This is a genomic window from Paenibacillus sp. FSL R5-0490 (assembly GCF_001956215.1).
In the GTDB taxonomy this organism is placed as follows: Bacteria; Bacillota; Bacilli; order Bacillales; family Cytobacillaceae; genus Cytobacillus.
Map to the genome: position 1 here is coordinate 1 of NZ_MRTQ01000003.1, position 57,671 is coordinate 57,671.

General features: G+C 40.2%; 55 protein-coding genes and 1 other annotated feature (1 of these 56 running past the window's edge). Of the genes, 44 read left to right on the plus strand and 11 right to left on the minus strand.

Features of this window, described 5'->3' with window-relative positions; all coding sequences use genetic code 11:
* Nucleotides 1-234 precede the first annotated feature (234 nt).
* The 8 genes from BK139_RS02940 (at nucleotide 235) to argF (ending at nucleotide 10,583) form a co-directional block, all read left to right on the plus strand.
* Entirely contained in the window at nucleotides 235-954 is a 720-nt protein-coding gene (locus tag BK139_RS02940) for a YwiC-like family protein (protein ID WP_076256644.1), read from the plus strand.
* Nucleotides 955-1,140: 186 nt separating this feature from the next.
* Nucleotides 1,141-2,172, plus strand: coding sequence for an N-acetyl-gamma-glutamyl-phosphate reductase (gene argC, locus BK139_RS02945; protein WP_076256646.1), 1,032 nt, complete (start codon nucleotides 1,141-1,143; stop codon nucleotides 2,170-2,172).
* Between the two features lie 13 nt (nucleotides 2,173-2,185).
* Entirely contained in the window at nucleotides 2,186-3,415 is a 1,230-nt protein-coding gene (gene argJ / locus BK139_RS02950) for a bifunctional ornithine acetyltransferase/N-acetylglutamate synthase (protein ID WP_076256648.1), read from the plus strand.
* Nucleotides 3,416-3,427: 12 nt separating this feature from the next.
* On the plus strand, nucleotides 3,428-4,201 hold the full coding sequence (gene argB / locus BK139_RS02955; protein WP_076256650.1) for an acetylglutamate kinase: 774 nt from the start codon (nucleotides 3,428-3,430) through the stop codon (nucleotides 4,199-4,201).
* Complete coding sequence (locus BK139_RS02960; RefSeq protein ID WP_076256651.1) at nucleotides 4,198-5,355, plus strand: acetylornithine transaminase; 1,158 nt, start codon at nucleotides 4,198-4,200, stop codon at nucleotides 5,353-5,355. Before argB ends, BK139_RS02960 begins: the two co-directional genes overlap by 4 nt.
* Before the next feature lie 77 nt (nucleotides 5,356-5,432).
* Nucleotides 5,433-6,512 (plus strand): carbamoyl phosphate synthase small subunit, encoded by a 1,080-nt coding sequence (locus tag BK139_RS02965; protein WP_076256653.1) that lies wholly within the window; start codon nucleotides 5,433-5,435, stop codon nucleotides 6,510-6,512.
* Nucleotides 6,505-9,630: a carbamoyl-phosphate synthase (glutamine-hydrolyzing) large subunit gene (locus BK139_RS02970; protein ID WP_076256654.1), complete on the plus strand. Its 3,126-nt coding sequence runs from the start codon at nucleotides 6,505-6,507 to the stop codon at nucleotides 9,628-9,630. Before BK139_RS02965 ends, BK139_RS02970 begins: the two co-directional genes overlap by 8 nt.
* Nucleotides 9,627-10,583: an ornithine carbamoyltransferase gene (argF, locus tag BK139_RS02975; RefSeq protein WP_076256656.1), complete on the plus strand. Its 957-nt coding sequence runs from the start codon at nucleotides 9,627-9,629 to the stop codon at nucleotides 10,581-10,583. Before BK139_RS02970 ends, argF begins: the two co-directional genes overlap by 4 nt.
* A gap of 36 nt (nucleotides 10,584-10,619) precedes the next feature.
* Here argF and BK139_RS02980 read toward each other — a convergent pair whose 3' ends face one another.
* Nucleotides 10,620-11,432, minus strand: a complete 813-nt coding sequence (locus BK139_RS02980; RefSeq protein WP_420485111.1) for an undecaprenyl-diphosphate phosphatase — start codon at nucleotides 11,430-11,432, stop codon at nucleotides 10,620-10,622.
* A gap of 171 nt (nucleotides 11,433-11,603) precedes the next feature.
* Here BK139_RS02980 and BK139_RS02985 point away from each other — a divergent pair, with 171 nt between their 5' ends.
* Nucleotides 11,604-11,783 carry a YjzC family protein gene (locus tag BK139_RS02985; protein ID WP_076256660.1) on the plus strand — a complete coding sequence of 60 codons (180 nt, stop codon included), beginning with the start codon at nucleotides 11,604-11,606 and terminating at the stop codon, nucleotides 11,781-11,783.
* Between the two features lie 152 nt (nucleotides 11,784-11,935).
* A complete protein-coding gene (clpB, locus tag BK139_RS02990; protein ID WP_076256661.1) occupies nucleotides 11,936-14,533 on the plus strand; it encodes an ATP-dependent chaperone ClpB in 2,598 nt (865 codons plus the stop codon).
* A gap of 69 nt (nucleotides 14,534-14,602) precedes the next feature.
* Here clpB and BK139_RS02995 read toward each other — a convergent pair whose 3' ends face one another.
* Nucleotides 14,603-14,794, minus strand: coding sequence for a DUF2929 family protein (locus BK139_RS02995; protein WP_048010975.1), 192 nt, complete (start codon nucleotides 14,792-14,794; stop codon nucleotides 14,603-14,605).
* A gap of 181 nt (nucleotides 14,795-14,975) precedes the next feature.
* Between BK139_RS02995 and BK139_RS03000 the strand changes: the two genes are divergently transcribed.
* The 4 genes from BK139_RS03000 to BK139_RS03015 all read left to right on the plus strand — a co-directional run bounded on the left by BK139_RS03000 (nucleotide 14,976) and on the right by BK139_RS03015 (nucleotide 17,904).
* Nucleotides 14,976-15,713, plus strand: coding sequence for an alpha/beta hydrolase (locus tag BK139_RS03000; protein ID WP_076256663.1), 738 nt, complete (start codon nucleotides 14,976-14,978; stop codon nucleotides 15,711-15,713).
* A 79-nt stretch (nucleotides 15,714-15,792) separates the two neighbouring features.
* On the plus strand, nucleotides 15,793-16,620 hold the full coding sequence (locus BK139_RS03005) for a hypothetical protein (RefSeq protein ID WP_076256665.1): 828 nt from the start codon (nucleotides 15,793-15,795) through the stop codon (nucleotides 16,618-16,620).
* A 109-nt stretch (nucleotides 16,621-16,729) separates the two neighbouring features.
* Nucleotides 16,730-17,686, plus strand: coding sequence for a BMP family ABC transporter substrate-binding protein (locus BK139_RS03010; protein ID WP_076256667.1), 957 nt, complete (start codon nucleotides 16,730-16,732; stop codon nucleotides 17,684-17,686).
* Between the two features lie 29 nt (nucleotides 17,687-17,715).
* Entirely contained in the window at nucleotides 17,716-17,904 is a 189-nt protein-coding gene (locus BK139_RS03015) for a ComZ family protein (protein ID WP_076256669.1), read from the plus strand.
* 56 nt (nucleotides 17,905-17,960) lie between these two features.
* Here BK139_RS03015 and BK139_RS03020 read toward each other — a convergent pair whose 3' ends face one another.
* Nucleotides 17,961-18,314 carry a hypothetical protein gene (locus BK139_RS03020; protein WP_076256671.1) on the minus strand — a complete coding sequence of 118 codons (354 nt, stop codon included), beginning with the start codon at nucleotides 18,312-18,314 and terminating at the stop codon, nucleotides 17,961-17,963.
* 214 nt (nucleotides 18,315-18,528) lie between these two features.
* On the opposite strand from BK139_RS03020, the gene BK139_RS03025 reads away from it, so the two are divergent.
* The 10 genes from BK139_RS03025 to BK139_RS03070 all read left to right on the plus strand — a co-directional run bounded on the left by BK139_RS03025 (nucleotide 18,529) and on the right by BK139_RS03070 (nucleotide 28,850).
* Complete coding sequence (locus tag BK139_RS03025; RefSeq protein WP_076256672.1) at nucleotides 18,529-19,461, plus strand: beta-ketoacyl-ACP synthase III; 933 nt, start codon at nucleotides 18,529-18,531, stop codon at nucleotides 19,459-19,461.
* Between the two features lie 46 nt (nucleotides 19,462-19,507).
* Nucleotides 19,508-20,746 carry a beta-ketoacyl-ACP synthase II gene (gene fabF, locus BK139_RS03030; RefSeq protein ID WP_076256674.1) on the plus strand — a complete coding sequence of 413 codons (1,239 nt, stop codon included), beginning with the start codon at nucleotides 19,508-19,510 and terminating at the stop codon, nucleotides 20,744-20,746.
* 240 nt (nucleotides 20,747-20,986) lie between these two features.
* On the plus strand, nucleotides 20,987-21,652 hold the full coding sequence (locus BK139_RS03035) for a DUF2268 domain-containing putative Zn-dependent protease (RefSeq protein WP_083675286.1): 666 nt from the start codon (nucleotides 20,987-20,989) through the stop codon (nucleotides 21,650-21,652).
* Nucleotides 21,653-21,799: 147 nt separating this feature from the next.
* Nucleotides 21,800-22,825, plus strand: coding sequence for an ABC transporter ATP-binding protein (locus BK139_RS03040; protein WP_076256677.1), 1,026 nt, complete (start codon nucleotides 21,800-21,802; stop codon nucleotides 22,823-22,825).
* A complete protein-coding gene (locus BK139_RS03045) occupies nucleotides 22,825-23,841 on the plus strand; it encodes an ABC transporter ATP-binding protein (protein ID WP_076256679.1) in 1,017 nt (338 codons plus the stop codon). Before BK139_RS03040 ends, BK139_RS03045 begins: the two co-directional genes overlap by 1 nt.
* Before the next feature lie 35 nt (nucleotides 23,842-23,876).
* Entirely contained in the window at nucleotides 23,877-25,607 is a 1,731-nt protein-coding gene (gene opp4A / locus BK139_RS03050) for an oligopeptide ABC transporter substrate-binding protein (RefSeq protein ID WP_076256680.1), read from the plus strand.
* A 97-nt stretch (nucleotides 25,608-25,704) separates the two neighbouring features.
* Entirely contained in the window at nucleotides 25,705-26,670 is a 966-nt protein-coding gene (gene opp4B, locus BK139_RS03055; protein WP_035327217.1) for an oligopeptide ABC transporter permease, read from the plus strand.
* 12 nt (nucleotides 26,671-26,682) lie between these two features.
* Nucleotides 26,683-27,603, plus strand: a complete 921-nt coding sequence (gene opp4C / locus BK139_RS03060) for an oligopeptide ABC transporter permease (protein WP_076256682.1) — start codon at nucleotides 26,683-26,685, stop codon at nucleotides 27,601-27,603.
* 157 nt (nucleotides 27,604-27,760) lie between these two features.
* Entirely contained in the window at nucleotides 27,761-27,976 is a 216-nt protein-coding gene (locus BK139_RS24575) for a YuzI family membrane protein (RefSeq protein WP_076256683.1), read from the plus strand.
* A gap of 127 nt (nucleotides 27,977-28,103) precedes the next feature.
* Nucleotides 28,104-28,850, plus strand: coding sequence for a YjbA family protein (locus tag BK139_RS03070; protein ID WP_076256685.1), 747 nt, complete (start codon nucleotides 28,104-28,106; stop codon nucleotides 28,848-28,850).
* 23 nt (nucleotides 28,851-28,873) lie between these two features.
* Here the strand turns inward: BK139_RS03070 and trpS are convergent, their stop codons facing one another.
* Entirely contained in the window at nucleotides 28,874-29,863 is a 990-nt protein-coding gene (gene trpS / locus BK139_RS03075; protein ID WP_076256687.1) for a tryptophan--tRNA ligase, read from the minus strand.
* A 112-nt stretch (nucleotides 29,864-29,975) separates the two neighbouring features.
* Nucleotides 29,976-30,193 (minus strand) — a binding site (T-box leader).
* Nucleotides 30,194-30,806: 613 nt separating this feature from the next.
* Between trpS and BK139_RS03080 the strand changes: the two genes are divergently transcribed.
* The 6 genes from BK139_RS03080 to BK139_RS03105 all read left to right on the plus strand — a co-directional run bounded on the left by BK139_RS03080 (nucleotide 30,807) and on the right by BK139_RS03105 (nucleotide 37,994).
* Nucleotides 30,807-32,453, plus strand: a complete 1,647-nt coding sequence (locus BK139_RS03080; protein ID WP_076256689.1) for a peptide ABC transporter substrate-binding protein — start codon at nucleotides 30,807-30,809, stop codon at nucleotides 32,451-32,453.
* Nucleotides 32,454-32,548: 95 nt separating this feature from the next.
* Complete coding sequence (locus BK139_RS03085) at nucleotides 32,549-33,484, plus strand: ABC transporter permease (RefSeq protein ID WP_076256690.1); 936 nt, start codon at nucleotides 32,549-32,551, stop codon at nucleotides 33,482-33,484.
* The gene (locus BK139_RS03090) at nucleotides 33,484-34,401 is read left to right on the plus strand and encodes an ABC transporter permease (protein ID WP_048010957.1); all 918 of its coding nucleotides are present in this window, start codon (nucleotides 33,484-33,486) and stop codon (nucleotides 34,399-34,401) included. The genes BK139_RS03085 and BK139_RS03090 overlap by 1 nt, the downstream gene beginning before the upstream one ends.
* 11 nt (nucleotides 34,402-34,412) lie before the next feature.
* Nucleotides 34,413-35,480, plus strand: coding sequence for an ABC transporter ATP-binding protein (locus BK139_RS03095; protein ID WP_076256693.1), 1,068 nt, complete (start codon nucleotides 34,413-34,415; stop codon nucleotides 35,478-35,480).
* A gap of 2 nt (nucleotides 35,481-35,482) precedes the next feature.
* Nucleotides 35,483-36,418 carry an ABC transporter ATP-binding protein gene (locus tag BK139_RS03100; protein ID WP_076256695.1) on the plus strand — a complete coding sequence of 312 codons (936 nt, stop codon included), beginning with the start codon at nucleotides 35,483-35,485 and terminating at the stop codon, nucleotides 36,416-36,418.
* Nucleotides 36,419-36,842: 424 nt separating this feature from the next.
* The gene (locus BK139_RS03105) at nucleotides 36,843-37,994 is read left to right on the plus strand and encodes a putative glycoside hydrolase (RefSeq protein ID WP_440231030.1); all 1,152 of its coding nucleotides are present in this window, start codon (nucleotides 36,843-36,845) and stop codon (nucleotides 37,992-37,994) included.
* A 113-nt stretch (nucleotides 37,995-38,107) separates the two neighbouring features.
* Here the strand turns inward: BK139_RS03105 and BK139_RS03110 are convergent, their stop codons facing one another.
* Nucleotides 38,108-38,296: a hypothetical protein gene (locus tag BK139_RS03110; protein ID WP_076256698.1), complete on the minus strand. Its 189-nt coding sequence runs from the start codon at nucleotides 38,294-38,296 to the stop codon at nucleotides 38,108-38,110.
* Nucleotides 38,297-38,540: 244 nt separating this feature from the next.
* Between BK139_RS03110 and BK139_RS03115 the strand changes: the two genes are divergently transcribed.
* The 5 genes from BK139_RS03115 (at nucleotide 38,541) to pepF (ending at nucleotide 44,292) form a co-directional block, all read left to right on the plus strand.
* Entirely contained in the window at nucleotides 38,541-39,116 is a 576-nt protein-coding gene (locus BK139_RS03115; protein WP_076256700.1) for a GNAT family N-acetyltransferase, read from the plus strand.
* 472 nt (nucleotides 39,117-39,588) lie between these two features.
* On the plus strand, nucleotides 39,589-39,984 hold the full coding sequence (gene spxA, locus BK139_RS03120) for a transcriptional regulator SpxA (RefSeq protein ID WP_009331204.1): 396 nt from the start codon (nucleotides 39,589-39,591) through the stop codon (nucleotides 39,982-39,984).
* 351 nt (nucleotides 39,985-40,335) lie between these two features.
* On the plus strand, nucleotides 40,336-41,001 hold the full coding sequence (mecA, locus tag BK139_RS03125) for an adaptor protein MecA (RefSeq protein WP_048010951.1): 666 nt from the start codon (nucleotides 40,336-40,338) through the stop codon (nucleotides 40,999-41,001).
* A 186-nt stretch (nucleotides 41,002-41,187) separates the two neighbouring features.
* Nucleotides 41,188-42,351, plus strand: coding sequence for a competence protein CoiA (locus BK139_RS03130; protein ID WP_483310641.1), 1,164 nt, complete (start codon nucleotides 41,188-41,190; stop codon nucleotides 42,349-42,351).
* Nucleotides 42,352-42,474: 123 nt separating this feature from the next.
* On the plus strand, nucleotides 42,475-44,292 hold the full coding sequence (pepF, locus tag BK139_RS03135; protein WP_076256703.1) for an oligoendopeptidase F: 1,818 nt from the start codon (nucleotides 42,475-42,477) through the stop codon (nucleotides 44,290-44,292).
* 515 nt (nucleotides 44,293-44,807) lie between these two features.
* On the opposite strand, the gene BK139_RS03140 is transcribed toward pepF, so the two are convergent.
* From BK139_RS03140 to BK139_RS03155, 4 genes are all read right to left on the minus strand, one after another.
* The gene (locus BK139_RS03140; protein WP_076256979.1) at nucleotides 44,808-45,677 is read right to left on the minus strand and encodes a ClpXP adapter SpxH family protein; all 870 of its coding nucleotides are present in this window, start codon (nucleotides 45,675-45,677) and stop codon (nucleotides 44,808-44,810) included.
* Nucleotides 45,678-45,679: 2 nt separating this feature from the next.
* Complete coding sequence (locus tag BK139_RS03145) at nucleotides 45,680-46,084, minus strand: globin domain-containing protein (protein ID WP_048010947.1); 405 nt, start codon at nucleotides 46,082-46,084, stop codon at nucleotides 45,680-45,682.
* A gap of 244 nt (nucleotides 46,085-46,328) precedes the next feature.
* Nucleotides 46,329-46,970, minus strand: a complete 642-nt coding sequence (locus BK139_RS03150) for a lytic transglycosylase domain-containing protein (protein WP_076256705.1) — start codon at nucleotides 46,968-46,970, stop codon at nucleotides 46,329-46,331.
* 29 nt (nucleotides 46,971-46,999) lie between these two features.
* Complete coding sequence (locus tag BK139_RS03155; protein WP_076256706.1) at nucleotides 47,000-47,593, minus strand: CYTH domain-containing protein; 594 nt, start codon at nucleotides 47,591-47,593, stop codon at nucleotides 47,000-47,002.
* Between the two features lie 198 nt (nucleotides 47,594-47,791).
* Here BK139_RS03155 and BK139_RS03160 point away from each other — a divergent pair, with 198 nt between their 5' ends.
* From BK139_RS03160 to BK139_RS03175, 4 genes are all read left to right on the plus strand, one after another.
* Complete coding sequence (locus BK139_RS03160) at nucleotides 47,792-48,169, plus strand: UPF0738 family protein (RefSeq protein ID WP_076256708.1); 378 nt, start codon at nucleotides 47,792-47,794, stop codon at nucleotides 48,167-48,169.
* 144 nt (nucleotides 48,170-48,313) lie between these two features.
* Nucleotides 48,314-48,952, plus strand: a complete 639-nt coding sequence (gene yjbM / locus BK139_RS03165; protein ID WP_076256710.1) for a GTP diphosphokinase — start codon at nucleotides 48,314-48,316, stop codon at nucleotides 48,950-48,952.
* Nucleotides 48,953-48,978: 26 nt separating this feature from the next.
* Nucleotides 48,979-49,773: an NAD kinase gene (locus tag BK139_RS03170; protein WP_009331194.1), complete on the plus strand. Its 795-nt coding sequence runs from the start codon at nucleotides 48,979-48,981 to the stop codon at nucleotides 49,771-49,773.
* Between the two features lie 39 nt (nucleotides 49,774-49,812).
* Nucleotides 49,813-50,715 (plus strand): RluA family pseudouridine synthase, encoded by a 903-nt coding sequence (locus tag BK139_RS03175; RefSeq protein ID WP_076256712.1) that lies wholly within the window; start codon nucleotides 49,813-49,815, stop codon nucleotides 50,713-50,715.
* 376 nt (nucleotides 50,716-51,091) lie between these two features.
* Here BK139_RS03175 and prpE read toward each other — a convergent pair whose 3' ends face one another.
* The gene (prpE, locus tag BK139_RS03180; RefSeq protein WP_076256714.1) at nucleotides 51,092-51,826 is read right to left on the minus strand and encodes a bis(5'-nucleosyl)-tetraphosphatase PrpE; all 735 of its coding nucleotides are present in this window, start codon (nucleotides 51,824-51,826) and stop codon (nucleotides 51,092-51,094) included.
* A gap of 242 nt (nucleotides 51,827-52,068) precedes the next feature.
* Between prpE and mgtE the strand changes: the two genes are divergently transcribed.
* The 4 genes from mgtE (at nucleotide 52,069) to BK139_RS03200 (ending at nucleotide 56,885) form a co-directional block, all read left to right on the plus strand.
* Entirely contained in the window at nucleotides 52,069-53,448 is a 1,380-nt protein-coding gene (gene mgtE, locus BK139_RS03185; RefSeq protein WP_076256716.1) for a magnesium transporter, read from the plus strand.
* A gap of 12 nt (nucleotides 53,449-53,460) precedes the next feature.
* On the plus strand, nucleotides 53,461-55,320 hold the full coding sequence (locus BK139_RS03190; RefSeq protein ID WP_076256717.1) for a monovalent cation:proton antiporter family protein: 1,860 nt from the start codon (nucleotides 53,461-53,463) through the stop codon (nucleotides 55,318-55,320).
* A 138-nt stretch (nucleotides 55,321-55,458) separates the two neighbouring features.
* Complete coding sequence (gene fabI / locus BK139_RS03195; RefSeq protein ID WP_076256719.1) at nucleotides 55,459-56,229, plus strand: enoyl-ACP reductase FabI; 771 nt, start codon at nucleotides 55,459-55,461, stop codon at nucleotides 56,227-56,229.
* A gap of 113 nt (nucleotides 56,230-56,342) precedes the next feature.
* Nucleotides 56,343-56,885: a CotO family spore coat protein gene (locus tag BK139_RS03200; protein ID WP_076256721.1), complete on the plus strand. Its 543-nt coding sequence runs from the start codon at nucleotides 56,343-56,345 to the stop codon at nucleotides 56,883-56,885.
* Nucleotides 56,886-56,949: 64 nt separating this feature from the next.
* On the opposite strand, the gene BK139_RS03205 is transcribed toward BK139_RS03200, so the two are convergent.
* Nucleotides 56,950-57,453, minus strand: a complete 504-nt coding sequence (locus BK139_RS03205) for a CotY/CotZ family spore coat protein (RefSeq protein ID WP_035327288.1) — start codon at nucleotides 57,451-57,453, stop codon at nucleotides 56,950-56,952.
* A gap of 131 nt (nucleotides 57,454-57,584) precedes the next feature.
* Here BK139_RS03205 and BK139_RS03210 point away from each other — a divergent pair, with 131 nt between their 5' ends.
* A protein-coding gene (locus BK139_RS03210; protein WP_076256722.1) for a DUF1360 domain-containing protein crosses the window boundary here: on the plus strand, nucleotides 57,585-57,671 show its start. The gene runs 267 nt beyond the window's last position; 87 of the gene's 354 nt are visible here — the first part of the coding sequence; it begins with the start codon at nucleotides 57,585-57,587; its stop codon lies off the right edge, out of view.

The following is a 57,671-nucleotide window of genomic DNA, read 5'->3' on the forward strand; positions in this document are numbered from 1 at the left end:
GTTTGACCCCCACTTATCCTCCTTTGATTCCTCTGAGTCTTGAAGTGGGGGTCTTACTGCCCGTTAGACTGCGATAAAGATTAAAGCAGAACAGCCCAATTCTATTTTGGGCTGTTTTTAATATCCTCAAAATTGAACGTTTTGTGGCGTTGTGTGTATCAGTGATAATCTTCACTTTAAATTTACCGGGAAGATTATATATTATAGGCAGAAAGCAGCGGGGAGGTATTATAGATGAAGTTATTTATGCCAAAACAGCATGGTGCCTGGGCAATGCTGATTCTGCCATTTTGGCTCGGAGCAGCTGCATCTGATATTATTTGGTCTCATATCCCGTTTTTTTTAGGATGGATATTGCTATATCTGGCCACTTATCCGGGCCTTTTGCTGTTTAAAAGAAAAAGAATGCCTTTATATTCTAAATGGACAGCCATTTATCTGGTCCCGGCTATTTTACTCCTTTTAGTTCCTTTACTGGAAAGACCATCGATTATCATTTTCGGACTTCTTATGCTTCCTTTTTTTATTATTAATGCGTTCTATTCTTCCAAAAACAGAGATAGAGCATTGGGCAACGACTTTAGTGCCATTTGTGCATTTTCAATAGCAGGCCTTGCGAGCAGCTACTTGCCGCATGGGGAAATTTCACCGATGGCCTGGACAGTGTTTGCAGCATCTATATTATTTTTTGCAGGAAGCACCTTCTATGTAAAATCAATGATCAGGGAAAAGAAAAATGGTTCTTTTAAATGGGTATCATGGATCTTTCATACTGCGGTACCGATACTTTGGCTGCTGGCGGGCGGATGGATTGTATCTGCTGCGTTTCTTCCAAGCCTTTTCAGGTCCATTGCATTTTATGGGAAGTCATTCACACCTAAAAAAATTGGCGTTTATGAAATTGCTAATGCCTCGATATTCTTCTTAATGTTATTACTTGCCATACACACTTGAGAACCGGCCTGAAGAGGCCGGTTTTTTCAATATATCAAGAAATGCTGAAAATTAATATTAGAAATCTTTAAAACTTCAGTAAAATAGGTTGCAATTTTTCAATCCAGTTTCTATAATAAGAGAAACATAAATTCATAAATATGTATATAAATGATTAAATATACAATTAGTATGAAAGGAGCAACTATGAACGTTTCAATAATCGGAACAACCGGCTATGGGGGTGCTGAATTGCTCCGTATCCTCAAGCAGCATCCGGAATTTAACATCAAATCGATTCATTCTACCAAAGAAGACATCCCCATTTGGAATGAATATCCGCATCTATACGGTTTATTAGACAAAAATTTACAGGGAATAGATTCAGATCAAATCGCTGGCCAGTCTGATATTGTTTTTCTGGCTACACCATCCGGGATATCGGGAAAACTTGCTGAAGATTTTTCAGGTAAAGACGTTAAGGTAATTGACCTATCCGGTGACCTTCGAATTCCGGCTCAAGCCTATCAGGAGTGGTATAAGCACACTCCTGCAAACGAATCTCTCGTAGAAAAAGCAGTATATGGTCTTCCTGAATGGCACCGCAGAAAAATAGCCTCCGCAGAAATCATATCTAATCCTGGGTGCTATCCAACAGCTGCTCTGCTAAGTCTTGCACCTGTTGTAAATGAAAATTTAATAAAACCAGATAGTGTTGTCATAGATGCAAAATCCGGAGTGTCCGGGGCAGGAAGGGCGCTTTCAAGAACAACAAGCTATGCGGAAGCAAATGAAAACCTGCGGGTTTATAAGGTAAACAAGCATCAGCATACGCCTGAAATCGAACAGCAGCTGATGAAATGGAATTCCGAAATGAAGCCGATTACCTTCACGACCCATCTTCTTCCGATTACACGGGGCATTATGACAACCAGTTATGTTCAGCTGACCAAGGAATACACTTCTTCTCAAATTCTTGAACTTTATCAAACAGTCTATGAAAACCAGCCATTTGTCCGGATTCGTCCGGAAAATACCTTCCCTTCTGTAAAAGAGGTTGCAGGCTCTAACTTTTGCGACATAGGTACCCACATGGACTCCAGAACAGGCAGACTGACAATCGTTTCAGTGATTGATAATTTAATGAAAGGTGCTGCCGGGCAGGCTGTGCAAAATGCCAATATAATGAGCGGATGTGATGAAACAGCGGGTCTCGGATTTGTTCCGCTATATCCATAAGGAGGAAAGATAAATGCAATTAGTATCTCAAGCTGAAGTAGCTGAACTGCCCGCCGGGAGCATCATCACACCGAAAGGCTTTACAGCAGCGGGTGTTCATGCAGGGCTGCGCTATTCCAAAAAGGACTTAGGGATTATTTTAAGCGATATTCCTGCACATTGTGCAGCAGTCTATACAACCAGCCATTTTCAGGCGGCCCCTCTAAAAGTTACACAGGAAAGCATTGCAGCGGATGGACTCATACAGGCAGTCATTGTAAATAGTGCATGTGCCAATGCTTGTACAGGGGAACAGGGTCTAAAAGATGCTTATCAAATGAGAAAATCAACTGCAGATAAATTCAATTTAAAGGAACAGCATGTGGCGGTTGCCTCTACCGGTGTCATTGGCGAGTATATGCAGATGGATAAGATAGAACAGGGCATAAAGATGCTGAAGCCCGGCAATGAGGCGATACACTCAGACGATTTTCAAACAGCCATATTAACAACAGATTTAGTGATGAAGAAGTGCTGCTACTCTGCAGTCATTGATGGGAAAACAGTCACGATGGGCGGGTCTGCTAAGGGTTCAGGAATGATTCATCCCAATATGGCAACGATGCTTGCGTTTATTACAACAGATGCTAATATAGCCAGCTCTGATTTGCAATTTGCTTTAAAACAGGTTACTGATCGAACGTTCAATCAGATAACCGTTGATGGGGATACCTCAACAAATGATATGGTAATGGTCATGGCCAATGGAGCCAGCGGTACCAATAAACTTTCGCCGGATCATCCAGATTGGGATGTATTTATACAGATGCTTTCCAAAACTTGTGAAAGTCTGGCCAAACAAATCGCAAAAGATGGTGAGGGAGCAACAAAGCTGATCGAGGTGGAGGTATCGGGGACAAAAACCGATGATGATGCAAGAATGATTGCTAAACAGATTGTCGGCTCGAACCTTGTAAAGACTGCTATATATGGAGCAGATGCCAATTGGGGCAGAATTATCGGGGCAATCGGACAGGGCCAGCCGGCCATTGATCCATCTTCGGTAGATATTTCAATCGGACCTATAGTCATGCTGAAAAATAGTGTTCCTCTGACATTTTCTGAAGAAGAAGCAAAAGAATACTTATCCAATACTGCCATTCAGATTACTGTGGATCTTCATCAGGGAGCAGGCATAGGGAAGGCCTGGGGATGTGACTTATCCTATGATTATGTCAAAATCAATGCAAGCTATCGTACCTGAGGGGGATGCTATTTGAAAAGTATAGTCATTAAATGCGGCGGCAGTGTTATGGAAGAACTGGGAAAAGATTTTTTTGATAGTGTTTTATTGTTGAAGAAAGAAGGATACCAGATTGTTTTTGTTCATGGAGGCGGTCCGGCAATTAACAGCATGCTGGAACTTTATAATATCCCTCATGAATTTGTCAATGGGCTTAGAAAGACGACTCCGGCAGTTCTGGAGGTAGCAGAGATGGTCTTGTCAGGACAATCAAACCGCAAACTTACCTCAATGATCGAAATGCATGGTTTGAGTGGTTTTGGCGTAAATGGCAGTGATGCGGGATTACTAAAGGCTGAATGCATCAATCAGGATGAACTTGGACTGGTTGGAGAAATAACGGCTGTTAATCCGTCGTTACTGGAAATGTTATTTAACGAAGACCTGATCCCTGTCATTACTCCTATTGCAGCTTCAGAAGGCGGCACGAAACTGAATATCAATGCTGACTATGCTGCGGCAGCCGTTGCCAATGCCATTAAAGCTGAACAGTGCATTTTTGTAACGGATGTAAAAGGAATTTTCATTGACGGTAACCTCGCTCCCCAGCTTGACGCGTATGAAATTGAACAGCATATAAACGATAAAAAAATAACAGGCGGAATGATTCCAAAAGTTACCTCTGCCTTGAGCCTAATCAGCAAAGGATTAAATAGCGTAATGATTGTATCAGGTAAAGAAAAGTTTTATGAGGATGGCATATGGATCGGGACGAACGTATCTGCCAAGAAGGAGGTCTTAACTTGAGTAACCTATTTCCAACATATGCCCGGTGGGAAGTCGAGCCGGAAAAAGCAGAAGGAAGTTATCTTTTTGATAAAAGCGGGAAGCGCTATTTGGACTTCACCTCAGGAATCGGAGTCTGCAATCTGGGTCACCGTCCAGCAAGTGTCCAAAAATCTATTAACGAACAGCTGAATAAATTCTGGCATGTTTCCAATTTGTTCATACAGGATCAGCAGGAGAATGCAGCAAAGACTCTCTCTGAAGCTGCGGGCATGGACCTTGTATTCTTTGCCAACAGTGGAGCAGAAGCAAATGAAGCAGCGATCAAACTTGCCAGAAAAGCTTCGGGACGGGAAAAAATCATTACTTTTCAGCAATCATTCCACGGGAGGACCTTCGCCACTATGGCTGCAACAGGACAGGATAAAATAAAAAGTGGCTATGGTTCCATGCTGGAAACATTTAAATATGTTCCTTTTAATGATATTAATGCATTAAAGAATGAGATGGATTTGGAAACAGCCGCTGTAATGCTGGAAATTGTCCAGGGTGAAGGCGGGATTCACATTGGGAATCAGGAGTTTCTTGCAGAAACAGAGAAGCTTTGCAGAGAATATGGTGCGCTGCTGATAGTAGATGAAATTCAGACCGGCATTGGCAGGACGGGGAAAGCCTTTGGATTTCAGCATTTTGGCCTTGTGCCCGATATCGTAACCGCAGCTAAAGGCCTGGGAAGCGGAATGCCAATAGGCGCTGTAATTGGAAGAAAAGCATTAGAAGGGGTGTTTGGACCAGGAAGCCATGGATCAACATTTGGCGGGAACCCCATCAGCATTGCTGCAGCTATTGCTACAATGAAGACAATTTTTAATGATGATTTTTTACAAGGTGTTCAGGAGAAAAGTGCATATCTTGTTGACAAATTGACAGAAGCTCTAAAACAGATCGCAGCTGTTAAAGAGATTCGCCAACTTGGTTTGATGGTCGGTATTGAATCAGATATCCCTCTTCCATCTTTGTTAAAGGAATTAAGAGACAAGGGCTTGCTGGCATTGCCTGCAGGGGAAAATGTTTTGAGGCTGCTGCCTCCTTTGACAGCATCCAAATCTGAAATAGATGAAGCGGTACAAATTCTGAAATCCATACTAAAGGAATTTTCAAAATCAGCTGTGTAAGCTGTATTATTTTTCAAATGAGTGAATAAAAATTAACAAAGTTATATAAATATACAGATAGCTTCGAGGTGTTGAGAATGGAAGGATACCTTCATTTAAATAGCGGCAATTCCTATAAGGGCCAATGGCTGACTGATCAGCCTGAAAAGGATGTAGAAGGGGAAATCGTATTTTTTACAGGAATGACAGGCTACCAGGAAGTATTGACAGATCCTTCTTATAAGGACCAAATCATTGTATTTACGTATCCTTTAATCGGAAATTACGGAATAAATGAGTCTGATTTTGAGAGCAAGAAACCTCATGTGGCAGGGGTTATTGTTTATGAAGGGAGCAGAAATCCATCACATTATAAATCGGCTTATTCGCTTCAGGAATACCTTCAGAAATGGAATATTCCATTATTAGGACATATGGACACCCGATCCATTGTAAAGAAAATCCGTTCGGAAGGCAGCATGCCGGCAAAAATGTCTTCTTCGGAAACATCAGCTGACGGAATGCTGCTTCCAAAGGATGAAAAGGTTTGTAAAGTATCTTCACAAGCTAAGGAGTGCTTTGGAGAGGGAAGCGTTCATATAGTTGTTATTGATTTTGGCGCTAAAAAATCAATTGTGGATTCTTTGCTGAAAAGAGCTTGCAAGGTTACGTCTGTTCCATATAATACAAACTTTGAACAGATAAAAAAATTAAATCCGGACGGTGTGGTGCTTTCAAACGGGCCTGGAGATCCAAAAGAATTAAAAAGCATACTCCCTGAATTAAAAAAGGTGCTGGAGCAGTATCCGGCTTTGGGAATTTGCCTTGGCCACCAGCTGGCAGCTTTAGCATTTGGAGGCAATACAAAGAAACTGTCTTTTGGCCATAGGGGTGCCAACCACCCGATTGCGGACATGAAGAAGAGCACTGTCTTCATGTCATCACAAAATCATAGTTATGTGGTTGATGACGAGAGCATAAAAGGTACAGGGTTTAAAACACGTTATATAAACCTTCATGACCAGTCAATTGAGGGACTGATGCATAAGGTCCTTCCAATCCATACGGTGCAATTCCATCCCGAAGCACATCCGGGACCTGCGGATGGCGATTATATTTTTGATGAGTTTATGAACATGATTCAAGAGGAGAATAGGAGAGTTTTCGCTTATGCCTAAAGACACCAGTATCCAATCCATATTAGTAATCGGCTCCGGCCCTATTGTCATCGGGCAGGCAGCAGAATTTGATTATGCAGGAACACAGGCCTGCGCAGCATTAAAGGAAGAAGGCTATAAGGTTATTCTTGTTAATAACAATCCGGCTACCATCATGTCTGACAAAGCTTTTGCTGATAAAGTCTATTTTGAGCCGATGACAGCTGACAGCCTTGAGAAGATTATAAAGAAAGAACGTCCAGATGGCCTGCTTGCCACACTGGGAGGCCAGACAGGATTAAATCTTGCTTTTAAACTGAGTGAATCAGGTGTGCTTGAACGTTATGGAGTGAAGCTTTTGGGCAGCAGTATAGAATCCATTAAGAAAGGTGAAGACCGGGAAGCTTTTCGTAAGCTGATGAACGAGCTTAACGAACCTGTTCCTGAAAGCATCATTGTCCATGAAGTGGAAGAAGCCGTTCAATTTGCCTGTGATATTGGATACCCTATTATCGTCCGTCCAGCCTATACCCTTGGCGGAACAGGCGGGGGTATTGCAGGAGATCTCGAAGAACTGACATCCCTGGTGCAGGGCGGGTTAAAAGAAAGTGCGATTAACCAATGTCTGGTTGAAAAAAGCATAGCGGGATTTAAGGAAATAGAGTATGAGGTTATGCGTGATTCTCAGAATACGTGCATCACGATTTGCAATATGGAAAATATTGATCCCGTAGGGGTGCACACAGGTGATTCTATTGTTGTCGCACCTTCACAGACCTTAACTGATGATGAATATCAGATGCTCCGAACGGCATCTATTAAAATCATTTCGGAGCTGGGCATTATTGGAGGGTGCAACATTCAATTTGCCCTGGATCCGCATAGCAGGAATTATTACTTGATTGAAGTAAATCCGAGAGTCAGCAGGTCATCTGCCCTTGCTTCCAAAGCAACAGGCTATCCAATTGCCAGAATGGCTGCAAAACTTGCAGTCGGGTATAACTTATCAGAGATAATCAACCCTGTAACAGGAGACACATTTGCAAGCTTTGAACCAGCTCTCGATTATGTCATTGTTAAGTTTCCAAAATGGCCTTTTGATAAATTTCCTTCAGCAGACCGCAAGCTCGGAACACAAATGAAAGCCACCGGAGAGGTAATGGGTATTGACCGGAATCTGGAACGGGCTCTTTTAAAAGCAATCCATTCACTTGAAGTGAAAGGAATGGATTTAATATCACCAGTCTTATCATCGAAATCGGCAGATGAACTGGAGGAATTGCTATTAAAGCAGACTGACGAAAGATTTTTTACCGTGATTGAATTGCTGCGGAGAAATCACTCATTAAAAGCATTACACTCTATCACAAAAATAGATTATTTCTACCTCCACATACTCAGTGAAATGGTGAAACTTGAAAAACACATTTCTTCCTTAACACTTGAAGGAGCAACAAAAGAAGAGCTGCAGCTATTTAAGGAAAAGGGCTTCAGTGATAAGTTTCTTGCATTCGAATGGAAAGTAACGGAGAAAGCAGTCAGGGACAAAAGGAAAGAGGCTGGCATTCTTCCTGCCTATAAAATGGTTGACACATGCGCTGCTGAATTTGAAGCACAATCTAATTATTATTACTCCAGTTATTTTGGTGAAAATGAACAGGTGAAGAGTAATAAGAGAAAAGTCCTGATTATCGGAAGCGGCCCCATCAGAATTGGCCAGGGCATTGAATTTGATTATTGCTCTGTTCAGGGAGTGTTTGCGCTGAAAGATGAAGGCGTTGAGACAATCATGATCAATAACAACCCTGAAACGGTAAGTACGGATTATACAACTGCTGACAGACTTTATTTTGAACCGTTAATTCTTGAGGATATCTTGAATGTGATTGAAGCAGAAGGAGTTTCAGAAGTCATTGTGCAGCTTGGCGGGCAAACAGCTCTGAATCTGGCATCCGATCTTGAAGCTTATGGCGTTACCCTGCTTGGAACTGACTCAAATACCATTGATGCATTAGAGGACCGGAAGCTTTTTTATCAGCTATTGGATGATTTAAATATCCCGAGGATTAAAGGAGATGTTGTCCACTCAGAAGCAGAGCTAAAAGCAGCAGCTGAAAACATTGGATACCCCATTCTTGTACGCCCATCTTATGTTATAGGCGGCAGAGGAATGGAACGTATTTCTTCATCAACTGAGCTTGAGAGCTACTTAACGAAAGGTGATGTCCCTTATCCGATTTTGATTGATCAATTCGTGCATGCTATAGAAGCTGAGCTTGATCTGGCTGCAGACGGAAATTATATATGTGCACCGGCAATTATGGAGCATATTGAAAAAACCGGAGTCCATTCAGGAGACAGCATGTCCGTTCTTCCGCCGCAAAATCTTTCAGAGAAAGTCCAGAATAAAATGTTGGCCTATGCAAAAGCGGTTGTGCAAAAGCTCCATTATAAAGGACTTATGAATATTCAATATATCGTGGAGGGTGAAGAGGTATTTATTCTTGAAATTAACCCCCGTGCAAGCAGAACGGTGCCTATTATCAGCAAGGTCACAGGTGTGCAGCTGGTAGAGATTGCGACAAAAATATTGCTTGGGAAATATAATTTGTCGAAAGATGAAATTCCGGCTGATTCGAAACTCCCGTATGTATGTGTAAAATTCCCGGTCTTCTCGAATTATGCTTTAAAGGGGTTGGACAGCAAAGTAGGTCCTGAAATGAAATCAACAGGTGAGGGCATTTCACTGGCGCCAAATTATGAGGAAGCTGTCAGAAAGTCTTTCCACGCTGGTTTAAATGGTGTTAAGGGCAAATGTGTCGTAATAGCAAATACTCCAAAAACAGACGAATTAACACATTATATTAATCAGGCTAAAGCTGTGCCTGTTTTCCTGTCTCAAGACAAAATGGACTGGAATGCCAAGGAAACCTTTGCTTTATATAATCCGGGAACGAGTGAAGAAGATAAAAAAATGAGAGAAATGGGAACCAAAAACAGAATTTTGACTTTCAGTGAAAAGGAAACGCTTATTGCATTATTAAAATCAATGACGGCAGGCGAATGGGATGTTAAATCCATTGAAGATTGGCAGGGCATAAAAAATAATGAGGCAGAAAAGGAAGTGGGCGTCATATGATCTCAACTCAGGCAGCGGATAAGTACTTAAATATTAAAGGGAAGGACTTTCTAACACTTGCAGACTTTTCAGGAGACGAAATAAAGGGGCTTTTGGAAAAAGCAAAGCAATTAAAGGAAGCTCATTTGCAGGGGGCAGAAACATCTATCCTTAAAGGGAAAATTCTTGGCATGATTTTTGAAAAGTCATCTACACGTACAAGGGTTTCCTTTGAAGCAGGGATGCTTCAGCTTGGGGGCCATGCCTTATATCTAAACAGCCAGGACCTGCAGCTCGGAAGAGGAGAAAGCATGGCGGATACAGCTAAAGTGCTTTCCCAGTATGTTGATGCGATTATGATCCGCACGTTCTCACATGAGAAGATCCAGGAACTTGCTTATCATGCGGACATCCCGGTTATTAATGGCCTGACAGATCTTTATCATCCATGCCAGGCTCTTGCAGATCTTCTAACAATTGAAGAAAAAAATGGGGAGTTAAAAGGTCAAAACCTGGCATATATAGGCGATGGCAATAATGTGGCCCATTCATTAATGATTGCTTCTGCCAAGATGGGGGTAAATATCAAGATTGCCTGTCCTGCAGGGTATGAACCGGATCAATCTGTTCTCCAGCAATCACAAGAGTTTGCCGAACAAACCGGTTCAAAGGTAATCGTCACATCGGATCCTGAAGAAGCCGCTGCTAATGCCGATGCCATCTATACGGATGTCTGGACGAGCATGGGCCAGGAAGCAGAGAATGACAAGAGGCTCAAAGACTTTGCTGAATATCAGGTTAATCAATATCTTGTCCAAAAAGCCAAAAAAGATTATGTCTTTTTGCATTGTCTGCCTGCCCATCGCGGTGAGGAAGTTACAGCAGAGGTCATTGATGGAAACAATTCCGCTGTGTTTCAGCAGGCTGGGAACAGGCTTCATGTTCAAAAAGCCATTCTTTCAGAGATATTATAATGGAAAAGCCTTCTCATCGCAGAGAAGGCTTTTTCATTAAGATAGGAAATAAACAAGCGGCCCAACAATAAAACAGTAAATCGCAAAATACTTCAGGTTCCCTTTAGCCATAATATTCATGAACCATTTTAGCGAAAAGTAAGATGCGATCAGTGAGGCAAAAAAAGCTATAGTATAGGGCAAAGCCAATTCAGATAAATTGGGATCTGTTAAAATGTCGTTGAAACCCAATATCATTCCGCCTGCACTTACGGGGATATATAAAAGGAAAGAAAACCTTAAGGCTGTTTCCTGTTTCATCCCAAGTCCCATAGCGGCGACAATGGTAGCACCTGAACGGCTGATTCCCGGTATCAGGGCAACTGCCTGGGCAAGACCTACAATGATTGCGTCCTTATAAGATAATTCAGCATCATTTTTCCGTCCTCGTAAATTCCGGATCAGCCACAGGGCAAGTCCAGTTACGATAAGAGTAATACCCACTGTCTTAATATTGGCAAGATGAACATCAATAAAATCCTCAAACAAAATGCCAATAACACCGGCAGGGATGGTACCGATAATCAAGTAAATGATAAAACGAAAATCAGATTCCGCCTGTTTATCTTTGGTTGTAACGTATGCAAGACCATTGCGAATGAGTCTTATAATATCCTCTCTGTATATAAGCAGAACTGCTATTAAAGAGGCGGTATTTACAAGAAGGGCAAAGCTAAGACCTTTAATGTCCAGATCGAAAAAGTGCTGCGCAATTTCCAGGTGCCCGCTCGATGAAATGGGAATAGGCTCTGTAAATCCCTGAAACAAACCTAAAAACAAGTATTTAAGCAATGTCAGAAAATCAGTCACATTAAAATCCTCCATATTGAAATCTCACACCTTCCCATTTAACAATAAAAAGGATGGCAGAGTAAAGTAATATCCTGTTCATTGCTTTTTGGGAATGCCAATAGTTTCCCTTATGAGAGATGCAGGAGTGGAAATAATAATAAGTGATTTACGATTAAAGGAGGTATTTGGATGGGGCAAAACAGACAATTTAAGCCTGGCCAGAAAGCGCCTAATAATGGAATTTATATAGAAGTTGGCGAAACGGGAAGCAATGTCAATAATCCGCAAATGCTTAAAATGAGAGCTGGAGACCAATTTCCGGAAACATCCAACCATAACCGGATTTGGACATATAAAAGAAAGCCCTGATTAATTAAATGGAAATTGGGGAAATAGGAATTAGAGCCATCCCAATAGCGGATGGCTTTTTAGATATGGAAAAAGCTGAAAACTTTACATATGAAAAGATTGAATTATAATAAAAACAAAAGGTCAAAAAAGGTCAAATAGGAGGTTGCATAATGGATTTAAATCGGATGACAGAGCGGCTTCAGGAAGGGTTATTGAATGCACAGACCATAGCTATTCGAAAGCAGCATCAGGAGGTGGATGAAGCTCATTTATTCCTGGCTTTACTGGAGCAGGAAAACAGCCTTGTTTCATTAATACTGTCAAAAATGCAGATTCCTGCAGATTCATTTTCTAATAAAATGCAGGAAGCGCTTAGAAAGAAACCGCAAGTATCCGGTTCAGGAACAGAACAAGGGAAGCTGTATATTACCGGTAAACTGCAGCGGCTGCTGGCCGAAGCAGAAAATTATATGAAGACATATCAGGACGATTTCATGTCAGTGGAGCATGTACTGCTGGCTGCTGCAGCAGCGGATACCGAAACGGCAGCAATTTTAAAATCATACGGGATAAGTAAAATGCAAGTGGAGCAGGCGATTAAAGAAGTCAGGGGGAATCAGAGAGTGACATCGCAAAATCCTGAATCAACATATGATGCATTAAAAAAGTATGGAAGAGATCTTGTCTCAGAGGTAAAGAAGGGAAAAGTAGATCCTGTAATTGGCCGGGACAGCGAAATCAGGAATGTCATTCGCATCCTTTCAAGAAAAACCAAAAATAATCCGGTTTTAATAGGCGAACCTGGGGTTGGCAAGACAGCTATTGTCGAAGGTTTGGCACAGAGAATTGTCCGTAAAGATGTGCCTGAAGGCCTTAAGGATAAAACCATTTTTGCCCTTGATATGAGCGCTTTAATTGCGGGAGCCAAATTCCGGGGTGAATTTGAGGAAAGACTGAAAGCAGTTTTAAATGAAGTTAAGAAGAGCGAAGGCAGAATTCTTCTTTTTATTGACGAATTACACACCATTGTAGGTGCGGGCAAAACAGAAGGAGCCATGGATGCAGGGAATATGCTGAAACCTATGCTTGCAAGGGGAGAATTGCACTGTATAGGAGCTACGACACTTGAAGAGCACCGCAAATATATCGAAAAAGATCCTGCGCTGGAACGGCGTTTTCAGCAGGTATTAGTGCAGGAGCCGGATGTAGAGGATACAATCTCCATTCTAAGAGGGCTGAAGGAACGCTTTGAAATTCATCATGGAGTCAACATCCACGATCGTGCTTTAGTGGCTGCCGCAACCTTATCAGACAGGTATATTACAGACCGTTTCCTCCCTGATAAGGCGATTGACTTGGTTGACGAAGCCTGTGCGATGATCAGGACTGAAATTGATTCAATGCCATCTGAGCTGGATGAAGTTACAAGAAGGGTCATGCAGCTGGAAATAGAAGAAGCGGCACTAAGAAAAGAAATTGATGAAGCAAGCAAACAGAGACTCGGAGACCTTCAAAAAGAACTGGCTGAACTAAAGGATCAGGCAAATAGCATGAAAGCTAAATGGCAGCTTGAAAAAGAAGGAATCCAAAAAGTCCAGGAAAAGCGGGAGCAGCTTGAGATAATGCGCCGTGAACTGGAGGAGGCCGAAAATAATTATGACTTGAATAAAGCAGCAGAACTTCGCCATGGAAGAATCCCGGCTTTGGAGAAGGAATTGAAAGAGCTTGAAATTGCAGTTAATGAGAATCAAGGGGACCGGCTGCTGAGAGAGGAAGTCACAGAAGAAGAGATTGCTGGCATTGTGGCAAGGTGGACCGGTATTCCCGTGATAAAACTTGTTGAAGGGGAACGTGAAAAGCTGCTTCGTCTTGAAAGTATCCTTCACGAAAGAGTAATTGGCCAGGATGAAGCGGTGCAGCTTGTGTCAGATGCTGTCCTAAGAGCCAGGGCAGGCATTAAAGATCCGAACCGCCCCATTGGCTCTTTCATCTTCCTTGGTCCTACCGGAGTGGGAAAAACAGAATTAGCTAAGGCACTTGCCCAGTCACTGTTCGATAGTGAGGAACAAATAATCAGAATTGATATGTCCGAATATATGGAAAAACATGCTGTATCAAGATTGATTGGCGCTCCTCCGGGGTATGTAGGTTATGAGGAAGGGGGTCAGCTGACAGAAGCTGTCAGAAGGAAGCCATACTCAGTAATCCTGCTTGATGAAATTGAAAAGGCACATCCAGAAGTATTTAATATTCTCCTGCAGATGCTTGATGATGGAAGGATCACTGACTCACAGGGCCGCACGGTTGATTTTAAAAATACGGTTATCATTATGACTTCCAATATTGGCTCCCACATTCTTCTGGAACGCTCCTCCAATGAGTCAGACATAACTGAAGAGACCAGAGACAATGTACTTGGACAGCTGAGGAGCCATTTCCGTCCGGAGTTTTTAAACAGAGTGGACGAAATTATCTTGTTTAAGCCTTTAGCTCTCAATGAAATAAAGGGTATTGTATTAAAATTAATTACTCAGCTTCAAGCCAGATTATCAGATCAGCATATTAAGTTAAGTATAAATGATGATGCGAGAGAATATATTGCAGAAAACGGATTTGATCCTGTCTACGGCGCCAGACCGCTCAAACGGTTTATCCAAAGGAACGTTGAAACAGCACTCGCCCGTAAAATAATTGCAGGAGAAATTAAAGATCAAAGTGAAGTTATAATATCAGCAGAAAACGGCAGAATTGAACTGCTGGTAAAATAAGGCCACAAATGAAAAGAATCATCCTGAATTAACAGGATGACTCTTTTCATTTACTGCAGAAGCTGCAGATTAATGAATTCCTTCTTTCTCAACAGGACCTTCAGGAATGATGGAAGCGACAACAAAAATTAGAACAGTTGTCCCAACCGCCAGAATGGTGCCGGTTACAAAATCGTATGGCGCTCCAAGCATTGAGGAAACTACGTACGTTAACATTTGAACAAGAAGGAAAGTCCAGAAGAATGTCCAAAAGAATCTCATCTATTTCACCTCTAACATAATTAATCCCTTTTCATATTAGCATAAGCCATTAAAGAAATAAATTTATTTTTTCTCTTTTCAGCCCATTGATGAACTTGTCTAAAACTAGGCTAATCTCCCTTTCATTTTAAGTTTATTTACATACATTATATTATGAACAAACTTGCAAAGGAGTTTTACTATGGAAAGCCGGAACTTCCAGCTGGATACAGAATGGTGCATGATTCATTACCCAGATAAACCAAGTGGTTTCGGTATTCTGATAATTGGGGATGATCGGCACTATGTTGATAGAAACTGCAGTTTTTGGACTCAGAATGAAGGGAAATATTCATTAATAAAGAAACTAAGACAAGATGGCTATACGATCTTTTATTCAAATTTATACGGAAGGCACTGGGGAAGCGATCGGGCTGTTGAGAAGGCTAAGTACTTGTATGAACATATCACGCGTACAGAAATTATAAACGAAAAGATCCATATTATTGCTGAGGGCATGGGAGCGTTGGTGGCCCTTAGGTTATTGCATGAAATGAGTGATTTAATCCGATCAGCCGTATTAATAAATCCTATTCTTTCACTAAAGCATCATCTCGACCAGGAAAAAGAGCATAAGTTCTTTTATAAGAAACTATTAAGAGAACTGGCAGCTTCCTATGAAATAGAAACGGATAACATAGCAGATCAGCTCAGCAAACATGAAAAAAACCTCACATCCGGCCTTAAAGTCCCCGTTAGAATCATTCAGGTTCTGTCCGGCGGAAGAGCTTACAAGCAATCGGATTATTTAAAGAAACGATCCATACAATGGGAAAATGAAAATAGCCCTATCTCAGTGTTTTATATCCTCCCAGATAAAAAACAGCGAATTTCTTCCCAAATGACAAGCTTCTTTAGAAAATATGAAAAAGTCCTGTAAATCTGCTCAATTCCGCAAAGAAATAAAGACAATCCTTTGAGCATAGTATACATTAATATGCTTCCAAGGAGGGGTGAAGATGGACAGGGCAGTCATTTTAGGGACATTTGAATTTATAGGTTTCAGCCTGTGCAAGCATCTTCTGGAACAGGGCTGCGAGATAGACGGAATTCATTTCGACAGAGAAAAAGATGACGCTTTAATTCACGAAAAACGTCTGACAATCGGACGGAATGCCAACTTCTATGAAAAAAACTATTCTGCATGGATTAAATCTCAAGAAATATTAAAAAATGACATGATTTATATAGATATATACGACTTATATATTAGGAGTGAGCTTGCCGCTTTAAGGGAGAAGGAGCTTATTGAAGGATTTCTTATGAAAAACCTGGCTTTATTCCAGAACCTTCAGGTGAAATTTGTATTTTTGCTCCCCATTCAGTGGCTTAAAGACATCAGCAGAACACACAGCCGGCTGGAAGATGCTATTACAATTCTTAAAGTAAACAATATTTCAGTTTCATCCCTTTATCTGCCTGTTATTTATGGTCCCTGGCAGCCTAAGGAATTTAGTTTTCATCAGTCTATTGTGGAAGAAAGAGTAATGATAAGTGAAAGAGAATGGATACATGATGCTATCTATATTGATGATCTCATCAATTTCTTATCAAGTTGTGCAGATAGGCCTTTCGATGAGTCCTATCTTTTAAAAAGCAGCATCACCGGGCACTGGCGAAAATGCGCTGACTATCTTTCCTTTGACAATAATGAAAATTGGAGATGTCCCGATTTAGCAATAGGGAAAGTAACTGAAAGAACGATTCAGTGTTCAGTAAACTTCTCCGATGGTCTAGAAAAACAAAGAAGACATTTTATTTCATTAGGAAACCCGGATGACTTGTAAATTGGAAAAAAATCTTTCCATTTGAGATAAAGAAAAGGTAGAATTAAATTAGTCTGGTAAATTAAACCGGTAGCAGGTAGCGAAAGACAGAGAGGCGGAGAAAAAGAAGATGCATAAGACATTAAAGAAATTAGGGATCCTTCTTTTGTGCCTTCTTTTATTGGCCTCCTGCAGACAGCCGATGTCTGCAGGAAAACTTGAGAAAGCTGGATTATTAGTGCCCGATACTGTCAATGACCAAGTATGGGGGACCAAAGGCTATAAAGGCATGCTAAAGATTCAATCCCATTATGATATTGAGGTTTATTATAAAGAAGGCATGAATTCAGAGATGGTTGTTGAAAGAGCTGTTAAAGAGTTTGACCAAAAAGGTGTAAACCTGATCTTTGGACATGGCAATGAATACGCTGCATACTTTAATAACATCTCAAAAAAATATCCTGACATTCACTTTGTCAGCTTTAATGGTGACGCCCAAAATGAAAACACCACCAGTTTGAACTTTGAAGCATATGCAATGGGTTTCTTCGGAGGCATGGTTGCAGGACATATGACGAAAACGAATAATGTAGGAATACTGGCGGCTTTTGAATGGCAGCCGGAAGTAGAAGGATTTTATGAAGGTGCAAACTATATCAATGATAATGTAAACGTGCAGATCCAATATGTCGGCAACTGGGATAATGATAACAAAGCCATCGCTCTTTTGGACAAACTTATTGCCAGTAAGACAGATGTTGTATATCCCGCCGGAGATGGGTATAATGTTCCTGTTATCGAAAAGCTGAAAGAAGAAGGGCTCTACGCCATCGGCTATATTTCTGATCAGTCTGATTTAGGGGAATCAGTTGTCCTGACCAGTACAATTCAGCATGTAGATGTTTTATATGAACTAGTGGCAGAAAAATATAATGAAGGCGAGCTTGAATCAGGAAATCTATCCTTCGATTTCGAGGATGAAGTGCTTTCACTTGGAAAATTCAGCCCTGAAGTCGACGAAGAATTCAAAAAAGAATTAAACGCTGTCATTGAGAATTACAAAAAAACAGGCAAACTGCCTGAATAGTAATTACCATACATAGGAGGTACTGCAAGATGAACGAAAAAAACATGGAATTCATGCAAATCGCCATGAAATACCTGCCAGAAGCCAAACAGCAGCTTGACGAAGCAGGCATCGAACTATCCATGGAAATGATCCAGCCATTCATGAACCTATTCACCAAAGTCATGAACGAAGCCTATGAAATGGGCAAAGCGGATGCCTTGAATGAGAGTGAATAATTTAGGAAACCAGCCTTTTGGGCTGGTTTTTGTTGTTTTTTGAGGAAACACAGCCTCTACTTCTTCCAAAACATTTCCAGCAAAGGACCCGCTTTTTTCAGTAATGGCTTTAAATGATGTGCTGAAGACATCAGTGTATCGATGTTGCCCATTAGTTCCTCTACGTTTATGTTGTTCAGGATATTGTTTTCATTTTTTTTGCCGGAACTTTCTCTTTCAGTAGTTTCGATGCTTTTTCCCCCTAAGAGCCAGTCGTCAGCTTCATGAGCATTTCTGCTTCTGCCACCGAAAAGCCAATCATCATTCCCGTGACCTTCTTCAGCACTGCTATCGAAACCTTCAGCCCGTTTATTTCCAAATAAAAAATGGGTTAAAGGGTCTTCTGTTTTTTCTTTATCCTTATCAAGCATATGCCAATTACCTCCTTTCAGATGCCTATATATCAGCATATGAAGAAAAATTGACCGGGTATAGACATTTGTGGAGTAATCAGCAGGCAAGGTAAAAAGTGTTGCGTTATAGTATAAACTTTTGATAAAATTAGTACCAAGTCATAATAATTGATATTAATATTTAAATAGAGAATACTTATGGGTTTGTAAATATGAAAGGGAGTGGGACTCCATGAATGCTGGTATTATAGGAATTGGAAGATATCTTCCTGAAAAAGTGGTAACAAATGCTGATTTGGAGAAAATAGTTGATACTTCTGACGAATGGATCCGGACCAGGACTGGAATTGAACAGAGAAGAATTGCGGATGACAGCATAGATACATCAGATATGGCCTATGAGTCGGCATTAAAGGCATTGGATAATGCAGGTATTGAAGCAGAGGATTTAGATCTGATTTTAGTTGCAACGGTTACACCGGATAAGCCCTTTCCATCTGTTGCCTGCATGCTCCAGGAGAGGCTAAAAGCAAGTAAGGCGGCGGCAATGGATATTAGTGCTGCATGTGCAGGATTCATGTATGGTATCATAACGGCAAAACAATTTATTGAAACTGGGACATATAAAAATGTTTTAATAGTAGGTGTAGAAAAGCTTTCAAAAATTACAGACTGGAATGACCGTAATACTGCCGTTTTATTTGGAGACGGAGCAGGTGCAGCTGTAATTGGGCAAGTCTCGGATGGCCGGGGAATATTATCATTTGAATTAGGAGCAGATGGAACGGGCGCAAAACATCTATACCAGGATGAATATATCATCATGAACGGGCGTGAAGTGTTCAAATTTGCGGTTCGTCAAATGGGTGAAAGCTGCATCAATGTACTTGATAAAGCTGGATTATCCAAAGAAGACGTGGATTTTTTAATTCCTCATCAGGCAAATATCCGCATCATGGAAGCTTCCCGTCAAAGATTGGAACTTCCTGTTGAAAAGATGTCCAAAACAGTGGATAAATACGGAAATACTTCTGCTGCATCTATTCCGATTGCATTGGTGGAAGAGCTGGAAGCTGGAAAAATTAAAGATGATGATTTGCTTGTGATGGTCGGCTTCGGAGGAGGACTAACCTGGGGAGCCATTGCGATGAGATGGGGAAGATAAGAAACTCATTTAAAAATGATGATAATTTAAAAGGAGCTGCAATCTTATGAATAAAAGAAGGGTTGTTGTTACAGGCATTGGAGCTGTAACACCGCTTGGAAATAATACAGAAACGACATGGAATAATATTAAATCAGGTGTTTCAGGGGTTGGGCCGCTGACTAGATTAAATGCAGATGAGTACCCGGCTAAAGTAGCTGCTGAGGTAAAGGATTTCAATCCTGAAGACTTTTTTGATAAAAAAGATGCCCGAAAAATGGACCGCTTCACACATTACGCTGTTGCTTCATCCATGATGGCTGTTAGAGATGCAAACCTACAGATTACAGATGAAAATGCTCATCGCATCGGTGTTTGGATTGGTTCAGGCATCGGCGGAATGGAAACATTTGAAAATCAATATGAAATATTTATGAAACGTGGATACAGAAGAGTCAGCCCATTCTTCGTGCCAATGATGATTCCGGACATGGCAACTGGCCAAGTCTCGATCTACCTGGGGGCAAAAGGGTTTAACTCATGTACAGTGACCGCATGTGCCACTGGTACAAACTCAATCGGTGATGCCTTCAAGGTTATTCAGCGAGGCGATGCCGATGCGATGATTTCAGGCGGAGCCGAAGCACCAATCACAAAAATGTCTGTAGCTGGATTTTGTGCAAACACCGCGCTTTCAACCAATCCGGATCCAAAAACGGCCAGCCGTCCATTTGATCAAAATCGTGACGGGTTTGTTATTGGGGAGGGTGCTGGAATTGTAGTACTTGAAGAACTGGAGCATGCACTTGCCCGCGGCGCAAAAATTTATGCAGAAATAGTAGGCTATGGTGCTACAGGGGATGCCTATCATATCACCGCACCTGCTCCAGGAGGAGAAGGCGGAGCAAGAGCTATGAAAATGGCAATCGAAGATGGCGGCTTAAAGCCGGATGATATCGATTATATTAATGCTCATGGTACAAGTACAGATTATAATGACAAGTTTGAAACGTTGGCAATCAAAGAGGTGTTTGGAGATCATGCCTATAAATTGGCAGTAAGCTCGACTAAATCAATGACAGGACATCTACTGGGAGCTGCAGGCGGAATTGAAGCCATTTTCACAGTTCTGGCAATGAAGGAAGGAATCCTGCCGCCGACCATTAATCTCGAGAATCCGGATCCTGAATGTGATTTGGATTATGTTCCAAATAAGGCCAGGGAAAAAGAAATAACAGCTGCAATGAGCAATTCACTGGGCTTTGGCGGCCACAATGCAACCATTGTTTTTAAAAAATATGAATAAGAAATAACCAAAGCTGATTTAAGGGAAGTCAAACCTCCTTTGAATCAGCTTTTTTTTGATTAACAAAATCCTTATACCTACATATTATCGAGTATAAGGAGGTGCAGAAATGGGATAGTTAGAACAGATTTATGGCTCGAGGAAGGCTTTAAGGAACCGCTTAAAATATGTGAAAAGCTTACCGGACCCTTCAATGATGATAACCCCCGAAAAATATACGAGTACCTAACGGGCTTCGGCATGTATACACCTGACCGGTTCAGCAGGAATATTTTCAAGGAGTTAAAAGAAAAGAAAGTGTGGGACCTGGCAAAAAGCATTCACTTAAAATATAGGAGGATGTGGGCGGGACCTGACATCAATGTTTACATTTTCCCTTCTGCTGGAGGAGGACTATTTACGCGTCATTCTGGTAAATCGGGAGTATCCTTTGCAAATATGCTCTTTCTGTTTCTTCCTTCTGAAATAGAAGAAGCTGAACTAGAGGCTTTATTTGTGCATGAATATCACCATGTCTGCAGAATTAACTCACAGAAAAAAAAGCTTGAAGAATTTACGCTGCTCGATTCCATTATACTGGAAGGGCTTGCCGAACATTCAGTAGAATTATACTGTGGAAAGAAATTCAGAGGGCCCTGGTGCACCAGGTATTCAAAAGAGGAAATCAGGAAATTTTGGGATAAATTGATTAAACCGAACCTGAAATTAAAAAAGAATGATAGTCTCCATCAAAAGATATTATATGGTGAGAGACCTTATCCTCTATTACTTGGTTATGCTGCCGGCTACGAAATTGTAAAGGAATTCAAAGAGGAAAAAAGTTTTTCTGCAAAAATTTCTTTTAGTGCGTCTTCAGAATATTTTGTAGATCAAACTTTATATAAACTGGATTCATATTCGCTTTAAAGTCCTAAAATGCGGGCTTTTTTTTTAATGTAGAAAAATGAATTTTAATAAATTTTAAAAAAATCTTGCAATTGTAATAAGTTTGTAATAATATTTTAGACAAATAGAATGAATTGACAGAATAATTAAAAATGTAAGAGGTGTCCTATGAGCGCAAATCCCCGTCAGCATAAAGACGCACCATTACTAGAGGTGAAGAATCTAGAAACGGCTTTTTCCATAGATGGTACATATTATAACGCAGTTGATAATGTTTCTTTCCGAGTAAAACCCCGACAAATAGTTGGAATAGTGGGAGAGTCCGGGTGCGGAAAATCTGTAATGAGCCTCTCTGTTATGAAACTCCTGCCTAAGGGCATTGGCAAAATCCGAAACGGTGAGATTCTCTTTGACGGTGTTCATTTGGAGAACATGACAGATTCAGAGATTAATAAGATCAGGGGAAAAGATATCGCGATGATATTCCAGGAACCTATGACTTCATTAAATCCTGTTTTCTCGATAGGGTTCCAGCTGCAGGAAGTATTATTCAATCATATGAAGATCTCCAAAAAAGAAGCACGGCTTAAAAGTATTGCACTTCTAAAAAGTGTAGGAATTTCAAGACCTGAAAAAATTGTAGATGAATATCCGCATCAGCTTTCAGGAGGTATGAGGCAAAGGGTCATGATTGCCATAGCCATTGCCTGCCAGCCGAAGCTGCTGATCGCTGATGAGCCGACTACTGCCCTGGATGTTACTGTACAAGCCCAAATTCTTGAGCTTTTAAAAGAAATCCAGGAAGTCAATGATATGTCCGTCATTCTGATTACTCATGATCTTGGTGTAGTGGCTGAGATGTGCGATGAAGTAATTGTTATGTATGCAGGGAAAATAGCAGAGCGGACAGATGTAGATTCTTTATTTCACAATCCCAAGCATCCATACACTCAGCTACTGATGGGAGCCATTCCGAAAATGGATGAAGAAGTGGAAAAGCTAAGCACAATAAAAGGAATTGTGCCTTCATTAAAAAATATGCCTAAAACAGGCTGCAAATTTGCGGCACGCTGCCCTAAGGCAATGCCGGAATGTCTGACAGTTACACCTCAATTGGCAGAAAATGAAGAAGGACATGAGGTTGCCTGCCTGCTTTACGAGACAAGCCAGCCGAAACACGAGGTGAACGCATAATGAGTACAGAGCATAATAATACAGCTGTTCTAAAAAAGGATAAAAGCAGCAATGAAGTGCTATTAGAGGTTAAAAACCTAAAAACATACTACCCGATAAAAGGCGGAATCCTTAGAAAGACTGTGGCGGTCGTTAAGGCTGTCGACGATATTTCCTTTGAAATTAAGAAAGGGGAGACGCTGGGGCTGGTGGGAGAATCAGGCTGCGGAAAATCAACAGCAGGCAGAACGATACTCAGACTTCTGGAACCGACAGAGGGGCAAATCATCTTTGACGGACAGGATATTACAAATGTAAGAGGAACCAGCCTGAGGAAAATCCGCCAGGACTTCCAGATGGTTTTCCAGGATCCTTATGCATCATTAAATCCCACGATGATGGTTGGGCATCTTGTGTCAGAGCCAATCAGGAACTATAACAGCAAATCCGAAAAGGAACTGAAGCCGGAAGTAATGGATCTTCTTGCGAAAGTTGGGCTGCCTGAGGATGCTTACTATAAATACCCGCATGAGTTTTCCGGCGGGCAAAGACAGCGTATCGGAATCGCAAGAGCCCTGGCTTTAAGGCCTAAGCTGATTATTGCGGATGAGCCTGTCTCAGCCCTGGACGTTTCGGTCCAATCACAGGTATTGAATCTATTAAAAGAGCTGCAGGATGAATTTGATCTTACTTTCTTATTTATTGCCCATGATTTGAGTGTTGTTAAACATATGAGTGACCGGATAGGGGTTATGTATCTGGGAGGCCTTGTAGAAGTTGCTGAAAAGGACAGCCTCTATGCAGAGCCTCTGCATCCATATACTCAGGCACTGATCTCTGCGATTCCTGAACCCGATCCGCGCAAGAAAAAAGAAAGAATCATATTAGAGGGTGATGTACCAAGCCCGATTGATCCTCCAAAAGGATGTACATTCCATCCGCGCTGCGCACATGCAATGCCGGAATGCCATAGTGTAAAACCGCAATTAAAGGAGGTGAAGCCTGGGCATAGAGTCGCTTGTCACTTATATAAATAAGGCTTTGTCAAAAAATATTTTTCGGGGGGAAAACAATGAAGAAATCAGCATTTTGGCTGCTTTCGCTTCTGCTTGTCATGTCTGTATTCCTTGCAGCATGTTCTGGCGGCGGAGAGAAAGCCAACACTGAAAAGGAACCAAAAGATGATGGGAAAGCATCTGGAGAAGTAAAAGAAGGCGGCAAAGTAACATTCGGTTACACACAGCCATTTAAAGGCGTTTTATCTTTTGCTTATTATGAAGGTGAAGATGATGCAAATGCCCTTCAATTTATGCATGAAGGATTGCTTAAAGTAAATGATGAGCTTATTTCTGAACCGAACTTGGCAGACTATGAGTTATCTGAAGACAAAACTAAATTAACCTTCAAGCTTAAGCAAGGTGTTAAATGGCATGATGGTGAAGAATTAACAGCGGAAGATATGGAATATGCATGGTATTTAATTGCAGATCCAACGTATGAAGGTGCTCGTTTTGCTAACGTAGCAATGATCAAAGGTGCTCAAGAATATAAAGATGGAAAAGCTGACAAAATTGAAGGTATCAAGGTAGTAGACGATTATACAATTGAGGTAACAGTAACTGAGCCTTCTGTTAACTTGTTGGAAAACATTTGGATCTATCCTGAACCAAAGCACTACTACGGAGATATTTCTTCTAAAGAGCTTCCGGATGCCGATCAAATCCGTAAAGCTCCAATCGGTGTAGGTCCTTTTAAAGTGAAAAACATCGTACCTGGCGAAATGATCGAATTTGAGCGTTTTGATGATTACTGGCAGGGACCAGCCAAATTGGATGGCGTAGTTTACAAAATTATTGATGGTTCTCTTGCGCAAGGTTTAGTGCAAAACGGAGAAATCGATGTTATTGAAGCTCCAAAAGATCAGTGGGAAGCTATTAAAGCTCTAGATAATGTAAATCCGGTAGAAGCAGATGCTATGTCTTACAGCTATATTGCTTTTGACTGGGGTCACTATGACACTAAAAAAGGTGTAGTAGTATCTGATAACAAGAAGTTCCAGAACAAATCCCTTCGCCATGCAATGGCACATGCCATTGACCGTCAGGCATTTATCGATGGTTTTGCAAACGGCTTAGGAAAACCATTAAACACTCCTTTCCCTTCAGTATCATGGGCTAAGATTGATGATTCAGAAATCAATCCATATGAGTATGATCCTGAAAAAGCAAAGAAATTACTTGACGAAGCAGGCTATGTTGATAAAGACGGCGACGGCTTCCGTGAAGATCCAGAAGGCAAGCCATTTACAATTAACTTTGATGCTATGGCAGGCGCTGAAACTTCAGAAGCACGTGCTCAATTCATCCTGCAATCCTGGCAGGAAGTTGGCTTAAACGCAAAGCTTAATGGCGGTTCATTAAAAGATTTCAACCTTTTCTATGACACTATCGAAGCAGATGATCCGTCTGTTGAGACATTCATGGGTGCATGGGGACTTGCTAATGATCCGGATCCAGCTGGAATCTGGTTATCTACGGATAAGTGGAACATGTGGAGATGGTACAATGAAAAGTCTGATGAGCTAATTAAGAAGGGTATTACGTTCCCTGAAGATGCAAGTAAAGATGTTACTGAACACCGTCAGGAAGTCTATAATGAATGGCAAAAGCTAGTAAACGAAGAATTGCCAATCATCTTCTTCGAACAGCGTGTAGATCCATGGGCGATCAACAAGCGTGTTGGCGGAGTTAAAGTAACTCCATTTGGAACAGATGAGTTCCACAAGTGGCACATTGTAGAGTAACAGAATAATAGGAACCTGTATTCCTTGGGGGAATTGCTCCTCCAAGGAATACAAGTTTAACCAGCGAATAAATTTTTGTTTGGTAAGGGGAATGGAAATGCTACAGTACACAATTCGACGACTTATAGGTATGATTCCCATAATTTTCCTTATCTCGGTAGTGGTTTTCACCCTGGCAAAGCTCATGCCTGGTGACGCACTATCTGGAAAAATTGACCCATTAAACTCAGATCCGGAGTATATTGAAGAAATGCGTGAGCAGATGGGATTGAACGATCCTATTCCTGTGCAGTATGTCCGCTGGATGAGTGGTGTGGTCCAAGGAGATTTTGGAGATTCATTTGTTCATAAGCGCCCGGTTATGGAATTAATTGGTGACCGTTTGCCGAACACGATTATTTTAGGAATATCAGCTCTTTTAATCACTTATTTATTAGCCTTTTTAATGGGAAGATACTCTGGGCGATTTGCCTATAGCATTGGAGATTATTTAATATCAGCGTTTAACTATCTAGCACTTGCAATTCCAAGCTTTGTTGCAGCTTTGGTTGCCATTTATGTTTTTGCCATCAATCTTGGATGGGTTCCAGCCAGTGGAAGTATCGGCAGCGGGGTAGAAGCAGGGACACTGGAATATTACTTAAGTAAAGCAAAACATACAGTCTTGCCGGCTATTGTGCTTGGAGCCATGGCTACAGCCGCTTATACACAGTTCTTGAGAAATGATATGATCGAAAGCTCTCGCAAGGATTATGTTCGTACAGCAAGAGCTAAAGGTACGAAAGAATCTGCGATTTATAATAAGCACATTCTAAGAAACTCAATCATACCTATTGTTACTTTACTTGGATTTGATATTGCCAATCTATTTGGAGGGGCAATTATCACAGAAACCATTTTCACATACCCTGGCATCGGTTATTTATTCGTAGAATCAGTTAATTCACGTGATTATTCAGTCATGATGGCTATTGCCATGATGCTTACAATTTTAACGCTAATTGGAAATTTAGTTGCAGATTTACTATATGGTTTAGTAGATCCGCGTATTCGTTTAAGTTAGGTAGGTGAGAGTATGGAACCATCAATTTCACAGCAAACTTCGCCCGGTTTAGCAGAGCCTGTTAAACCTCCGAAGAGTCAATCACCATGGGCTCTCGCCCGCCGCAAGTTTTTGCGCAATAAAGCAGCAATGATTAGTCTTGTTTTCCTGCTGCTTGTCTGTGTAATGTCCATATTAGCTGAGCCGCTAACTATGCCGGTTGAGGAGACAGCTAAGATTAATTTAACACAGATGAGCAAAGAACCATCTGCTGATCACTACTTCGGCACAGACAAGTCTGGCAGAGACGTTTTTGCCAGAACTCTTCACGGCGGCAAGACATCACTCTTGCTTGCATTCTCTATCACGCTCTCGGTTATTACCATTGGTACTCTAGTTGGTGCTACTGCCGGATACTTTGGCGGCTGGGTTGATAATGCCCTGATGAGATTTACAGACTTTATGATGAACTTTCCATTCCTGCTGTTTGTTATCGTATTGAAATCCATTTTTATCGAATCAAGTACAGGAACCCTAATATTTGTAATAAGTGTACTAAGCTGGACAGGAACGGCACGTCTGGTGCGAAGCAAGGTCATGGCTGAGAAGGAAAATGAGTATATTATGAGTGCTGTATCCATTGGATGCTCTGCACCAAAAACCATTTTTAAACACTTGCTGCCGAACGTCATGTCGACCATTATTGTTCAGGCAACCATTACTCTTGCAGCGATGATTGTAGCTGAGACAGGCCTAAGCTTCCTCGGATTTGGTGTACCAATCAACATTCCAACCTGGGGGAACATGCTTCAGGAAGCAAGAAGTCCTGATGTTTTAACAAGTAAATGGTGGATTTGGATTCCGCCTGCTGCGATTCTGACATTTACAATCCTATCAATCAACTTCATAGGGGAAGGTTTGAAAGATGCCTTCAACCCTAAATCCAACAGATAGCAAAAAAAACGCCTGTAATAAGGCGTTTTTTGCTGTCTTGTGGCCTATAGCTTGTACATATCTAAACAAATGCCTTCATATACATGTAAAAAAGATAGTGGGAGTGAGTTTATGGCACCAATAAAACCTTTTATGACTCACAAATATAGTAAAGAACATGTTATTTAGGGCATTTTGGCTTTTAACGGGGTTTGGAGTCTCTGTTTCGGGAGGGGTCAGTGTCATAGGGTATTTGAATTTGCTTACAACTGGACAAACCTTCAAAGAATATTTGCATTTTATCACCTATCGCCCGGAATGCTATTTGCTTCCGATCGGAATAATTATAATTACACTGAGCATATATCTTCCCTATTCAAATGAGGATGATTAATAGACATCTCATCAAATATAAAGCCTGCTAATTACAAAAAATGGATTGTGAGTTCAATATAGGAATAAATTTACTGCCTGCTGCCCATACTGAGTGACAAATAGTTTGTTGAAGTGGGGGTTGAAAAATGTTGTATCTTCATGATGTTTGGGTGAATTGGTTTGAAGGAGAAGAAAATGGATACAATGTATGCCATTTTCATGAATGGAGAAAAGATGATGGCGTAGAACTGCTTGACCAGGTTCCGCTGCTGAAGATTGACCCGGTTCTTTTTAATTATATTGAAAATGATCTTTCTGAGCTGCCACAACAACTGCTAGATGATATTTATCAAAAAGCTTACTTAAGGAAAAATCATGAACGCATCCAATTGGAGTATTGCTTTGTTGTATCAGATGGGACAGGCATAATGGCTGTAGATACAATCGGCTACAATATTCCAATCAGAAAAAGCAGGTTAATACCAAGGCAGGAGCAGCTGGCATATGAAATGCTGGAAAATCAGGAAACGGCTAATTACTCTTTTAATGATCAAACCGCATTGAAGGAATTCCATATTCTTTCTCCTTCTCCGGATTTGATGGCTGGCCTGACAAGAAAAGAAAGACAGCTTAAACAGCTTCTGTTTATGGCGCTGGATCAGCTTCATTCCTCCAAAAATGATGCTGAAATCCGTTATTGGTATACGGAGTGGAGCCCTGAACGCTATACGAAAATACAATCAATGAATTTCGAAGAGGCCTGGTATGAATTATTTGATGAAAGTAAATACGGCTGGTCAAGTAAACATGAAAAGTTTTGTGAAAATTTAATAAAAGGACAGCCGTTTTTTGAGAAGTTGTGGGAAATGGAACATGGTCCAAAAGTAAATTAAAAAAACAGCCCAAGGCTGTTTTTTTATTTTCTCTTTCTGCCAAGTCCCATGGCGCTTTCCATTTTTTTAATCATTTTGTTTGCGACTTTATTCGCTTTTTCTGCTCCTTGATCGAGTACAAGATCAAGTTCTTCTGATTCCATTAATGCATAATATTTATCCTGAATAGGTTTAAGTGTTCCAATAACAATTTCAGAAAGGCCGGCTTTAAATTCACCGTATCCTTTGCCTTCATATTCTCCTTCGATTTCTGCAACAGTTTTACCTGAAAGTATTGAGTAAATGGAAAGGAGATTGGATACGCCTGGTTTGTTTTCCTTATCATACTTAACAATGCCTTCAGAATCTGTTACGGCACTTTTTATTTTCTTTTCAATTTGCTTAGGGTCATCTAATAATGAAATAAATGACTTTTTATTGGGATCAGATTTGCTCATTTTCTTTAATGGATCCTGAAGTGACATTACCCTTGCGCCTTCTTTGGCGATTCTTACTTCTGGAACAGTGAAGATGTCGTTGTACTTCTTATTGAATCTCTCAGCAAGATCGCGGGTTAATTCCAAGTGCTGTTTTTGATCCTCTCCAACCGGAACCAGGTCAGTATTGTATAGAAGGATATCTGCAGCCATCAAAGGCGGATAGGTCAGCAGTCCTGCAGATACGGCATCTTTACCTTCGGATTTGTCTTTGAACTGAGTCATGCGCTCGAGCTCACCGATGTAAGAAACACATTGCATCATCCAGCCTGCCTGTGCATGGGCTGGGACTTCCGATTGGATGAACAGGGTGGATTTCTCAGGGTCAATTCCAACAGCCAAATATAGGGCAGCAAGGCTTTTGATGTTTTTCCTCAATTCCAGTCTGTCCTGGGGAACAGTTATGGCATGCTGATCAACAATGCAAAAATAGCAGTTGTAGTCATTCTGCAGTTCAACAAATTGTTTCATGGCACCAATGTAATTGCCAAGAGTAATTGTACCGCTGGGCTGGATGCCGGAAAATATAGTTTTCATGTTTTTCCTCCTTTAATCGGCTTAAAAGATCATGAATTGTCAGGCGTTGAAGTGAAGTTTTTGACATGTAATCATAAAAAATGGCATAAAAAAGAACCATTCATCCCTATAAAATAGGGACGAATGGTCCGCGTTGCCACCCTAATTACTCAAAAACTGAGTCACTCTGCCCTATGCAGAAAAACGCATAGGTCCCCGATAACGCAGGGAAGCGCCTGAACAATCAGAGGCTCAAAAGTCCATTCGATTTACCGGGCTGCCTGTTTGCACCATCCACAGACTCTCTGCTAACCCTGAGTAAATGTACTACTCTTTTTTCATTGCCGACAAGATAATTTAATTTTATCGTATTATATTATACGGTAAACTATTCGGATACAAAAATCAAGCTCAGAATAAGAAATTAAAGGGCGTTCATGCCTGTAGTTTAAGGAGACGTTTTACCAATATATGGTTGAATAATCCTGGTAAAATAGCAAAATATCTTAAAAAGAAAAATTTTTTTATTATCTCAAAAATCTTAATTTATAAGACTTTTTGACGAAAAATGTCGTACTTCAAGGAATTGCATGTACAAAAAGCCACTTGCAATAAGTTTTTAAACTATTTATAATAAACGTAACAAACATAATCTTTACGAATTTGTTACATTTAAAACAAAACTATATCACTCCAGATTGCGAGAATATGGTGCATATTGAGTAAGTTTATAGCTTACATATTATAGATTACCCATTTTAATCTGAATTATCAGAATATAAGGATAATCTATCTTTAAGAGAATATAAACTTGCTTTTTTTGTTGCCTTTTAAATAGTCTGCAAATTTTTTAAATTGAATTAACAGACTATTTAAGTAATATATCCGGGGCGCACAGTTGTGTTTTTTATGAAAGACAGATGGTAAAGAGATTGTTTGAGGAAATTAATAGGGGGTTAATACCGTGAACAAAAGATTATCGATCTTTTTTAGCATGCTGCTTGTGCTAAGCATGTTCCTTGCTGCATGCAGCGGCGGCGGAGACAATGCTGACGGCGGCGAAAAAGGCGGAGACGACGGCGGAAAGTCTGATGTACCGCAGGAATTAAGAGTAAACATCAACACTGAACCACCATCTTTAAATCCAGGGTTAGCTGAGGATGCTACGTCTGGTACTGTTCTTCGCCAAATCCTTGAAGGATTGACTCGTATTGGTAAAGACGGCAAGCCAGAAAATGCAATGGCTGAAGATGTAAAGGTTTCTGATGACCAAAAGACTTACACTTTCAAAATCCGTGATGCAAAGTGGTCTAATGGTGACCCTGTAACTGCTAATGACTTTGTATATGCTTGGAAATGGGCGCTTGATCCAGCTAACAACTCAACATATGCATACCAGCTTTACTACATCGAAGGTGCTGAAGCAGCTAATACTGGCAAAGGTTCACTAGATGCTGTAGGCGTTAAAGCAGTAGATGACAAAACCCTTGAAGTTAAACTTGTAAACCCAACTCCATATTTCTTGGAATTGACAGCTTTCTATACTTATCTGCCGGTTAACAGCAAAGTTGCTGAAGCTAATCCAGAGTGGGCAACTGATGCTGGTGAAAACTATACAACTAACGGACCTTTCCATTTAACAGAATGGTCTCACAGCGATAAGATCGTTCTTGAAAAGAGCGAAACTTATTGGGATGCTGAAACAGTTAAGCTGGACAGCATTGAAATGATTATGATCAATGATCCAAATACTGAATTATCAATGTTTGACAATGGCGAACTAGATTGGGCTGGAGCTCCTACTGGTGCACTTCCAACTGATGCAATGCAGGCACTTAAAGATGAAGGCCGTTTAACAACACAGCCAATCGCTGGTATTTATAACTACAAGTTCAACACAACTGTTGAGCCTTTCAACAATGTTAATATTCGTAAGGCATTTGCACACGCTCTAAACCGTCAGGAAATCATTGACAACATTCTTCAGGGTGAACAGCTGCCAGCTATGGCGATTGTTCCTCCATCAATGTTCGAAGAGAATGAAAAAGGTTATTTCCCTGACAATGATGTAGAAAAAGCAAAAGAATATTTACAAAAAGGTTTAGAAGAACTTGGATATAAAGATGCGTCTGAGCTTCCAGCTGTAACGCTATCTTACAACACTTCCGAAGCACACCAAAAGATTGCTCAGGCAATTCAGGATATGTGGAAGCAAAATCTTGGTGTTGAAGTAACACTAGATAATGCTGAGTGGAATGTATTCCTTGATAAAGTAAATCAAATGGATTACCAAGTGGCACGTATGGGCTGGCTAGGTGACTTTAACGACGCAATGAACTTCCTTGAAATGTATCGTGACGCTGATGGCGGAAATAACAATACTGGATGGGAAAGCAAAGAGTTCCAGGATCTGCTTGCTAAGTCTTCAACTGAAACAGACCCTGAAGCTCGCCAGCAGCTATTAAAAGATGCTGAAGCAATCTTCATGGAAGATATGCCAGTAGCACCAATTTACTTCTACACTAATAACTGGGTACAGGCTGAAAACTTAAAAGATGTTGTTGTATCCGGTCTTGGTGATGTTCAGTACAAGTGGGCACACTTTGAATAAAAAATAGAGATTAAGACGAAAGGTATATGGGATTAATTGTCCCATATACCTTCGTTTCTGAATAAGGCATAGTAATAAATTGGAGGTGTTTGACAATGGCGAAATATATTGGAAAACGCTTGCTGTACATGCTTCTGTCCTTATGGATGATCGTTACGGCAACTTTTTTCTTCATGCGCATTGCACCCGGAAACCCTTTTGCATCTGAGAAAAAACTTCCTCCCGAAATTGAAGCTAACCTGAATGCTCATTTTGGCCTGGACAAGCCTTGGTATGCACAATATTGGGAGTATCTTGTTCGCATCGTGAATTGGGATTTCGGCCCGTCATTTAAATACAAAAGTCAAACTGTTAACGACTTGATTAATGAAGGTTTCCCTGTTTCATTTCTTCTTGGAATGGAAGCCATTTTTATCGCCGTTGCAGTAGGAGTTCTTTTAGGAATTATTGCGGCATTAAAGCACAATAGATGGCCGGATTACACAGCAATGATTGTAGCTGTATTAGGTATCTCTGTACCTTCCTTTATCATGGCATCGTTCCTGCAATATTTCCTGGCAATAAAAATGGGTATTTTCCCTGTAGCACGGTGGGAATCTTTTATGCACAGCGTTCTGCCAGCCGTGGCATTGGCTTCAACACCAATGGCATTTATTGCGAGGTTAACTCGTTCGAGCATGCTTGAAGTTCTGGCGAATGATTATATTAAGACTGCTAAATCAAAAGGTTTAAGCAGGGGAGTAATTACAGTAAAACACACGATTCGTAATGCCCTTTTACCAGTAGTAACTTATATGGGGCCACTGACAGCGGGTATTTTAACAGGAAGTTTCGTTATTGAAAGAATCTTCGGTATTCCTGGACTTGGTGCGCACTTTGTAACTAGTATCAACAACCGAGACTATACGGTCATTATGGGTGTAACCGTTTTCTACAGTATTCTGTTGCTTGTATCTATTCTCCTTGTTGACATTGCATACGGAATCATCGACCCACGCATCAAACTTGCAGGCGGGAAGAAAGGAGAGTAATTATGCAGATTTCGAAAGATAAATTTAAGTTAGTCGGAACACAGCTTGGTGAAGCTGAGAAAATTTCAAAACCAAGTCTTTCTTTCTGGAAGGATGTATTTATTAGATTTCGAAAAAACAAGCTTGCCCTGTTTGGATTAGTATTATTAGGACTGCTGATCTTCATGGCAATCTTTGGACCATATATGACTCCATATGATTATGCATCAAATGATCTAAGCAACAAAAACCAGTCTCCTTCTTCTGAACATTGGTTTGGAACGGATGATCTTGGTCGTGACATGTTTGCCCGTACTTGGGAAGGTGCACGAATTTCCATCTTCATTGGAGTTGCAGCAGCTGTAATTGATTTGATTATTGGTGTGCTTTGGGGCGGTATTGCCGGTTATAAAGGCGGACGCACAGATGAAGGAATGATGCGCTTTGCCGATATTTTATATGGTGTACCTTATTTATTATTAGTAATCTTGTTAATGGTTGTACTTGGACAGGGATTGTCGACTATGATTATAGCCATGTCCATAACTGGATGGATCAATATGTCGCGTATCGTCCGCGGACAGGTGTTATCTCTTAAAAATCAGGAATATGTCCTGGCTGCCAAAACACTTGGTGCCAATACAAGCAGGATTATGGGCAAACACTTAATACCAAATTCAATGGGGCCTATTCTAGTCACAATGACGCTAACTGTCCCTTCTGCTATTTTTACAGAAGCATTCCTAAGCTTTATTGGTCTTGGATTAACACCGCCGATTGCGAGTTGGGGAACAATGGCCAATGATGGACTGGCGGCTATGCGTTACTACCCATGGCGCTTATTCTTCCCAGCTGTGTTTATCTGTTTAACGATCTTTGCATTTAACGTGGTTGGCGACGGCTTGCGTGATGCTCTAGATCCAAGAATGCGTAAATAAGGAGTGAGAACATGGAAAAATTACTCGAAGTAAAAAATTTAGAAGTCTCATTCCAAACATATGGAGGTACAGTAAAAGCAGTCCGTGGAGTCAGCTTTGACCTTCATAAGGGAGAGACGCTTGCGATTGTTGGTGAATCAGGGTCAGGCAAAAGTGTTACTTCCCAGTCAATTATGAAGCTAATACCTATGCCGCCAGGCCGAATTTCAGGCGGGCAAATCCTGCTAAGCGGTGAAGACATCGTACCCAAAACAGAAAAACAAATGGAAAAGATCCGCGGCAAAGAAATCAGTATGATTTTCCAGGATCCAATGACATCATTGAATCCAACGATGAGAGTTGGAACACAGATAATGGAAGTGCTGGTTAAACATCAGAATATGTCTAAGACTGATGCCAAAAACAGAGCCACTGAATTACTGAGACTTGTTGGTATTCCGATGCCTGAGAAAAGGGTAAATCAATATCCTCATGAATTCTCCGGCGGTATGAGACAGCGTGCGATGATTGCGATTGCCCTTGCAGCCAATCCCAAACTTCTTATCGCTGACGAGCCGACAACTGCACTTGATGTTACGATTCAGGCTCAGATTCTGGAGCTTATGAAAGATCTGCAAAATAAAATGGATACATCCATAATCTTTATTACGCATGACCTCGGTGTTGTAGCAAATGTCGCGGACCGGGTAGCTGTAATGTATGCTGGCCAGATTGTTGAAATGGGTACTGTAGATGAAATATTCTATGACCCGCGTCACCCTTATACATGGGGATTGCTTGCATCCATGCCAAGCTTGGAAAATGATGAGAAAGCTGAACTAGCTGCTATTCCAGGGACGCCCCCGGATCTGACGAACCCTCCAAAAGGAGACGCGTTTGCAGCAAGAAATCAATATGCACTTGCAATTGATTTTGAAGAAGAGCCGCCGATGTTCCAAATCTCAGAAACACATTTTGCAAAAACTTGGCTTCTTCACCCGGATGCTCCAAAGGTTGAGCCGCCCGCAGCAGTAAAAAAACGAATGCGCCAATTATCCTCCACTTTTGAAAAGCCTGTATTAGTGAAGGAGGGAAAATAATAATGGCAGAAAAATTGCTCGAAATTAAAAACTTAAAACAGCATTTTAATGTAGGCCGTCCGAATATGGTAAAAGCAGTTGATGGGATTACTTTTGATATTTATAAGGGAGAGACCCTTGGACTTGTTGGTGAGTCTGGCTGCGGTAAATCAACTACTGGACGAACTATTATCAGATTATATGATGCAACAGATGGGCAGGTTCTTTTTGAAGGTGAAGACGTTCACGGCAAAAAATCTGCGAAAGAACTGAAAAAGTTTAACCGTAAGATGCAAATGATCTTCCAGGATCCTTATGCTTCCTTAAACCCGCGTATGACGGTTGCCGATATTATTGCTGAAGGAATCGATATTCACGGCTTGGTAAAAAGCAAAAAGGAACGTATGGAGAGGGTTTACGAACTTTTGGACACTGTCGGTCTGAACAAAGAACATGCTAACCGTTACCCTCATGAATTCTCTGGAGGACAGAGACAGCGTATCGGAATTGCCCGCGCCCTTGCGGTTGACCCTGATTTCATTATTGCGGATGAGCCAATTTCAGCATTGGATGTTTCCATTCAGGCTCAGGTAGTAAACCTTATGAAAAAACTGCAGCGTGAAAAAGGATTGACATATCTGTTTATCGCACATGATTTATCTATGGTTAAATACATCAGTGACCGAATCGGTGTTATGTACTTCGGTAAACTGGTTGAACTTGCACCAGCTGAAGATTTATATAATAACCCTATGCACCCTTATACTCAATCACTGCTGTCAGCTATTCCGCTTCCAGATCCTGAAACGGAACGTTCCCGCAGAAGAAAATCATATGATCCGGCAGTTCACAATTACGCTGATAATGAAAAGCTGGAAATGCGCGAAATAACACCTGGTCATTTTGTTTATTGCTCTGAAAAAGAGTACAACGAATTAAAAGCTAAATATGCAAAATAATAAAAAACGATCTCGACTGAGATCGTTTTTTTACATCCTGGAAAAGTAAATGTTCGCTATAAAGGAATTACCAAGATGTAAATGGTCCAGTCAAATATGCAGAGTATGGAAATTCTCTTTAACACTTTTATTCGCTAATGTGTACTTTCTATATAATACATCATTTTCCGGAATATTACTATGAGAATTTTCAATTATTTATATTTTTCCGCCAATTTGTTTATTTAAACAGGATTTTGATAGTTTTTTATTAAAATTGGTTTAAAGAATACTTATTAAGATAATTTAGTATAAAGATAGTTCTTAATTCTTTGAAATAATTTTATAATTAGGGTAACAAAGAGAATACTCAGATAAGGGGGCAAAACATGTGAACAAGGCATTAAACGTAGCTGCTGCCTTAATGTTAGTATCAGCTTTATTCATGTCAGCCGATCCAGGTGAGGCAAAAGAACAGGAAAATCAGGAATCAGGACTAAATCCTAAAAGGGAACATGTTTCGCTTGTGAAAACCCTTCCTGAAAAAGTAAGCCGTTTTCAATTTGATTCCGGCTATCACTTTCAATATCCCGATGCTGTTAGGGGTATATATGTTACCGGTCATTCAGCAGGGGGTGAAAAGTTTAATAAATTAGTAAAATTGATGGATGATACCGATTTAAATGCGATGGTTATTGACATTAAGGATGATTGGGGCAACCTAACGTATATTCCAGAAGATAAATCACCATATACTGATATCGGCAAGCCTTACATAAAGGATCCCAAAAATATCTTGAAAACCATGGAAGAAAAGCAAATTTATCCGATTGCACGGGTTGTGGTTTTTAAGGATTCTATTCTGGCGAATAAAAAGCCTGAATGGTCGTATAAAGAAGGAAATACAGTATGGAAGAATGGCAGAGGTGAATCATTTGTAAATCCATTTTTAAAAGAAGTTTGGGATTACAATATTGGAATTGCAATCGAAGCTGCAAAAATGGGATTTCAGGAGATTCAATTTGATTATGTCCGATTTCCTGAGGGGTTTGAACACCGAGATAGCTCCTTGAAATATAGTATGGGTGAATACGAAAATCTTAAAATTGAAAATGTACAAAAGCGTGTAAGTGCAGTTACTGACTTTGTCGAGTATGCCAGGAAGCAGCTCGAGCCATATGGGGTAAAGGTCTCGGTCGATATCTTTGGCTACACGGCGACCCTTCCTGAGGCACCGGGAATTGGCCAAAATTTCTCTAAGATCTCAGAACATGTGGATGTAATTTCTTCTATGATTTATCCAAGCCACTGGACATCTTACTTCGGTATAGCCAAGCCGGACCTGGAACCTTATAAGCTGGTTTCTGAGTATGCTAAACTTGAGAATCGAAAGTTGGAAGAGTTGGATAGTCCTCCTGTATCCAGACCATGGCTTCAGGACTTTACAGCCTCTTATTTAGGAGCCGGAAACTATAAGAAGTATGGAAGGGCGGAAGTTGAAGCGCAAATAAAGGCACTGAAAGAACAGGGAATTGATGAATTCCTTTTATGGAATGCAGGTAATTCATATACACAAAATGTGGATTATACACCTTAAAAGCAAAAAGAGGCCGATTATTTCGGTCTCTTTTTGCTTTGTTTATCAATTAATTAAGTTACATATTATTTGACACGAATTTTGTATACGGTATCATAGTATAGAGGCATAGGCTACTGCTTTTTTTGTCCGCCTACGCTTTTCCATCCAGTCTGCACTCTAGCGGATTGATCCACGAATTCGGATTTATTTTTACCGCCAAAAATCTTTTCTCCAATACCATTAGTTAGTACACCTAACAAGGCAGTAAATCCAATTATAAGCAATGCAACAATCGTTAAATCAGTTATGTAACCAACCATGATAAACCTCCATCTTTCTTTTCACAGTTTCCTGTGATTAGTTAGTGTATAAACATCCCTAATCATATTTTATTCGAAATTTTCCAGTATTAAAAGGGGAAATTCCACAAATACTTAATCTGATTGGAAATAATATAAGCCTAAGTAAGTAAGTGGAAAGGAAAGCTGGGAGCTTATCATGCTGGAATAAATATTCATGCCCTAAAAACAATACGTTGTTTGCGGGCAAAAAAGGAGAAGATCCATGCATTGGTATGAAAAACTGAATCAATATTTCCCGATTGAAGAAATGAAATCAAGAGAACATATGGAAACCTTATTAAAGGAACGGTCAGACATCTATCATAAAGATGAAGGTCCACATCATGTGCTTATGTATGTTGAGCTGGATAACTTTGTTTTTATTGATTATCTGTTTGTTTCGAAGGAATCCAGAGGACAGGGGCTTGGTCATAAACTGCTTCAAACGCTTAAAGCCAAAGGCAAACCGATCATATTGGAAGTGGAGCCGGTTGACTATGAAGACACGGATACTGAAAAGCGGCTCAAGTTCTATAAAAGAGAAGGTTTTGAGCACGCCCAATCAATCGGCTACAGCCGCCGGTCTCTTGCGACCAATGAAATCAATACAATGGAAATTCTATATTGGTCCCCTGCGAACGAAAGTGAAGAAATGATTTATGAAGCCATGAAGAAAACCTATGAAATGATTCACACTTATAAGGATTCGCATTTTTATGGAAAGTCATATCAGCCAGTAGATGAGGTTCTGACTTATGAAGAAGATAAAAATGGAACGGATGTCTTAGAGGATTTATAAGGAGTTGGAAAAACACAGCCATTTTTGTAAATGGCTGTGTTTTCATTTTCATTAATTAATTGAGAAAATATTTATAAGCATTTTGGTTTATTAAAAATTAACAGGGGTATATAAAGAATAATTTAGTAATGAACTAAAAAAATTCATACATAAAATTTCCTTAGGTTTAGGCTTAAGAAACTTTATGGAAGGAATTATAACAAAAAACATATAAAAAAATGAAACTTTTTGCTTGTTCATTCGTCTTATTAAGTAGATTCTAATTCTTAATCCGTTTGTTTAATGAATGTTTAATACTTTTATCATATTTATAAAAAGTTATACCAAAGAGATATAGTTTAGTGTATAATTAATAATATAAATTCCTTGATTAAAGTTATTTTAATCTAGAATACTCTAGAAATATTTGATTAAACAAATAATCTCTGATAGTTTCATATATGTCTAAATTTAAGGAGTGTGAATTTGTAAAATGGTCACATTATACACTTCACCAAGTTGTACATCCTGCAGGAAAGCTAAATCATGGTTGGAAGAGCATGAAATTGCCTATAAAGAACGAAATATCTTTTCAGAACCGCTATCGATTGATGAAATTAAAGAAATTCTTCGAATGACTGAAGATGGAACAGATGAAATTATTTCAACTCGCTCAAAGACATTTCAAAAGCTTGATGTAAACCTTGAATCAATGCCTCTCCAAGATTTATTTGAGCTAATCAAGGAAAACCCTGGACTGCTTCGACGTCCAATCATTCTTGATGAAAAACGTTTGCAGGTTGGATATAATGAGGACGAAATAAGACGTTTCCTTCCAAGAAAAGTCCGTACTTACCAGTTGCGTGAAGCACAGCGTATGGTTAATTAACAAATATACTTAAAATTGAGAGGCCTTCTTTCTGTTTAACAGAAGAAGGTCTTTTTGTCTTTTATGTGAAAAAGAAAAAGGAAAATGGATATAATAAGAGAATATTTAGTTAAGCCAATGAGATAAGATGACCAACTGGGACATTATAGGCATTTAACGGTTTTTTTAAACATATGACTTTTTAATTCCCTTTATGCTCAATTTGTCATAAAATAAAAGTACAAGGTACAAAATACACTTTACCTTCAATTTAATCGGGGATTAACCAATTGATTTACGGGTAAATGGATAACACATGACTGCTGGGGGTATTTAGTCCCTTCAATCATAGCCAGAAGGGAGAGTTGCTGCATGGAAATCGAACGTATTAATGATCATACCGTTAAATTTTATATTTCTTATCTTGATATAGAAGAAAGAGGCTTTGACCGTGAAGAGATTTGGTACAATCGTGAGCGGAGTGAGGAACTCTTTTGGGAAATGATGGACGAAGTCCATCAGGAGGAAGAATTTCTTGTTGAAGGCCCTTTATGGATCCAGGTTCAAGCGTTGGATAAGGGTTTGGAGGTTCTTGTAACAAAAGCTCAGCTATCAAAGGATGGTCAAAAGTTTGAGCTTCCTGTCCCGGATGAAAAAGTGAAAGATTTGCCTGTGGATGAACATATAGAGGAAATGCTTGATCATCATTTCCGTAAATCCGATGATGACAATGATAACGGATATGAAGGAGATCTTGAGTTTCTACTAACATTTAAAGATTTTGAAGACATTATTTCATTATCAAAGCGGTCAATTCTTGATTCCATTACTACGAGGCTATATTCCTTTGAAGGGAAATACTATTTATTCGCAGAATTCCCTGAAGAGCTTTTTGAAGAGGATGACATAGATAACATGCTGAGTATTCTTCTTGAATACGGGCATGAAACAAGTACAACTATTCACCGTGTAATGGAATATGGTAAATTGATTATAGAAAATGATGTGTTTGAAAATCTGAGAAAACATTTTAAATAGTAAAGAAAAGCCGATTTCTCTATGAAATCGGCTTTTTTGTACGTGAACTGCCTATAGAAGTAATCGGTTAGCATAGAAAAATCTTGTAAGAGAATACATCAGATAAAAAGGAATTTAGCCATTAAAAATAGAACATTAAGGAGGAAAGGAGTTGGTCATTTGTTAGTTGCCTCAACAGAAAATGGAGTGCGAATATGCCTTATAGGTTCACACAGCATCCCGGCTTTACAGCAGTACAGGGAACATCACAACTTTTACTGCCCGGAATGCAAAGAGAAAGTAATAATGAAAATCGGAAAGAAAAGAATCCCGCATTTCAGCCACAGAAAGGGTTCTGAATGTCCGGAAAGGTATGAAAGGGAAACAGAATACCATATGTCCGGAAAGGTGTTATTGTTTCAATGGCTAAAGAAAAAAGGTTTAAATCCAATTCTGGAACCATTTTATCCGGAAATATCACAGCGGCCGGATATTGATGTCCATTATGAAGGTGTACATTATGCTCTTGAATATCAATGCTCAAACATTTCGGAGGAGTTATTTATAAAGCGGACAGAAGCCTACCTTAAGACAGGTATCGTTCCAATTTGGATACTGGCAGGGAAAAGTATTAAGCGTATGGGCAAAGCAAAGATTTCTTTATCTGGTTTCCAATACCTATTTCTTCGGCAAGCAGCTTCTGGCCATTGGGTAATCCCTTCTTTTTGCCCCACTACAAAGTCTTTTATCAATATCCACCATATCCAGCCCCTTACAGTCAGAAATGCCTGCGCGCATTATGATGTAAAACCAATTTCCCAAGCAGATCCAGCTATATTATTTACTCCATATTTTAAAAATGATATAAATCTGGATGAATGGAAAAGAGAAGTTCGGAAAATAAAGAATTCTCTTTCACAAAATAGCGGTGCTATTAGAAATAACTTTCTTCAGGATTTATACTCCCGCTCAATTGCTCCTGCGTTACTCCCGCCTGAAATTGGCCTTCCTGTACGTCATTCTCCATATATAGAAACCTCACCTATACAGTGGCAGAGTTATTTGTTTATGGATATAGTCGGCAAAGCGAGGCCCTTCTCACTTCCGCAGATGATTGCAGCCTTTCGCAGCAGGGTAAAGAATAACGATATAAAAATCAGGTCAATCCCGCTTGTTCAAACCGGCTCCGAAATCCATGCGATAAAAGAATATCTTGATGTCCTTATTAACTTAAACATTGTTAAACATGCAGAAAAAGGTTTATACAAAAAAACTGCATTAAGCGGTGAGCCTGAGCATTACTCCCGTATAATCCAAATAGAGGACGATTTTTATAGAGGCATCACTCAAAGGATTTTGCAAGGCAAATAAATGAAAAAGTCTTATTTAACATAAAATAATCAAAGACTTCCACTTTTGCTCTTTGAAAAAGCAGGAATTTTATTCTTCAAGGAGAAGATAGTGTAATGGGACTTTTGAATGGAGGATGAATGTATGGCTAATGAAACGACTGTAAAGAAACTGCCGGCAAGGAATGAGATTTCACCTGAAGATACGTGGCGTTTGGAGGATATTTTCCCTTCTGATGATGAGTGGAACAAGGAATACAATGAAGTACAGCAGCTGATTCCGGATGCAGGCAAGTATCAGGACAGGCTCGGAGAAAGTGCTGAAACATTATATGCAGCGCTTCAGTTCCAGGATCATTTACTTTCGCGCCTTGGGAAGCTTTATACATATGCCCATATGCGTTATGACCAGGATACAACAAATTCATTTTATCAGGGAATGGATGACAAAATTAAAAATTTGTATTCTGAAGCTGCTAGTGCACTTGCCTATATTGTTCCTGAGCTGCTTGCTGAAAATGAAGAGAAGATTGCAGGCTTTTTGAAGGAAAAAACCGAGCTGCAATTATATAAACATTCACTGGAGGAAATTAATCTTCAAAGGCCTCATGTATTATCTGCTGAGCAGGAATCCCTGCTTGCTCAGGCTTCCGAGGTGCTTGGGGCTTCCAGTAATACATTTGGAATGCTGAATAATGCGGATTTGGAGTTTCCGTCCATTAAAGATGAAAATGGGGAAGAAGTCGAAATTACTCACGGACGATTTATCCGTTTTCTTGAAAGTGACGAGCAGCGTGTCCGGCATGATGCTTTCAAAGCTGTATATGAGACTTATGGGAAGTTTCGCAATACATTTGCCAGCACTCTAAGCGGAAACGTAAAAAAAGATAATTTCAACGCAAAGATCCGGAATTATGACTCCGCGCGCCATGCTGCCCTTTCTGCGGACAATATTCCTGAAAGTGTTTATGAAAATCTGGTCAATACCATTAACGATAACCTGCATTTGCTGCATCGCTATGTCAAACTCCGCAAGAAGGTTCTTGGGGTTAAGGAGCTTCATATGTACGATCTCTACACTCCTTTAGTGAAGGAAGTAAAAATGGAGATACCTTATAATGAAGCAAAAGAACTGATTTTAAAAGGATTAAAGCCGCTTGGTAACGACTATATAAATATTTTAAAAGAGGGATTTGAAAATAGATGGGTTGATGTTCATGAGAATAAGGGCAAAAGGAGCGGCGCTTATTCTTCGGGAACATATGGCACCAACCCTTATATACTAATGAACTGGCAGGATAATGTGAACAACTTATTTACTCTGGCTCATGAATTTGGCCATTCGGTACACAGCTATTACACAAGAAAATCTCAGCCATACCCTTATGGAAACTACTCAATTTTTGTTGCAGAGGTTGCCTCTACTTGTAATGAAGCCCTCTTAAACGATTATCTGCTAAAAACAATTGATGATGATAAGAAGCGGCTGTATCTGCTGAATCACTATCTTGAAGGCTTTAGAGGCACTGTTTTCCGCCAGACCATGTTTGCAGAATTTGAACATCTTATTCATCAAAAGGCGCAAAACAATGAAGCCTTGACTGCTGATTCATTGACTAAAGAATATTATGAACTTAATAAGAAGTATTTTGGGGATGAAGATATCGTAATTGATGAGGAAATCGGCCTGGAATGGTCCAGAATCCCGCATTTCTACTATAATTATTATGTTTATCAATATGCAACAGGCTTTAGTGCGGCTACGGCATTAAGCAAGCAAATTCTCAAGGAAGGCCAGCCTGCAGTTGACAGATATATTGAGTTCCTGAAATCCGGCAGCTCGGACTACCCAATTGAAGTGCTAAAGAAAGCCGGTGTAGATATGACGAGCAGCAAGCCGATTGAGGATGCCTGCAAAGTATTTGAAGAAAAGCTAAATGAAATGGAAAACTTGCTTTCTTAACAGTAAAGGTGCCAGGCTGTATTGCCCGGCACCTCTTTTGATGTTAAAAACCCTTAAATCTCCTTCGGTCATTCAAGTATAATAATAAGATCAGGAGTGAAATAAATAGAATAGGTGATGTAATGAAAAGGGGGATAAGTTTCATAAGGCCAAAAATATTCAAAATAAAGGAGACTAAAATGAGCATCAGCATCAGAAATACAGGCAGCTTTTTCATATTGCAGTCTCCTCCTTGGACATATTTACAACTATTTTATGCGGTTGTCCAGAATGTCATAACTTGATTTTGACAATATTGTGAAAAAGAGCACAAACTAATTGCCTTGTTCATTTTCGTCATGATATAGTACAGATGTGAAGTTGATCACATGCAAACATTTACCCCTTTTGTTTGGACGTGAAAAATTTCTCCCATCCCCTTTGTTCGTAAAAAATATACTGTGAAAGAGCCGTGCATTAGACTGCATGGTTTTTTCATGAAAAAATAAAGCTGTGCAGTTTGCACAGCTTTGAGATTACCCGGAATATCTCCAGAAATTACCGTATTTTGCAGGTACATATTCAGCGATTTGCTTTAGCTGAAGCTTTTTCATTTCCTTGTTCACTTCGTTGTCTGTCATATCGTATACTACGGAGATCTCCTTACTGGCCACCAGCTTAAAATATTTTAAGAAATATTCCAGGGGCGGAAGAGGAGCACGCTCAGGTTTAGCAGGCAGCATTTCTTCTAAAATCTGTTCATAAATTTCATAAGGATAATACCCGGTTACTTTGATGCCTTCATCTTCTATGTTTTCATTGAAAAAAACAAGAGTTGGTATTTCTTGAACATCCATTTCAGAAGTTATTTTTAAATCGCATTGAAAAGCTTTGGCTGCACTATCTGAATGAATATCAGAAACAAATTCTACTACATCAAGACCGACTTCCTTAGCACAATCCTTTAGGACCTCAAAATTTGACACATTCTGCTTTTCAAGAAATAAAACTTCCTGGAGTTTGCGTAAAAATCTGATGCCAGCTTTTCTCCCCTGTAATTCAGCCGCCTTAATTGCAACTGAAGCCAGATGCGGGGAAGAAATTGGATTCTCGAACCAGAGGTTTCCATCACATGACATTCCAGAACGGCTTGCTGTCTTTTCCCACAAATCAGCAATGTTTTCGTAGTTTTGTCTTTTCCCCATATTTAAAGTTGCCAGCCTGCCGCTTAATACATGCTTTATGGAGAAATAGCGGCCATATTCAATCAGAAGCTTTTTTAAGGTTGGCTCCAGAGCCCAGCATTCAGGGCAAAGCGGGTCAACAAACATATAGACTTCAATGGGCTTTTTTTCACTGCCATAGCAATGTGGTGACGTGAACTTGATTTCATTGGATTCTGGCATATTCACGGGCTATCACCTTTCACTCCGGCCTCGGGTGTATTGATCATATGCTGAGCAGTGAGCACAAGTCTGGAGAAAAAGTCTTCCCTCAATTGTCCATCCAGCCCAATATGGTCCATCGCTTCATTCATGCATGAAAGCCAGGCCCTTGCCCGGGTTTCTGTTATAGGAAATGGCATGTGCCGCGCGCGAAGCATAGGATGTCCATGTTCTGAAGTATATAAAGGAGGTCCCCCTAAATACTGAGTCATAAATTGTTTTTGTTTTCTGGCTGTCTCTGTCAGGTCATCTGGAAAAATAGGAACGAGATCAGGGTGTTGTCCTACGCGCAGGTAAAAAGCGTCAATTAGCTGGTGAAGCTTTTCCTCACCAATAGCGTCGAAGGGAGTGTGCATTTTCTCGGCCATATTTAAAACTCCTTTTATGAGTTAATCATTGTAAAAAACTTCCTATTTAATATCAATTGCTTTAATCTCTTTATATTTTATCAATGAGGGATTTATATCTCAAACAAATAGCTTATGTACACTATTAACGTCTCCTTAGCCAGCTTATTTTTTAGTATGGATTAAGCCCATGCTGTCAATCCGGAACATTTGCTGAAAAAAACATAAAAAAGCCGCCCGGTAAGTCGGGCGGCCGTTCTGAAGCTTAAGCCAAAAACGAAGTGGTAACTTTCTTTATGTAATTTAGTGTTTCTCTAAAAGGCGGTATACCCCCGTATTTATCTACATTTCCAGGTCCGGCATTATAGGCTGCCAGTGCCAGTTCTACATTATCCCCATATCTGTCCATCATTTGCCGTAAATATTTGACTCCTGCAAAAATGTTCTCTGCAGGGTCGAAGATATTTTTAACACCAAGCCCCCTGGCTGTTTCCGGCATAAGCTGCATCAAGCCGGAAGCACCTGCATGACTAACAGCATTCGGATTAAAGTTTGATTCCTGCTTAATGACTGACTTAATCAGATTAACAGGCACATTAAACATATCTGATGCTTTATGAATCAAATCATCAAAATCACTTTTTGAGGATTCAGCTAACTTGGTTAGCTTAACAGGCGGTAGAGAAGCAGCTGCAGGAGAATCGGTTTGTAAAGCGCTAATATAAGGCTTTAAAGATGCAACTGCTCCAAGTCCGCCGGTGGTTTGAAGTGATGAACCATTGTTTTCCGAAACCAGCCCTGCCAGCAGCTCTTGAAACAGAGGGTTAGAAGTATTTGTTTGTTTAGAGTTATTGAAGCCTTGCAGTGCCTGCAGCTCCATCAATAGTTTTAACTGATCTATGTTCATTGTATTGCTCCTTGACAAAAGGTCAGTTACTATTCGGCCTTTTGCTGTCTGTATTTTTCGTTATAAAACCTCTTAATTTTATTTTCGGTCTTTCTGACAGGAATGTTAAGCTGCTGAAGTAAATTAAGAAAAACCATTTGCCCTTCCTTCCGATTATCTACTTCAAATTCTATCTCAAAATCTTCCTTATTTAAATATCGGCTGTGATCAAGAACAGCCAATCCTTTAATGTATTCCTTTTCTGCACGTTTTGTTGCGAGAGTGCCAAAGTATTGAAGGTTATTTGTCTTTATGCCAAGCTCTTCTAATGATTTTTTTATCTGTTCCCTTGGGACTTTCCCTGTCTGAATCATCTCTGCTGCTTCGGACTCCGAAAGATCTTCATTAGTCTCCAGCAGCCCTTCAGGGTGGGGCTGTTTTAGAGTCAATTCAAACGAGCCGTTTTTCTGCCTGATCCTTAAGGCACTTCCTTTTTCCTTCAATAAAAAATCAGGTGTATCAAAATAATGATTCTCCTGTTCGGAAAAATCTTCACTTCTTAAATTCAAAAAATTCATTAAAGCGGTAAATTCATCTCTGGTGATCATGTTTTTAAATTCGATTTCAATATTTTTATTAGACAAGCCTGTACACCTCAGTAAAAAGTAATTATCTGTATTATCTCCTTATTTAGCATGGACTTCAATCCTTTGAAGAGCTTTTTAGGCTTGTGATAAATTCATTCAGGGGAGTTTGATTCCTGCTGCTGTAAAAATTGCAGCAGGGGTTTTACTGTCCATAAAATCTGCGATAGAATAGGTAATGACAATGGAGGTAGAAAAATGAAACAGAAACTTACAATTGTAAATGCAGAATGGATAGGAAATGAATTAATCTTGGGAATAGAGTCTGGGACCGTTTCAGGCTTAACCGCTATGCAGCAAATATTAGCTGATTCCGACAATCTTTCATTTATTTATATAGCAGAGAAAAACGATGACTATACATATATTTCCCTTCCGGAAACAGTCTGGCCGGAATTAAAGAAGGCACTAGATGGCCGCATGAGGGTTTATGCTTCTGACATTAATCAAGCTCGCCTTGAGCTTGCAGGATTTCATGAGGAATTAGGAGACTTAATAGAAAATATCCGCGGGAACAGCAATTATGGAAATGAAATGGTAGAAAAAGTAGAGAATGTATTCCAATTGGATGTTTAAGCGGCTTAATACTTGGATATAGAGATAGGCTATGTATTTGAATAGAGATTTATTTTTCTGATTCACAGGAGCATGTAAGCACCTGCCATCCAGGTGCAGTACGGTTGCCGTCTTTTTTATTTCGGATATTTGGTGGTGTTGCAGGTGAAGCATTGGGACTTATTTTTGGCGCCATATAAGCAGGCGGTTGAAGAGTTGAAAATAAAGCTTAAAGGAATGAGAAGCCAATTTGAAATGGATTCTTCTCATTCTCCGATTGAATTTGTTACCGGAAGGGTAAAGCCAATTGCCAGCATTCTAGATAAGGCAAATCAAAAAGGCATTCCACTCGACAGATTGGAATCAGAAATGCAGGATATTGCCGGTGTAAGAATGATGTGCCAATTTGTTGATGATATTAAGAGAGTGGTTGAACTGCTAAGAAAAAGAAATGACTTTGAAATAGTTGAAGAAAGAGATTATATATCTCATAAAAAAGCAAGCGGTTACCGTTCTTACCACGTCGTGATCCGTTATCCAGTTCAGACAATCAAGGGAGAAAAGAAAATACTTGCGGAGATTCAGATCAGAACTCTTGCCATGAATTTCTGGGCCACGGTTGAACATTCCCTGAACTACAAATATAAGGGCCAATTTCCTGAGGATATTCAGATGAGGCTTCAGCGGGCGGCAGAGGCTGCTTTCAGGCTGGATGAAGAAATGTCGCTCATCCGCGGGGAAATCCAGGATGCCCAGGCATTCTTTACAAGAAAAAAAGAAAAACAGCAAAAGGGAGAAAACTAACAGTATAAAAGAGGAGCTTGGATAAGATGAAATTTGCCATTACCTCAAAAGGAGATTCAAAATCGAATACACTCATGCACAAAATGAGAACCTATTTATTGGACTTCGAGCTTACATATGATGAAGAAGAGCCTGATATAGTCATATCGGTAGGCGGGGATGGCACTCTACTCTACGCCTTTCACCGATACAGCAGCCGCCTGGACAAGACCGCCTTTGTAGGTATACACACAGGCCATCTTGGCTTTTATGCAGACTGGGTTCCGGAGGAAATAGAAAAGCTTGTTATTGCAATTGCCAAAACCCCGTATCAGGTAATTGAATATCCGCTCCTAGAAGTGATTATCCGCTACCAGCATGGCGGGAAAGAAACCCGTTATCTTGCATTAAATGAATCTACGGTCAAGGCTGTAGAAGGTACCTTAGTTATGGATGTGGAGATACGAGGCCAGCATTTCGAACGGTTCCGCGGAGATGGCCTGTGTGTTTCTACACCATCAGGAAGTACTGCTTATAATAAGGCGCTTGGAGGGGCAATTCTTCACCCTTCTTTGCCTGCCATCCAGCTTGCTGAAATGGCTTCCATTAATAACAAGGTATTCCGTACAGTGGGCTCGCCGCTCGTACTGCCGGCCCACCATACATGCATGCTGAAGCCTGTGAATGAACCGGATTTTCAAATTACTATTGATCATTTGACACTTCTCCATAAAGATGTAAAATCAATTCAATTCAGAGTGGCAGATGAAAAGATCCGTTTTGCGAGGTTCAGGCCATTTCCATTCTGGAAAAGGGTCCACGATTCTTTTGTTGCTGATTGAAGAAAGGTCACCATCTGACAGAACAGGAGCCTACAGCTCATGGCGCGTTTTGAATTACAATGGAAAATTAAAGCCCGGCAGTCGGGCTTGTTAATCAGGGAATTTTTAAAAGACAATCATATTTCCAAAACTGCACTGACAGATATAAAATTTGCCGGCGGCTTTATTCAAGTGAATAATCAGGAAGTCAATGTCCGCTATGTGTTAAGAGAAGGTGATGTCCTTCAGGTTGGTTTCCCTGAAGAAGTTCCAAGTGAAGGCATGAAGGGGGAAGACTTGCCCCTGGATATTCTTTATGAAGATGATTACCTTCTTGTAGTAAACAAACCGGCAGGTGTGAATTCCATTCCTTCCAGAGAACATCCTTCCGGAAGTCTGGCTAATCGGCTGATTGGATATTATCAGCGAATCGGCTTAAAGTCTGCTGCCCATATTGTGACACGACTGGATAGAGATACTTCTGGCCTGGTTCTGATTGCTAAATACAGGCATGTACATCATTTGTTCAGCGAACAGCAGCGCTCACGAAAAATCCATCGCGTGTATGAAGCCTTTGCTGAAGGCTCAATCTGCCCGGATGCAGGAACAATAGAACAGCCGATTGCGCGAAAGAAAGACAGTATAATTGAGCGGGAAGTCAGTGAGGAAGGCCAATATGCATGTACTCATTATCAGGTCATCGGCCGGCATAAAGAATTTACACACGTAAAACTGAAGCTTGAAACTGGCAGAACTCATCAGATCAGAGTTCATTTGGCATGGCTTGGTTTTCCTCTTGCAGGCGACGAATTATACGGGGGCACAAGGCTGTTCATCAGGCGGCAGGCGCTGCATTGCTGCAGCCTTTCCTTCGAACATCCAATCCTGCACAAAACCCTTATATTTGAACAACAGCTCCCGGAAGACATGAATTGTCTTTTGTCGCAGTCTAACGGGCAGTAAGACCCCCACTTCAAGACTCAGAGGAATCAAAGGAGGATAAGTGGGAGTCAAACTGCCCAATCTAGCTGCGGCTCCTAGGGGCTCGAGGTCATAAGCCAATCAGCTGATGGGAACAAAAGCACTTCCCGCCATCTGCTCGTCTTATACTTGTCACCCCTGGGCAAGTCGCCTCGCTTTATAATGTAAAGGCCCGAAAGAAGGACAAAGACTAAGAACGCCACATCCTCCCAAAAGCTTTCGCATTTGGTCGTGCGATTCTCATACTGACGAAGCCTTCCTTGTCCTGTGGGCCTCAACTAACAATCAGTGGGGGATAAAGAGCTCCCCACTGATTGAAGTTTCACTTTATAAAAGCCGGCATTTGCCGGCTTTTTGGTTACATCTTCCTGAATTTCTCTTCAAAATAAGGCATGCGGGATTGGACAGATACCACTTGCATTTCCGGATATCTAAGCGCGGTTAACTTATTGCCAAAAACAGCGCCTGTATCAATATTATAGGTGTTATTAATTCTCCTCACTTCCTTTAAGGGAGTATGGCCATAGACGATTACAGCCTCACCCATATACTCTCTTGCCCAATCACGTCTTACAGGTGTGCCGTCAGGATTTTTTTCTCCTGTAATATCACCATACAGAACAAAGGTTTTTACTTTTGAAGAATGTTTCCCAATATAGCTTTCCTTCATTCCAGCATGTGCGATAACCAGTTTGTTATTATCGATTACACGATACAGAGGTGCGTTTTCATATAACTCCATAAATTTCTGTCTGACCTCATCCTGTGCTTCGGGAGACAGCTGCTCATATTCAGCGACTGTTGTTTCAAGTCCATGTGTAATTTGCACTTTATTCCCTAAAAAGAAGCGGTAGAGTTTATTGCAATGGTTGCCCGGGACATAGTATCCCAAGTTGTTTGCTGCAAGGTTATATACTGCATCAATGACTGCAAGTGAATCTGGGCCTCTGTCAGTTAAGTCTCCCACAAAGGCCAGTTTTCTGCCGCTTGGATGGACAGGAAATCCCTTTTCCCAGATATAGTCCAGCTTTAAAGTCAGCTCCTTAAATTCAGCAAAGCAGCCGTGAATATCACCAATAATATCAATTCTCATTTTTTATGCTCCTTTAAAGTTCTACTGTTATCATATCAACTTTCATAATCTTTATCATAACGCATTATTTTTCCGATGCAGATAAAGCTTTAACGATTGTAAAGTTCGAGGAATGGGGAAATTAAATTTACAAATTGCTCAGAGACGACAAAAAAACAAAGATTTGCTAGTATAGTGAAGTACATTTTTCTGTTATCCAACAGAGTATGGATCTTTATGGTATGAAAGGAGGTTAATTTTGTATGGAAAATCATGCAGAGGAAAGATCAGGATCTCAAATCAACGCCAGTCTTTTAATCCAATCTTTACAAAATGAAGAAATTGATATCTTTAGAAATGAATTTCTTGATATGCACCCATATGATCAGGCTTCATTTTTTAAAGATCTGGATGAGGACATACGTGCAAAAATTTATCTATATCTATCTCCTGAAGAAATGGCAGCTCTTTTTGAAAACCTGGAGATTGAGGAAGAAGATTATAAAGACGTTCTTGCTGAAATGAATCCCCACTATGCAGCAGATATGCTTTCAGAAATGTATGCCGATGATGCGGTTGATGTTTTAAATGAACTTGATAAAGACCAGGTTGTCAGCTATTTAACAATTATGGATGATGAATCCGCAAAAGAAATTAAGGATTTGCTTCATTACGAAGAATATACAGCAGGAAGTATTATGACAACTGAATTTGTCTCTCTGTCAGCCAATCAGACCGTTCGTTCTGCTATGTATATCTTAAAGAATGAAGCGCCAAGAGCTGAAACCATTTATTATGTGTACGTTGTAAATGACGATAAGAAGCTTATTGGCGTCATTTCATTAAGGGATTTAATAGTAAGTGACGATGACACGATGATTTCAGAAATCACCAGTGACAGAGTAGTTTCCGTATCTGTGGGTGAAGACCAGGAAGAAGTCGCAAGAAAAATTAAGGATTATAACTTCCTGGCTGTTCCAGTTGTCGATTTTCAAAATCATTTGCTGGGTATTATTACAGTTGATGATGTTATGGATGTCATGGAAGAAGAAGCATCTGATGATTATTCCAAATTAGCTGCTGTATCGGATATGGATCACATTGACCGGAATCCGGTTTCTGCTGCGCGTAAACGGCTTCCATGGCTTATCATCCTGCTGTTTTTGGGTATGTTAACTGCAAGCCTTATCGGAAGGTTTGAGAACACATTGGATAAGGTGGCCATACTGGCTGTTTTCATTCCTCTTATTGCAGGGATGGCTGGAAATACCGGGACTCAGGCATTGGCCGTTGCTGTCCGGGGAATTGCTACAGGAGACCTTGAAAAAGAAAATAAATGGAAATTGGTGATAAGGGAAGCAGGGACCGGCTTAATCAATGGAAGTATTTGCGGTATTCTTGTTACTTTCATTGTTTATTTCTGGAAAGGAAATTTCTTTCTGGGTGTTTTAGTTGGCGTTTCAATATTGTTTACATTGATCGTTGCCACCCTTGCAGGTGCACTAATCCCTTTACTAATGCACAGGATGAAAATTGATCCGGCTGTAGCGTCTGGTCCATTTATTACAACCATCAATGATCTAATCAGTATTTTAATTTATTTTGGAATGGCGACATTATTTATGAGTTATTTAACAGGTTAAGGGGGTTAATTTATGGAACATGGGGCATCGGTTGCATCACTTGTCATTGTTATTATTGCCGCTTTTCTTACGCCGATATTACTGCACCGGCTGAAAATTAATTTTATTCCGGTAGTGGTGGCTGAGATTCTTATTGGTTTAATTATCGGTAAGAGCGGTTTTAATATCGTCCATGAGGATATGTGGCTTGAAACTCTTTCGACACTTGGATTTATATTTTTAATGTTCCTGAGCGGACTTGAGATTGACTTTACAGCTTTTTCTTCTTCAAAGAAGAGAGAAACGCTGCCCAGCGGAAAACTTGAGCCAAATTCATTTGCAGTGTCTTCAATTGTTTTTATAGGAATATTCTTTGTTTCATTAGGACTATCCTATTTATTTGTCTGGGCAGGATTCATTGATAATGCTTTTTTAATGACTTTAATTATTTCCACCATCTCTTTGGGAGTTGTAGTTCCGACTCTTAAGGAAGCACACTTGATGAAAACAGGCATTGGCCAAATTATTCTTTTAATCGCAGTTATTGCAGATTTGGCTACAATGATTTTATTGGCTGTATTTGTATCTCTGAATGACAAAGGCGGAGGAAATACATGGCTCCTTCTCATCTTATTTGGTGTTGGCGTATTGCTGTATTTCCTCGGCAGAAGGTTTAAGAACCTTAATTTTCTTGAGGCGATGTCGACAGGGACTGTTCAGATTGGAACAAGAGCAGTATTTGCACTAATTATTTTCCTTGTGGCATTATCAGAAACAGTCGGGGCAGAGAATATTTTGGGTGCATTCCTTGCCGGGGTTCTTGTATCCCTGCTGGCGCCAAATCAGGAAATGATCCATAAGCTGGATTCTTTTGGATACGGGTTCCTTATACCCATTTTCTTTGTAATGGTTGGGGTAGGACTGGACGTATGGACGTTGTTCGGAGATCCGAAGATGCTTATGCTTATACCATTGCTGCTGATTGCTCTGCTGCTGTCAAAGCTTTTACCGATTTATATCTTAAAAAGATGGTATGACATTAAAACGGTTATCGCCTCAGGTTTCTTGTTAACATCAACTCTTTCCCTTGTTATTGCTGCAGCAACAATAGGCGAAAGAATGGGTGTTATAACTGCAGAAATGAGCGGCACATTAATTTTAGTTGCTGTCATAACAAGTATATTCACACCTGTTGTCTTTAAAAAGCTATTTCCTCAAGAAGCTGCTGAGGAGAAGAAGCTTAAAGTATCCTTTATTGGTGCAAACCAAATGACTATGCCGATCTATAATGAGCTTAAGTCATCCCTTTACGAGCCGGCTTTATATCATAAGAAGCAGGAAAAGGCGGAAAAGCAGATAGCGGACTCTTTGTTCGATATCATTGAAGTAGATGAGTTTGATATTGAAAATTTCGAAGGCACAGCGGCTTTTGAGTCGGATATTGTTGTAATCTCCACAGGAGATGAAGAGACAAATGCTACATTATCCATTGCTTTTAAAGATAAGGGAGTGGACCGGGTCATTTGCCGGATGGAAAGCCCTGATATGGAAGAAACGCTTCGGGAGCATGACATTGAATTGTTTTCAACTATTCTTTCCTCAAAGGCGCTGCTTCGTGCATTAATCGAGTCACCAAGTGTGGTGAACATATTAACGAACCAGGAGACGGCTTTATATGAAATCCGATTAAAGAATGAGCAGTTTGAAGGCATGATGCTTCGAAGATTCCCGTTTACGGGGGATGTAATATTCGTCCGGATATTTAGAGGAAAGGATTCCATTGTTCCTCACGGAGATACTGAACTGCATGTCAATGACCGCTTGATTGTTACAGGATCTAAGGAATACGTTGATGAATTAAAACGGGAACTTGAATTTTGTGAATGGTGTTAGATCTGATTGACTTCATCTTGCCGAAAAAAATCCTTCAATGACAACAGGATTTTTTTCGGCTTTTCTTTTGCACAGAATTGATGTACAATTAGTACTAGGTACTAATAACATGTAATAATAAATCAGGAGGATTTAATAATGACTCTTTCTTTAAATGGAAAAACATTCGTCGTAATGGGTGTAGCTAATAAAAGAAGCATTGCATGGGGAATAGCCAAATCACTTCATGATGCCGGTGCCCGTTTAATCTTTACATACGCGGGAGAAAGACTGGAGAAAAGTGTTCGCGAATTAGCTGAATCATTGGAAGATGCACATTCATTAGTACTTCCATGTGATGTAACAAGTGATGATGACATCGCTAAATGTTTCAGCACAATTAAGGAAGAAGCAGGTGTAATTCATGGAATTGCCCATTGCATCGCCTTTGCTCATAAGGAAGAACTTCAGGGAGAATACATGAACACAACAAGAGACGGGTTCCTGCTGGCTCACAATATCAGTTCTTATTCACTGACTGCTGTTGCAAAGGAAGCAAAGGGATTAATGGCAGAAGGCGGAAGCATTGTGACTCTTACATACCTTGGCGGGGAAAAGGTTGTGAAGAATTATAATGTTATGGGTGTGGCAAAAGCATCCCTTGATGCAAGCGTTAAATATTTGGCTAATGACCTTGGAAAAGATGGAATTCGGGTTAATTCCATTTCAGCCGGCCCAATCAGGACTCTTTCTGCTAAAGGAATAAGCGAATTTAATGCGATCCTTAAAGAAATTGAAGAAAAAGCTCCGCTCCGCAAAACCACGACTCCTGAAGAAGTAGGAGATACTGCTTTATTCTTATTCAGCAGCCTGTCCAGAGGAATAACGGGTGAAAATATTCACGTAGATTCCGGCTATCATATCCTTTAATAGAATTTGTCCGCTCCAATGTGAGCGGGCTTTTTTTATTTCCTCAGAAACGAAAGCCCATTTTCTGCATACATATAATACGACGAACCATATCGATTGCGGAGGTGGGCATAGTGACTGAGAAAAGAGAAAAAGAACCTTTATTCTATATACAGCAGCCGAATTTTCAAATTCCTGAAAACAGGATGCAAACCATCTATTCCAGCAGAAAAGCAGAGCAGGAGCGCAAGGAGAAACAAAATGACAGTTTATTGGATTTGGCTGGCACTAAAGAGGAACAAACGGTGCCGGAAGAAAAAATCGAAAATACTGCTGGGCAAATTGAAGTGCAGGAAGCCATTGAAGAGTATGAATCCGGGAGAGAAGAGAAAAAAGGTGCATCCTTTGCTTTTACGACTGAAAAAAGAAAACCATCTTTCAATCGTGTAAAGAGTTTTAAGGAAATGGACACACTTGAACGCCTGGATTACTTAATTGATTTTCCAAAACAGCTTCCGCCCATACCATGCATATTTGAAACCGGGGAAAAGGCCATAAGGGGATTTCTTGTTTCAAAAAATGAAGAATGGATTGAGGTAAAGTTATTTGATGAAAGTACTGAAAAATTAAATCTTCAATCATTAAAAGCCGTCAAAATGATTGGTCTTAGAAGGTAGATCTTATTGCTAAAGCAGGCCGGCAAAAAAATAGCCAGCCGAATGTTCGGCTGGCCTCTTTTAATTAGTCTTCGCAAATATCCAGGTCAACATCTGCAATACATTGAACAGCGCAGAAGCATGTTAAGTCAACTGTTACGCAATCATTTGTACTGCGGAAGTAGTCAACTTCGCAAACCTTTTTCAGGTCGATGCAGCAGTCATCAACTAGGTTTACGGTTTTGTCAGGGCCAGATTTTCTGTTTACTGGCTCCAGAACGCGAAGCACTGCACAGCAATTATCAAATACTTCTTCTACTCTAAAGAAGATCGATACACAAGCACAGTCATTTCCTGTAAAGAATGCATGGAATGGTGACCCGTCCGCAGTTTTTAGTGTGAATACGCGTGTATCTGGACGCTTATGGCGCTTTCTGCCGGAAGGTGATATAGCTCCAAGCGGCTCCAGGAAACAGTTTGAAGGGCATTCGCACGAATCATCTGCGTTATCTTGAATATCTTTTATAGCACGAAGTACTTCACATACACAGCTTTTGCCTTTGAAGTCGTCTTTTTTTCCACAACCCATTTTTGTTTTCCTCCTTGTTTGTTTCTTGTGGTCTACACTACTAACATATTGCCGAAGTGCCCTATGGGTTACGGACAAACGCCTTGTTTTTTCAAAAAATAGGCTATTTTTTTATAGTTGAGGTGAAATAAATGGACATAACACCTATGGAACTGCTGATTTTAGCTCTTGCAAGCTTCAGGCTGACCAGACTGATTGTATTTGATAAAATCACCGAA

What these genes read in the sequence shown, in the direction of transcription:
- fabF (WP_076256674.1), top strand. Translation starts at nt 19,508, where the DNA reads ATGAATAAAAGAAGGGTTGTTGTTACAGGCATTGGAGCTGTAACACCG.
- BK139_RS02940 (WP_076256644.1), top strand. Translation starts at nt 235, where the DNA reads ATGAAGTTATTTATGCCAAAACAGCATGGTGCCTGGGCAATGCTGATT.
- BK139_RS03160 (WP_076256708.1), top strand. Translation starts at nt 47,792, where the DNA reads ATGAAACAGAAACTTACAATTGTAAATGCAGAATGGATAGGAAATGAA.
- BK139_RS02995 (WP_048010975.1), bottom strand. Translation starts at nt 14,794, where the DNA reads ATGAGATTCTTTTGGACATTCTTCTGGACTTTCCTTCTTGTTCAAATG.
- BK139_RS03020 (WP_076256671.1), bottom strand. Translation starts at nt 18,314, where the DNA reads ATGCTTGATAAGGATAAAGAAAAAACAGAAGACCCTTTAACCCATTTT.
- BK139_RS03145 (WP_048010947.1), bottom strand. Translation starts at nt 46,084, where the DNA reads ATGGCCGAGAAAATGCACACTCCCTTCGACGCTATTGGTGAGGAAAAG.
- BK139_RS03085 (WP_076256690.1), top strand. Translation starts at nt 32,549, where the DNA reads ATGGCGAAATATATTGGAAAACGCTTGCTGTACATGCTTCTGTCCTTA.
- pepF (WP_076256703.1), top strand. Translation starts at nt 42,475, where the DNA reads ATGGCTAATGAAACGACTGTAAAGAAACTGCCGGCAAGGAATGAGATT.
- BK139_RS03105 (WP_440231030.1), top strand. Translation starts at nt 36,843, where the DNA reads ATGTCAGCCGATCCAGGTGAGGCAAAAGAACAGGAAAATCAGGAATCA.
- argJ (WP_076256648.1), top strand. Translation starts at nt 2,186, where the DNA reads ATGCAATTAGTATCTCAAGCTGAAGTAGCTGAACTGCCCGCCGGGAGC.
- BK139_RS03100 (WP_076256695.1), top strand. Translation starts at nt 35,483, where the DNA reads ATGGCAGAAAAATTGCTCGAAATTAAAAACTTAAAACAGCATTTTAAT.
- spxA (WP_009331204.1), top strand. Translation starts at nt 39,589, where the DNA reads ATGGTCACATTATACACTTCACCAAGTTGTACATCCTGCAGGAAAGCT.
- BK139_RS03010 (WP_076256667.1), top strand. Translation starts at nt 16,730, where the DNA reads ATGCATAAGACATTAAAGAAATTAGGGATCCTTCTTTTGTGCCTTCTT.
- prpE (WP_076256714.1), bottom strand. Translation starts at nt 51,826, where the DNA reads ATGAGAATTGATATTATTGGTGATATTCACGGCTGCTTTGCTGAATTT.
- BK139_RS03095 (WP_076256693.1), top strand. Translation starts at nt 34,413, where the DNA reads ATGGAAAAATTACTCGAAGTAAAAAATTTAGAAGTCTCATTCCAAACA.
- argF (WP_076256656.1), top strand. Translation starts at nt 9,627, where the DNA reads ATGATCTCAACTCAGGCAGCGGATAAGTACTTAAATATTAAAGGGAAG.
- BK139_RS02965 (WP_076256653.1), top strand. Translation starts at nt 5,433, where the DNA reads ATGGAAGGATACCTTCATTTAAATAGCGGCAATTCCTATAAGGGCCAA.
- BK139_RS03190 (WP_076256717.1), top strand. Translation starts at nt 53,461, where the DNA reads ATGGAACATGGGGCATCGGTTGCATCACTTGTCATTGTTATTATTGCC.
- mecA (WP_048010951.1), top strand. Translation starts at nt 40,336, where the DNA reads ATGGAAATCGAACGTATTAATGATCATACCGTTAAATTTTATATTTCT.
- BK139_RS03025 (WP_076256672.1), top strand. Translation starts at nt 18,529, where the DNA reads ATGAATGCTGGTATTATAGGAATTGGAAGATATCTTCCTGAAAAAGTG.
- BK139_RS03110 (WP_076256698.1), bottom strand. Translation starts at nt 38,296, where the DNA reads ATGGTTGGTTACATAACTGATTTAACGATTGTTGCATTGCTTATAATT.
- clpB (WP_076256661.1), top strand. Translation starts at nt 11,936, where the DNA reads ATGGATTTAAATCGGATGACAGAGCGGCTTCAGGAAGGGTTATTGAAT.
- BK139_RS02970 (WP_076256654.1), top strand. Translation starts at nt 6,505, where the DNA reads ATGCCTAAAGACACCAGTATCCAATCCATATTAGTAATCGGCTCCGGC.
- trpS (WP_076256687.1), bottom strand. Translation starts at nt 29,863, where the DNA reads ATGAAAACTATATTTTCCGGCATCCAGCCCAGCGGTACAATTACTCTT.
- BK139_RS03000 (WP_076256663.1), top strand. Translation starts at nt 14,976, where the DNA reads ATGGAAAGCCGGAACTTCCAGCTGGATACAGAATGGTGCATGATTCAT.
- BK139_RS03170 (WP_009331194.1), top strand. Translation starts at nt 48,979, where the DNA reads ATGAAATTTGCCATTACCTCAAAAGGAGATTCAAAATCGAATACACTC.
- BK139_RS03205 (WP_035327288.1), bottom strand. Translation starts at nt 57,453, where the DNA reads ATGGGTTGTGGAAAAAAAGACGACTTCAAAGGCAAAAGCTGTGTATGT.
- BK139_RS03005 (WP_076256665.1), top strand. Translation starts at nt 15,793, where the DNA reads ATGGACAGGGCAGTCATTTTAGGGACATTTGAATTTATAGGTTTCAGC.
- BK139_RS03040 (WP_076256677.1), top strand. Translation starts at nt 21,800, where the DNA reads ATGAGCGCAAATCCCCGTCAGCATAAAGACGCACCATTACTAGAGGTG.
- BK139_RS24575 (WP_076256683.1), top strand. Translation starts at nt 27,761, where the DNA reads ATGTTATTTAGGGCATTTTGGCTTTTAACGGGGTTTGGAGTCTCTGTT.
- argC (WP_076256646.1), top strand. Translation starts at nt 1,141, where the DNA reads ATGAACGTTTCAATAATCGGAACAACCGGCTATGGGGGTGCTGAATTG.
- fabI (WP_076256719.1), top strand. Translation starts at nt 55,459, where the DNA reads ATGACTCTTTCTTTAAATGGAAAAACATTCGTCGTAATGGGTGTAGCT.
- opp4C (WP_076256682.1), top strand. Translation starts at nt 26,683, where the DNA reads ATGGAACCATCAATTTCACAGCAAACTTCGCCCGGTTTAGCAGAGCCT.
- BK139_RS03035 (WP_083675286.1), top strand. Translation starts at nt 20,987, where the DNA reads ATGTATACACCTGACCGGTTCAGCAGGAATATTTTCAAGGAGTTAAAA.
- BK139_RS03150 (WP_076256705.1), bottom strand. Translation starts at nt 46,970, where the DNA reads ATGAACATAGATCAGTTAAAACTATTGATGGAGCTGCAGGCACTGCAA.
- BK139_RS03045 (WP_076256679.1), top strand. Translation starts at nt 22,825, where the DNA reads ATGAGTACAGAGCATAATAATACAGCTGTTCTAAAAAAGGATAAAAGC.
- mgtE (WP_076256716.1), top strand. Translation starts at nt 52,069, where the DNA reads ATGGAAAATCATGCAGAGGAAAGATCAGGATCTCAAATCAACGCCAGT.
- BK139_RS03015 (WP_076256669.1), top strand. Translation starts at nt 17,716, where the DNA reads ATGAACGAAAAAAACATGGAATTCATGCAAATCGCCATGAAATACCTG.
- BK139_RS03175 (WP_076256712.1), top strand. Translation starts at nt 49,813, where the DNA reads ATGGCGCGTTTTGAATTACAATGGAAAATTAAAGCCCGGCAGTCGGGC.
- opp4B (WP_035327217.1), top strand. Translation starts at nt 25,705, where the DNA reads ATGCTACAGTACACAATTCGACGACTTATAGGTATGATTCCCATAATT.
- BK139_RS03115 (WP_076256700.1), top strand. Translation starts at nt 38,541, where the DNA reads ATGCATTGGTATGAAAAACTGAATCAATATTTCCCGATTGAAGAAATG.
- BK139_RS03140 (WP_076256979.1), bottom strand. Translation starts at nt 45,677, where the DNA reads ATGCCAGAATCCAATGAAATCAAGTTCACGTCACCACATTGCTATGGC.
- BK139_RS03070 (WP_076256685.1), top strand. Translation starts at nt 28,104, where the DNA reads ATGTTGTATCTTCATGATGTTTGGGTGAATTGGTTTGAAGGAGAAGAA.
- opp4A (WP_076256680.1), top strand. Translation starts at nt 23,877, where the DNA reads ATGAAGAAATCAGCATTTTGGCTGCTTTCGCTTCTGCTTGTCATGTCT.
- BK139_RS02985 (WP_076256660.1), top strand. Translation starts at nt 11,604, where the DNA reads ATGGGGCAAAACAGACAATTTAAGCCTGGCCAGAAAGCGCCTAATAAT.